The sequence below is a fragment of the Bartonella sp. B41 genome, assembly GCF_053795765.1.
The window spans coordinates 749,726-807,396 of record NZ_CP200037.1; the positions used below are offsets into that span (position 1 = coordinate 749,726).

The 57,671-nt window shown below is 37.3% G+C and carries 52 protein-coding genes, 4 tRNA genes and 1 other RNA gene (2 of these 57 running past the window's edge); 19 read left to right on the forward strand and 38 right to left on the reverse strand.

All coding sequences use genetic code 11. The annotated features are described in order from the left end of the window. The 16 genes from rplN to rpsL form a co-directional block, all read right to left on the reverse strand. Window positions 1-7 carry the 5' end (the start) of a 50S ribosomal protein L14 gene (gene rplN, locus V4P54_RS03225; RefSeq protein WP_455476628.1) on the reverse strand. 362 nt of this gene lie to the left of the window's left edge, so only the first 7 of its 369 coding nucleotides appear in the window; its start codon is at window positions 5-7; its stop codon lies off the left edge, out of view. A gap of 144 nt (window positions 8-151) precedes the next feature. After that, a complete protein-coding gene (gene rpsQ / locus V4P54_RS03230) occupies window positions 152-391 on the reverse strand; it encodes a 30S ribosomal protein S17 (protein ID WP_455476629.1) in 240 nt (79 codons plus the stop codon). Further along, window positions 384-602 (reverse strand): 50S ribosomal protein L29, encoded by a 219-nt coding sequence (rpmC, locus tag V4P54_RS03235; RefSeq protein ID WP_455476630.1) that lies wholly within the window; start codon window positions 600-602, stop codon window positions 384-386. The genes rpsQ and rpmC overlap by 8 nt, the downstream gene beginning before the upstream one ends. A gap of 12 nt (window positions 603-614) precedes the next feature. Further along, window positions 615-1,028 carry a 50S ribosomal protein L16 gene (rplP, locus tag V4P54_RS03240; RefSeq protein ID WP_455476631.1) on the reverse strand — a complete coding sequence of 138 codons (414 nt, stop codon included), beginning with the start codon at window positions 1,026-1,028 and terminating at the stop codon, window positions 615-617. A 36-nt stretch (window positions 1,029-1,064) separates the two neighbouring features. After that, window positions 1,065-1,775, reverse strand: coding sequence for a 30S ribosomal protein S3 (gene rpsC, locus V4P54_RS03245; RefSeq protein WP_455476632.1), 711 nt, complete (start codon window positions 1,773-1,775; stop codon window positions 1,065-1,067). Further along, the gene (gene rplV / locus V4P54_RS03250) at window positions 1,775-2,164 is read right to left on the reverse strand and encodes a 50S ribosomal protein L22 (RefSeq protein WP_455476633.1); all 390 of its coding nucleotides are present in this window, start codon (window positions 2,162-2,164) and stop codon (window positions 1,775-1,777) included. The genes rpsC and rplV overlap by 1 nt, the downstream gene beginning before the upstream one ends. Before the next feature lie 2 nt (window positions 2,165-2,166). Further along, the gene (gene rpsS / locus V4P54_RS03255; RefSeq protein ID WP_455476634.1) at window positions 2,167-2,445 is read right to left on the reverse strand and encodes a 30S ribosomal protein S19; all 279 of its coding nucleotides are present in this window, start codon (window positions 2,443-2,445) and stop codon (window positions 2,167-2,169) included. 15 nt (window positions 2,446-2,460) lie between these two features. After that, window positions 2,461-3,294, reverse strand: a complete 834-nt coding sequence (rplB, locus tag V4P54_RS03260) for a 50S ribosomal protein L2 (protein ID WP_455477675.1) — start codon at window positions 3,292-3,294, stop codon at window positions 2,461-2,463. A 20-nt stretch (window positions 3,295-3,314) separates the two neighbouring features. After that, a complete protein-coding gene (locus tag V4P54_RS03265; RefSeq protein WP_455476635.1) occupies window positions 3,315-3,608 on the reverse strand; it encodes a 50S ribosomal protein L23 in 294 nt (97 codons plus the stop codon). Then, on the reverse strand, window positions 3,605-4,225 hold the full coding sequence (gene rplD / locus V4P54_RS03270; protein ID WP_455477676.1) for a 50S ribosomal protein L4: 621 nt from the start codon (window positions 4,223-4,225) through the stop codon (window positions 3,605-3,607). Before rplD ends, V4P54_RS03265 begins: the two co-directional genes overlap by 4 nt. Further along, complete coding sequence (gene rplC / locus V4P54_RS03275) at window positions 4,225-4,965, reverse strand: 50S ribosomal protein L3 (protein ID WP_455476636.1); 741 nt, start codon at window positions 4,963-4,965, stop codon at window positions 4,225-4,227. Before rplC ends, rplD begins: the two co-directional genes overlap by 1 nt. Window positions 4,966-4,992: 27 nt before the next feature. Next, window positions 4,993-5,301 carry a 30S ribosomal protein S10 gene (gene rpsJ, locus V4P54_RS03280; protein WP_455476637.1) on the reverse strand — a complete coding sequence of 103 codons (309 nt, stop codon included), beginning with the start codon at window positions 5,299-5,301 and terminating at the stop codon, window positions 4,993-4,995. A gap of 45 nt (window positions 5,302-5,346) precedes the next feature. After that, on the reverse strand, window positions 5,347-6,522 hold the full coding sequence (gene tuf / locus V4P54_RS03285; protein WP_455476638.1) for an elongation factor Tu: 1,176 nt from the start codon (window positions 6,520-6,522) through the stop codon (window positions 5,347-5,349). 65 nt (window positions 6,523-6,587) lie between these two features. Then, the gene (fusA, locus tag V4P54_RS03290; RefSeq protein ID WP_455476639.1) at window positions 6,588-8,672 is read right to left on the reverse strand and encodes an elongation factor G; all 2,085 of its coding nucleotides are present in this window, start codon (window positions 8,670-8,672) and stop codon (window positions 6,588-6,590) included. 42 nt (window positions 8,673-8,714) lie between these two features. Then, window positions 8,715-9,185 (reverse strand): 30S ribosomal protein S7, encoded by a 471-nt coding sequence (rpsG, locus tag V4P54_RS03295; protein WP_455476640.1) that lies wholly within the window; start codon window positions 9,183-9,185, stop codon window positions 8,715-8,717. Between the two features lie 23 nt (window positions 9,186-9,208). Then, window positions 9,209-9,580 (reverse strand): 30S ribosomal protein S12, encoded by a 372-nt coding sequence (gene rpsL, locus V4P54_RS03300; RefSeq protein ID WP_455476641.1) that lies wholly within the window; start codon window positions 9,578-9,580, stop codon window positions 9,209-9,211. A gap of 503 nt (window positions 9,581-10,083) precedes the next feature. On the opposite strand from rpsL, the gene xth reads away from it, so the two are divergent. The 5 genes from xth (at window position 10,084) to V4P54_RS03325 (ending at window position 14,301) form a co-directional block, all read left to right on the forward strand. Next, window positions 10,084-10,896, forward strand: a complete 813-nt coding sequence (xth, locus tag V4P54_RS03305) for an exodeoxyribonuclease III (protein WP_455477677.1) — start codon at window positions 10,084-10,086, stop codon at window positions 10,894-10,896. Between the two features lie 117 nt (window positions 10,897-11,013). Continuing rightward, window positions 11,014-11,919 (forward strand): transporter substrate-binding domain-containing protein, encoded by a 906-nt coding sequence (locus V4P54_RS03310; RefSeq protein WP_455476642.1) that lies wholly within the window; start codon window positions 11,014-11,016, stop codon window positions 11,917-11,919. 151 nt (window positions 11,920-12,070) lie between these two features. Next, window positions 12,071-12,829, forward strand: coding sequence for an amino acid ABC transporter permease (locus V4P54_RS03315; RefSeq protein WP_455476643.1), 759 nt, complete (start codon window positions 12,071-12,073; stop codon window positions 12,827-12,829). Then, complete coding sequence (locus tag V4P54_RS03320; protein ID WP_455476644.1) at window positions 12,826-13,542, forward strand: amino acid ABC transporter permease; 717 nt, start codon at window positions 12,826-12,828, stop codon at window positions 13,540-13,542. The genes V4P54_RS03315 and V4P54_RS03320 overlap by 4 nt, the downstream gene beginning before the upstream one ends. 12 nt (window positions 13,543-13,554) lie before the next feature. Next, complete coding sequence (locus V4P54_RS03325; protein WP_455476645.1) at window positions 13,555-14,301, forward strand: amino acid ABC transporter ATP-binding protein; 747 nt, start codon at window positions 13,555-13,557, stop codon at window positions 14,299-14,301. Window positions 14,302-14,677: 376 nt separating this feature from the next. Here the strand turns inward: V4P54_RS03325 and V4P54_RS03330 are convergent, their stop codons facing one another. The 5 genes from V4P54_RS03330 to V4P54_RS03350 form a co-directional block, all read right to left on the reverse strand. After that, a complete protein-coding gene (locus V4P54_RS03330) occupies window positions 14,678-17,401 on the reverse strand; it encodes a valine--tRNA ligase (RefSeq protein ID WP_455476646.1) in 2,724 nt (907 codons plus the stop codon). A gap of 123 nt (window positions 17,402-17,524) precedes the next feature. After that, a complete protein-coding gene (locus V4P54_RS03335) occupies window positions 17,525-18,094 on the reverse strand; it encodes a DUF2497 domain-containing protein (protein ID WP_455476647.1) in 570 nt (189 codons plus the stop codon). Between the two features lie 198 nt (window positions 18,095-18,292). Then, the gene (locus tag V4P54_RS03340; protein ID WP_455476648.1) at window positions 18,293-19,585 is read right to left on the reverse strand and encodes a TolC family outer membrane protein; all 1,293 of its coding nucleotides are present in this window, start codon (window positions 19,583-19,585) and stop codon (window positions 18,293-18,295) included. Window positions 19,586-19,661: 76 nt separating this feature from the next. Further along, entirely contained in the window at window positions 19,662-20,336 is a 675-nt protein-coding gene (locus tag V4P54_RS03345) for a protein-L-isoaspartate O-methyltransferase family protein (protein WP_455476649.1), read from the reverse strand. 229 nt (window positions 20,337-20,565) lie between these two features. Beyond that, window positions 20,566-20,639: transfer RNA gene (locus V4P54_RS03350), tRNA-Cys, on the reverse strand. Window positions 20,640-20,825: 186 nt separating this feature from the next. Here V4P54_RS03350 and V4P54_RS03355 point away from each other — a divergent pair. Beyond that, window positions 20,826-20,900: transfer RNA gene (locus V4P54_RS03355), tRNA-Asn, on the forward strand. Between the two features lie 304 nt (window positions 20,901-21,204). Here the strand turns inward: V4P54_RS03355 and V4P54_RS03360 are convergent. Together V4P54_RS03360 and ilvA are read right to left on the reverse strand one after the other, a co-directional pair. Further along, a complete protein-coding gene (locus V4P54_RS03360) occupies window positions 21,205-22,584 on the reverse strand; it encodes a DEAD/DEAH box helicase (protein ID WP_455476650.1) in 1,380 nt (459 codons plus the stop codon). 311 nt (window positions 22,585-22,895) lie between these two features. Further along, entirely contained in the window at window positions 22,896-24,161 is a 1,266-nt protein-coding gene (gene ilvA / locus V4P54_RS03365; protein ID WP_455476651.1) for a threonine ammonia-lyase IlvA, read from the reverse strand. Between the two features lie 161 nt (window positions 24,162-24,322). Between ilvA and V4P54_RS03370 the strand changes: the two genes are divergently transcribed. Further along, window positions 24,323-24,408 (forward strand) — tRNA-Leu (locus V4P54_RS03370). Window positions 24,409-25,025: 617 nt separating this feature from the next. Here V4P54_RS03370 and V4P54_RS03375 read toward each other — a convergent pair. The 3 genes from V4P54_RS03375 to V4P54_RS03385 all read right to left on the reverse strand — a co-directional run bounded on the left by V4P54_RS03375 (window position 25,026) and on the right by V4P54_RS03385 (window position 28,969). After that, on the reverse strand, window positions 25,026-25,796 hold the full coding sequence (locus V4P54_RS03375; RefSeq protein ID WP_455476652.1) for an outer membrane protein: 771 nt from the start codon (window positions 25,794-25,796) through the stop codon (window positions 25,026-25,028). 525 nt (window positions 25,797-26,321) lie between these two features. Further along, window positions 26,322-26,594, reverse strand: a complete 273-nt coding sequence (locus V4P54_RS03380) for a hypothetical protein (RefSeq protein WP_455476653.1) — start codon at window positions 26,592-26,594, stop codon at window positions 26,322-26,324. Continuing rightward, window positions 26,591-28,969 carry a mechanosensitive ion channel family protein gene (locus V4P54_RS03385; protein ID WP_455476654.1) on the reverse strand — a complete coding sequence of 793 codons (2,379 nt, stop codon included), beginning with the start codon at window positions 28,967-28,969 and terminating at the stop codon, window positions 26,591-26,593. The genes V4P54_RS03380 and V4P54_RS03385 overlap by 4 nt, the downstream gene beginning before the upstream one ends. Window positions 28,970-29,607: 638 nt before the next feature. On the opposite strand from V4P54_RS03385, the gene secD reads away from it, so the two are divergent. The 3 genes from secD to V4P54_RS03400 all read left to right on the forward strand — a co-directional run bounded on the left by secD (window position 29,608) and on the right by V4P54_RS03400 (window position 34,935). After that, on the forward strand, window positions 29,608-32,115 hold the full coding sequence (gene secD, locus V4P54_RS03390) for a protein translocase subunit SecD (RefSeq protein WP_455476655.1): 2,508 nt from the start codon (window positions 29,608-29,610) through the stop codon (window positions 32,113-32,115). A 108-nt stretch (window positions 32,116-32,223) separates the two neighbouring features. Then, entirely contained in the window at window positions 32,224-33,927 is a 1,704-nt protein-coding gene (gene ybaL / locus V4P54_RS03395) for a YbaL family putative K(+) efflux transporter (protein ID WP_455476656.1), read from the forward strand. 63 nt (window positions 33,928-33,990) lie between these two features. Then, a complete protein-coding gene (locus tag V4P54_RS03400) occupies window positions 33,991-34,935 on the forward strand; it encodes a lysylphosphatidylglycerol synthase transmembrane domain-containing protein (protein WP_455476657.1) in 945 nt (314 codons plus the stop codon). A 138-nt stretch (window positions 34,936-35,073) separates the two neighbouring features. Here the strand turns inward: V4P54_RS03400 and V4P54_RS03405 are convergent, their stop codons facing one another. Then, window positions 35,074-36,642, reverse strand: a complete 1,569-nt coding sequence (locus tag V4P54_RS03405; protein ID WP_455476658.1) for a TerC family protein — start codon at window positions 36,640-36,642, stop codon at window positions 35,074-35,076. Window positions 36,643-37,116: 474 nt separating this feature from the next. Here V4P54_RS03405 and V4P54_RS03410 point away from each other — a divergent pair. Further along, window positions 37,117-37,192, forward strand: a tRNA-Lys gene (locus V4P54_RS03410). A 904-nt stretch (window positions 37,193-38,096) separates the two neighbouring features. Beyond that, entirely contained in the window at window positions 38,097-39,503 is a 1,407-nt protein-coding gene (locus V4P54_RS03415; RefSeq protein ID WP_455476659.1) for an amino acid permease, read from the forward strand. A 102-nt stretch (window positions 39,504-39,605) separates the two neighbouring features. Here the strand turns inward: V4P54_RS03415 and ilvC are convergent, their stop codons facing one another. The 10 genes from ilvC to V4P54_RS03465 all read right to left on the reverse strand — a co-directional run bounded on the left by ilvC (window position 39,606) and on the right by V4P54_RS03465 (window position 51,674). Continuing rightward, window positions 39,606-40,625 carry a ketol-acid reductoisomerase gene (ilvC, locus tag V4P54_RS03420; RefSeq protein ID WP_455476660.1) on the reverse strand — a complete coding sequence of 340 codons (1,020 nt, stop codon included), beginning with the start codon at window positions 40,623-40,625 and terminating at the stop codon, window positions 39,606-39,608. 353 nt (window positions 40,626-40,978) lie between these two features. Continuing rightward, window positions 40,979-41,713 (reverse strand): pyridoxine 5'-phosphate synthase, encoded by a 735-nt coding sequence (locus tag V4P54_RS03425; RefSeq protein WP_455476661.1) that lies wholly within the window; start codon window positions 41,711-41,713, stop codon window positions 40,979-40,981. Window positions 41,714-41,795: 82 nt separating this feature from the next. Further along, the gene (locus V4P54_RS03430) at window positions 41,796-42,917 is read right to left on the reverse strand and encodes an ATP-dependent DNA helicase (protein ID WP_455476662.1); all 1,122 of its coding nucleotides are present in this window, start codon (window positions 42,915-42,917) and stop codon (window positions 41,796-41,798) included. Window positions 42,918-43,107: 190 nt separating this feature from the next. Next, entirely contained in the window at window positions 43,108-44,907 is a 1,800-nt protein-coding gene (locus V4P54_RS03435; protein WP_455476663.1) for an acetolactate synthase 3 large subunit, read from the reverse strand. Between the two features lie 251 nt (window positions 44,908-45,158). Beyond that, window positions 45,159-46,046, reverse strand: coding sequence for a tRNA (adenosine(37)-N6)-dimethylallyltransferase MiaA (gene miaA, locus V4P54_RS03440; RefSeq protein ID WP_455476664.1), 888 nt, complete (start codon window positions 46,044-46,046; stop codon window positions 45,159-45,161). 456 nt (window positions 46,047-46,502) lie between these two features. Continuing rightward, window positions 46,503-48,032, reverse strand: coding sequence for a Do family serine endopeptidase (locus tag V4P54_RS03445; RefSeq protein WP_455476665.1), 1,530 nt, complete (start codon window positions 48,030-48,032; stop codon window positions 46,503-46,505). 172 nt (window positions 48,033-48,204) lie between these two features. Then, window positions 48,205-49,107, reverse strand: a complete 903-nt coding sequence (gene hflC / locus V4P54_RS03450; RefSeq protein ID WP_455476666.1) for a protease modulator HflC — start codon at window positions 49,105-49,107, stop codon at window positions 48,205-48,207. 2 nt (window positions 49,108-49,109) lie between these two features. Beyond that, on the reverse strand, window positions 49,110-50,255 hold the full coding sequence (hflK, locus tag V4P54_RS03455; protein WP_455476667.1) for an FtsH protease activity modulator HflK: 1,146 nt from the start codon (window positions 50,253-50,255) through the stop codon (window positions 49,110-49,112). 118 nt (window positions 50,256-50,373) lie between these two features. Next, on the reverse strand, window positions 50,374-50,883 hold the full coding sequence (locus V4P54_RS03460; RefSeq protein WP_455476668.1) for a dihydrofolate reductase: 510 nt from the start codon (window positions 50,881-50,883) through the stop codon (window positions 50,374-50,376). Further along, window positions 50,880-51,674: a thymidylate synthase gene (locus tag V4P54_RS03465; protein ID WP_455476669.1), complete on the reverse strand. Its 795-nt coding sequence runs from the start codon at window positions 51,672-51,674 to the stop codon at window positions 50,880-50,882. Before V4P54_RS03465 ends, V4P54_RS03460 begins: the two co-directional genes overlap by 4 nt. Window positions 51,675-51,893: 219 nt before the next feature. On the opposite strand from V4P54_RS03465, the gene V4P54_RS03470 reads away from it, so the two are divergent. Continuing rightward, window positions 51,894-53,198, forward strand: a complete 1,305-nt coding sequence (locus V4P54_RS03470) for an MFS family transporter (RefSeq protein WP_455476670.1) — start codon at window positions 51,894-51,896, stop codon at window positions 53,196-53,198. 708 nt (window positions 53,199-53,906) lie between these two features. Continuing rightward, on the forward strand, window positions 53,907-55,214 hold the full coding sequence (locus tag V4P54_RS03475; RefSeq protein ID WP_455476671.1) for an MFS family transporter: 1,308 nt from the start codon (window positions 53,907-53,909) through the stop codon (window positions 55,212-55,214). 75 nt (window positions 55,215-55,289) lie between these two features. Here the strand turns inward: V4P54_RS03475 and V4P54_RS03480 are convergent, their stop codons facing one another. After that, window positions 55,290-55,595 (reverse strand): DUF2853 family protein, encoded by a 306-nt coding sequence (locus V4P54_RS03480; protein ID WP_455476672.1) that lies wholly within the window; start codon window positions 55,593-55,595, stop codon window positions 55,290-55,292. A 90-nt stretch (window positions 55,596-55,685) separates the two neighbouring features. On the opposite strand from V4P54_RS03480, the gene ssrA reads away from it, so the two are divergent. From ssrA to V4P54_RS03505, 5 genes are all read left to right on the forward strand, one after another. Continuing rightward, window positions 55,686-56,041: a transfer-messenger RNA gene (gene ssrA, locus V4P54_RS03485) on the forward strand. A gap of 158 nt (window positions 56,042-56,199) precedes the next feature. Continuing rightward, entirely contained in the window at window positions 56,200-56,733 is a 534-nt protein-coding gene (locus V4P54_RS03490) for an SspB family protein (RefSeq protein ID WP_455476673.1), read from the forward strand. Window positions 56,734-56,741: 8 nt separating this feature from the next. After that, on the forward strand, window positions 56,742-56,930 hold the full coding sequence (locus V4P54_RS03495; protein ID WP_455476674.1) for a DUF4169 family protein: 189 nt from the start codon (window positions 56,742-56,744) through the stop codon (window positions 56,928-56,930). 11 nt (window positions 56,931-56,941) lie between these two features. Next, window positions 56,942-57,193: a ribbon-helix-helix domain-containing protein gene (locus tag V4P54_RS03500; RefSeq protein ID WP_455476675.1), complete on the forward strand. Its 252-nt coding sequence runs from the start codon at window positions 56,942-56,944 to the stop codon at window positions 57,191-57,193. A 117-nt stretch (window positions 57,194-57,310) separates the two neighbouring features. Further along, on the forward strand, window positions 57,311-57,671 hold the 5' end (the start) of the coding sequence (locus V4P54_RS03505; protein ID WP_455476676.1) for an ATP-dependent helicase. It continues 1,955 nt past the right edge of the window; the window shows 361 of its 2,316 coding nt (coding positions 1-361); it begins with the start codon at window positions 57,311-57,313; the stop codon falls past the right edge of the window.

Here is a 57,671-nt window from a genome sequence, read left to right on the forward strand (position 1 = left end):
GAATCATGACCGCTCACCTTCCCTAAACACACACGTCTCATCGTGCCTCAACACAAATCAGACCTATTTCAAAATAATGACAAAATTACTGCTTTCAAATCTATCAACAAAAATACAATTATTGCTAAATTTCAAAACAATAAATCCAACTTTATACTACACTGTCCTTAACAACAATCCAATGTTTATCTTTAGAAATCGGCCTAGATTCCTGAATAAAAACCTGATCCCCAAGCTTGAACTGATTACTCTCATCATGCGCCTTGTATTTTTTAGACTGCCTAACAGTCTTTTTAAGAAGCGGATGAGAATAACGACGCTCAACTTTAACAATTACAGTTTTATCACTTTTGTCGCTGACGACAATACCCTGCAAAACGCGTTTAGGCATCTTTCACTTCCTCAAACTTTTTCTCGTTTATCTTACGGCGAAGAAAAGTTTTAATACGCGCAATATCACGACGAACCCGCCGAATACGTGCAGTCTTTTCCAACTGACCCGTCGCCTTTTGAAAGCGCAAATTAAATTGCTCCTTCTTTAACTTAGCCAACTCATCTTTCATTTTGTCGAGCGTTTGCGCCCGTAACTCTATGGCTCCCATCGCTTAATCTCTTTACTCAGTAATCCGTTGAACAAAACGTGTTTTAATAGGTAACTTTGCAGCACCCAACCTTAATGCCTCACGCGCCACATCTTCAGGCACTCCATCAAGCTCAAACATGACACGCCCAGGAGCAACACGCGTTGCCCAATAATCGACACTCCCCTTACCTTTACCCATCCGAACCTCAGTTGGCTTAGAGGTAACTGGAAGATCTGGGAAAATACGAATCCAAACACGACCAGAACGCCTCATATAACGCGTAATTGCCCGACGCGCTGCCTCAATTTGACGAGCAGTAATACGATCCGGTTCAACAGCCTTCAGACCGTAAGCGCCGAAATTTAAATTCGTACCAGCCTTCGAAGCACCATGAATACGCCCCTTGAATTGTTTACGAAATTTTGTGCGCTTTGGCTGCAACATTACTCTCTACTCCCAGCTTTATCCCAACCACAAAAACTAAGCATTTTCGCGGCGACGATTTGATGAAGAACCAGAATGATCAACTTCTGTAGCACAGCGTTCTGAAGCCATCGGATCATGTTCAAAAATTTCCCCCTTAAAAACCCATACCTTAACGCCACAAACTCCATAAGCAGTCCTAGCCTCGGCAGTACCATAATCAACATCAGCACGCAAAGTATGAAGCGGAACACGACCTTCACGATACCATTCCATACGAGCAATTTCAGCACCCCCAAGACGACCTGAACAGTTAATACGAATACCTTCCGCCCCAAGACGCATAGCAGACTGAACAGCACGCTTCATTGCACGCCGAAACGCAACACGACGCTCTAACTGCTGAGCAACTGACTGTGCAATAATCGTAGCATCAATTTCAGGTTTACGAATTTCCACAATATTTAACGAAGTTTCAGCGTCAGTCATTTGCGAAATTTTACGACGAAGCTTTTCAATATCAGCACCCTTTTTACCAATAATTAAACCAGGACGTGCCGAATAAATCGTTACACGACATTTCTTATGAGGACGTTCAATAACAACCTTGGAGATAGCAGCCTGCTTCAATTCCTCAAGAACATACAAACGAATTCTCAAGTCCTCATGCAAGAGACGCCCATACTCACCATTATCGGCATACCAACGAGAATCCCAAGTCCTATTAACTCCAAGACGAAGTCCTATTGGATTAACCTTCTGCCCCATTATGCGGCCTCCACTTCTCTGGTAACTTCACGAACAATGATAGTAAGATGCGAAAATGGACGCTCAATCCGATTAGCACGACCACGACCACGCACATGGAAACGCTTCATAACCACAGACTTACCAACATACGCCTCTGCAACAATCAACGAATCAATATCAAGGTCATGATTATTCTCCGCATTTGCAATAGCCGACTCAAGAGTTTTTTTAACAGTTCCAGCAACACGTTTACGCGAAAATGTTAAATCAGCCAACGCGACATTAACTCTTTTACCACGAATCATGGCAGCAATCAAATTAAGCTTCTGCGGACTAACACGAATTGTCCGAGCAACAGCCTTAGCCTCATTTTCTCTAAGCTGGCGCGAAACTTTAGCCTTTCCCATCCCTACTTCCTCTTCGCCTTTTTATCTGCACCATGCCCATAATAAGTACGGGTAGGAGCAAATTCTCCAAATTTATGCCCGACCATCTCTTCAGAAACAAAAACAGGGATATGCTTATTGCCATTATAAACACCAAAAGTCAAACCAACAAACTGCGGTAAAATAGTAGAGCGACGACTCCATATTTTTATAACCTCATTACGCCCACTCTCACGTACCTTCTCTGCCTTCCCAAGAAGATAGCCGTCAACAAACGGACCTTTCCAAACCGAACGAACCACCTCAGACTACCTCTCTTATTTCTTACGTTGATGCCGCGTACGCATGATAAACTTATCGGTTGCTTTATTAGAGCGCGTACGCTTACCTTTTGTAGGCTTACCCCAAGGAGACACCGGATGACGACCTCCTGATGTACGACCTTCACCACCACCATGTGGATGATCTACTGGATTCATGGCAACACCACGAACATGAGGACGTTTGCCGCGCCAACGCGTACGACCTGCCTTACCATCATTAATATTCCCATGATCCGGATTTGAAACTGCACCAACAGTTGCAAAACAACCACCAAACACTAAACGCTGCTCACCAGAATTAAGACGAAGAATAGCCATACCTTGATCCCGCCCAACTAATTGCGCATAAGCTCCAGCTGAACGAGCAATCTGGCCACCTTTTCCCGGCTTCATCTCAACATTGTGAATAATCGTCCCCACAGGCATATTACAAAGCGGCATAGCATTACCAGGCTTAACATCGACATTTGAACCAGCAACAACAAAATCACCAACATCAAGACGTTGCGGCGCAAGAATATAACTTAACTGCCCATCTTCATAACGAATAAGCGCAATGAAAGAAGTACGATTTGGATCATACTCCAAGCGCTCTACCTTTGCGGGAATATCACGCTTAAGACGCTTAAAATCAACAAACCTATAACTACGCTTATGACCACCACCCTGAAAGCGAGCAGTGACCCGACCACGATTATTACGCCCACCCTTTGACGACAACCCCTCAGTCAACGCCTTCACGGATTTACCCTTATAAAGGCAAGAACGATCCACCATAACAAGCTGACGTTGCCCAGGTGTAGTCGGATTAAAATACTTAAGTGCCATCATTCCTATCTCCGATTCCTTTAAAGACCTGTCGAAACATCGATAGACTGACCATGAGCCAGCGTTACAATTGCTTTTTTAACATCATTCTGCCGACCAACAATACCCTTAAAACGCTTTATTTTACCCTTGCGAACTATAGTATTAACGGACTTAACCTTAACGCCGAAAAGCGCCTCAACAGCCTCTCTAATTTCAGTCTTTGTGGCCTTCAGTGCAACACTGAAAACAACCTGATTATACCCAGAAATCATCGTCGATTTTTCAGTAATAACCGGACTGACGATTGTATCATAATGGCGAAGATCTGTCATTTAAAACGTTCCTCTAGAGACTCAACAGCCGCTTTTGATAAAACAAGTTTACTACGACGCAAAATATCGTAAACGTTAATTCCCTGAATCGGCAAAACGTCAATATTAGGAATATTAGATGCTGCACGAAAAAAATTAATATCAACCTCTTTGCCCGCAATTAATAAAGCATTGTTAAATCCAATTTTAGAAAAATTAGAAACTAAAGTTTTCGTTTTAGCATCTTTCAAACTCATTTCATCGACCACAACCAAATCATTTGCACTAAATTTCGCTGATAAAGCAAGACGCAAACCAAGAGCACGAACTTTCTTAGGAAGATCATGCGTATGACTACGCACAACCGGGCCATGCGCTTTACCACCTCCCCGGAATTGTGGCGCACGAGCAGATGAATGACGAGCACGCCCAGTTCCCTTTTGCTTGAACATTTTCGCCCCAGTTCTAGAAACTTCAGACCGCCCCTGCGACTGATGCGTTCCCTGCTGACGACGCGAAAGTTGCCAACGAACAACACGCTGCAAAATATCCTCACGTGGAGTAAGACCAAAGATAGCCTCAGAAACCTTCAACTTACCAACTTCATTACCATCAAGGCTTTTTATTACCAAATCCATCATTCAATTTCCCTAGATTCAGCTTCTTTTGTTACCGGAGAAACAGTTTCTGACGATTCCTTCACAAGACGACGAACGCCAGCAGGCTTTGGAACATTGTCAGGAAGACGTTTTTTTACAGCATCCCGAACCAAAATCCAAGCTCCCTTAGAACCAACAACAGAACCACGAACCAAAATCAAACCACGCTCAACATCCGTAGAAACAACCTCAATATTCTGCGTTGTTACACGCACCTGCCCCATGTGGCCAGCCATCTTTTTTCCCTTAAAAACTTTACCAGGATCTTGACATTGCCCCGTTGAACCATGAGCACGATGTGTAATTGAATTACCATGTGAAGCACGATGACCACCAAAATTATGTCGCTTCATAACACCAGCAAAACCTTTACCGATACTTGTACCAGTTACGTCAACCCTTTGTCCAGGAACAAAATGTTCTACCGTAATTTCAGTACCAACATCAAGAAGATTATCAGGACTAACACGAAATTCTACCACTTTAGCTTTTGGCTCAACAGAAGATTTAGCAAAATGCCCACGAAGAGCTTTTGAAATATTTTTAATCTTAGCAAAACCCACCCCCAATTGAACAGCAGTATAACCATTCTTTTCCACTGTACGCTGAGAAATAACCTGACAACTCTCCAAACGAAGTACTGTCACTGGAACATGCTCTCCAGCATCGTTATAAATACGGGTCATACCCAATTTCTGTGCTATTACACCTGAACGCATCAGATTTATTCCTTCTGTCCTCAAACCTCAAAGCTTAATCTCAACATCTACACCAGCAGAAAGATCAAGTTTCATAAGCGCATCTACAGTTTGCGGTGTTGGATCAACAATATCAAGAAGACGCTTATGTGTACGCATCTCAAATTGCTCGCGACTTTTTTTATCGATATGAGGACCACGATTAACCGTAAACTTCTCAATCCGCGTTGGCAACGGAATAGGTCCACGAATATTTGCACCAGTACGCTTAGCAGTTGACACAATTTCACGTGTCGACGCATCAAGAATTCTATGATCAAAAGCCTTTAAGAGAATACGGATATTTTGACTGTTCATGCTATTCATTTTCCTATTACACAAAACGCCTTCACCAATGATTATTTACTCGATGATCTTAGAAACTATACCAGCACCCACTGTACGCCCACCTTCACGAATAGCAAAACGCAACTTCTCTTCCATTGCGATAGGCACAATCAAAGAAATGTCCATAGCAACATTATCACCAGGCATAACCATCTCTGTACCCTCAGGCAATGTAACAATTCCCGTCACATCTGTAGTACGAAAATAAAACTGTGGACGATAATTCGTAAAAAATGGAGTATGACGACCACCCTCATCCTTGGTCAAAATATAAGCTTCTGCCTTAAATTTAGTATGCGGTGTCACAGAACCAGGTTTTGCCAAAACTTGACCACGCTCAATTCCTTCACGATCAACACCTCGAAGCAACGCACCTATATTATCACCAGCCTGACCTTGATCTAAAAGCTTGCGAAACATCTCAACACCCGTAACTGTTGTCTTAGAAGTTGGGCGAATCCCGATAATCTCAATTTCTTCCCCAACTTTAATCACACCGCGCTCAACACGACCAGTAACAACAGTTCCACGACCAGAAATCGAAAAAACATCCTCAATTGGCATCAAAAACGGCAAATCAACAGGACGATCAGGCGTTGGAATATAATTATCAACCTCACTCATCAAAAGACGAACTGCATCCTCACCAATACTCTTATCTGTATCCTCAAGAGCAGCTAACGCAGAACCCTTGACTATTGGTATATCATCTCCTGGAAAATCATATTTTGACAAAAGTTCCCGAACTTCAAGTTCAACAAGCTCCAAAAGCTCCGCATCATCAACTTGATCAACTTTATTAAGAAAAACAACAATCGCCGGAACACCAACCTGACGAGCCAACAAAATATGCTCACGAGTCTGAGGCATAGGGCCATCAGCTGCAGAAACAACCAAAATGGCTCCATCCATCTGCGCTGCTCCGGTGATCATGTTCTTCACATAATCTGCGTGACCAGGACAATCAACATGCGCATAATGCCGCTTCTCTGTCTCATACTCAACATGAGCTGTAGAAATAGTAATCCCACGCGCACGCTCTTCAGGCGCCGCATCAATTTGGTCATACGCTTTAAATTCACCAAAATATTTCGTAATCGCTGCGGTTAGCGAGGTCTTTCCGTGATCAACATGACCAATCGTACCAATGTTAACATGTGGTTTCGTACGTTCAAATTTGCTCTTTGCCATTTGAGCTCTCCATTTTTTTGTCCAAAACAAAGGACCAAGTTAAAATTAATTACGTAGCCCAAAAACTACGCGTATTTCTTTTGGATCTCCAAAGCAACAGCCGAAGGAACAGGCTCATAATGATCAAACTGCATTGTATACTGAGCACGACCCTGACTCATTGAACGAAGAGTGTTTACATAACCAAACATATTAGCCAAAGGAACCATCGCATTCACAACCGTAGCAATACCACGCACCTCAGTTCCTGAGATCTGCCCCCTACGAGAGTTTAAATCACCAATAACGTCGCCAACATAGTCCTCAGGCGTAACAACCTCTACTTTCATGATAGGTTCCAAAAGCTGCGCACCAGCTTTTTTTGCACCATCACGAAAAGCTGCACGAGCGGCAATCTCAAATGCCAAAACTGAAGAATCCACATCGTGGTAACCACCATCAACCAAAGTAGCTTTCACCCCAAGCATAGGGAACCCAGCAAGAGGACCCGAACCCATAACACTTTCAATCCCTTTCTGAACACCAGGAATATACTCTTTAGGAACAGAACCACCAACAATCTTTGATTCAAATAGAAAATCATCACCTTCATGAGGCTCAAAAATAATCTTTACGCGCGCAAACTGTCCAGCACCACCAGACTGTTTTTTATGAGTATAATCAATCTCAGCAACCTTCGTGATTGACTCGCGATAAGCAACCTGAGGCTGACCCACATTAGCCTCAACTTTAAATTCTCGCCGCATACGATCAACAATAATGTCAAGATGAAGTTCACCCATCCCAGCAATAATCGTCTGCCCCGATTCCTCATCTGACTTAACTCGAAACGAAGGATCCTCCGCCGCTAAACGACTAAGCGCCAATCCCATTTTCTCTTGATCAGCTTTTGTTTTTGGCTCAATCGCAATTTCGATAACAGGCTCCGGGAATTCCATTCTTTCCAAAATAACAGGCTTCAAAGGATCACAAAGAGTATCACCTGTTGTCGTCTCCTTAAGCCCCGCAAGGGCAACAATATCACCAGCAAAAGCCTCTTCAATATCTTCACGAGAATTCGAATGCATCTGAAGCATACGCCCCAAACGCTCCTTTTTTCTCTTCACAGTATTTTCAAGAGAAATACCCTTTTGAGCTCGACCAGAATAAATACGACAAAATGTCAATGAACCAACAAAAGGATCATTCATTATCTTAAACGCAAGCATAGAAAGAGGAGCTTCATCAGAGGATTCGCGTGTTGTTTCAGCCTCAGTCTTCGCATCAACTCCACTAATCGCAGGAACATCAACTGGAGAAGGAAGATAAGAAACAACAGCATCCAAAAGAGGCTGAACCCCCTTATTCTTAAAAGCCGTCCCACAAAGAACCGGATGAAACTGAACCCCTATCGTTCCCTTACGAATAAGAGTAATAAGCTGCTCATTAGTTGGCATCACTCCCTCTAAATAAGCCTCTGTCGCAGATTCATCAACTTCAACCGCCATCTCAATTAGTTCTTCGCGATATTTTTCCGCCTTTTCCTTTAAGTCACCAGGAATCTCACTCACCACCGCTGAAGCACCAATAGATCCATCCCACCTTAAAGCCTTCATCTCAATAAGATCAACAACACCTTCAAAGTCATTCTCAGCACCAATCGGCAATTGCAAAACAAGCGCCTTAGCTCCCAATCGTGACCCAACCATCTCCACACTGCGGTAAAAATCAGCTCCTATCTTATCCATCTTATTAACAAAAACCATACGCGGCACATGATACTTTTCAGCCTGTCGCCAAACAGTCTCTGTTTGAGGCTCCACACCGGCATTAGCATCCAATAACGCTATCGCGCCATCAAGGACACGCAAAGAACGTTCAACCTCAATCGTAAAATCAACATGCCCCGGCGTATCGATAATATTGAAGCGTCTTTTCCGACCATCACGCCCCTCCCAAAAAGTAGTCGTCGCAGCAGAAGTAATCGTAATACCACGTTCCTGCTCTTGTTCCATCCAATCCATTGTAGAGGCACCATCATGAGTTTCACCGATTTTATGATTTTTACCAGTGTAAAACAAAATACGCTCAGTCATAGTCGTCTTACCAGCATCAATATGCGCCATGATGCCAAAATTACGATAATCCTCAATCTTATACTCTCGAGCCATCTTCTTACCTTAGCTTCTTAAACATACCCACCAGCAATACACCTACCAGCGATAATGAGAAAATGCACGATTAGCCTCAGCCATACGATGAACATCCTCACGCCTTTTTACCGCAGAACCACGATTATTGGCGGCATCCACCAATTCACCAGAAAGACGGTCAATCATTGTTGTTTCACTACGCCGCCGCGCCGCCGCAATCAACCAACGCACAGCAAGAGCTTGACGACGATCTGGACGAACATCAATCGGAACTTGATAAGTAGCACCACCAACACGACGTGAACGAACCTCTATATGAGGAGCAACATTTTCCAATGCTTGATGAAATAAAGCAACAGGATCTGACTTTACTTTTTTTTCCACTGCATCAAGCGCACAATAAACAATACGCTCAGCAACTGACTTTTTGCCATCAAACATAATGGCATTCATAAATTTTGTAATAACCAAATCACCAAATTTAGGATCTGGATTAATCTCACGTTTTTCTGCTCTATGACGACGGGACATTAACTTTGTCTCTCAATAAAAAATTACTTTGGACGCTTTGCGCCATACTTCGAACGACGCTGCTTACGATTCTTGACACCCTGCGTATCAAGCAAACCTCGAATAATGTGATAACGAACTCCTGGCAAATCTTTAACACGACCACCACGAATCATAACAACAGAGTGCTCTTGAAGATTATGCCCTTCCCCTGGAATGTATCCAATCACTTCAAACCCATTTGCTAAGCGAATCTTAGCAACTTTACGAAGGGCAGAATTCGGCTTCTTCGGCGTTGTTGTGTAAACACGAGTACAAACGCCACGCTTCTGCGGGTTTGCTTGAAGAGCGGGAACTTTATTGCGCTTAACCGGCGCAATCCTCGGTTTCCGAATCAACTGATTTACGGTAGGCATGTAACCTTCCTCTTTATTTGATCTACATTTGTTTACTCAAAATCTTGGCTTTTCCAGAGTTTACCATGATACAACTCAGAGCAGACACCAAGTCTATACACAAAATCGGGCTAGACTGCCAAAAACAGTTCACCCGAAAACAGGCAGAGAAGGCAAGAAGCCTTTTGCATTGATATTTACTTTCAATTATTCAAAACAACCCCTGCTTGACATGACTGCTGGGCAAGCCCAAAAAGTGCACTCTTACATCGGTTATGGTAGCTTCTAATAGCGAGAACATATACGTTCGTCAAGAACTAAACATCATAAAGTTTATAAAAATGAAAATAAACCAATATTGTAATACTTTAACTTAGCTTTTCCCCACGCACTTGATAAATTAAATCACCATAGTAATATTTCTTGCACAATGATTCAAAGGACTTTAACAACATTCTAAAAATTATTACGAAATAACTTAACCTATTGCATATTCAACATTCAATGATGATCAGATGAATACCATGAAAATAGCAACGTGGAATATTGCTGGAATAAAAGCACGACACGAAACATTGTGTAAGTGGTTACAGCAAAATCAACCAGATATAGCCTGTCTACAAGAAACTAAAAGTACTAACGAAAATTTTCCACGTAATGCAATTGAAGGTTTAGGCTATCATATAGAAACACATGGACAAAAAAGCTTTAATGGTGTCGCGATTCTCTCTAAAAAAACACCCGATGAAGTTATTCGTCAATTACCAGGGAATGAGGATGATAAACAAGCACGCTACATTGAAGCAGTGTACTCAACAAATAAGGGTATTATTCGTGTTGCTTCTCTCTATCTTCCAAACGGCAACCCCATTAACAGCGAAAAATACCTTTATAAAACAGAATGGATAGAAAGATTGTACGAGCATACAAAATTATTGCTTACGTACGAAGAACCTCTTGTTTTGGCGGGTGACTATAATGTTATTCCTGCTACATTAGATGCAAAAAAGCCACATGAATGGCGTAATGATGCCTTATTTCTTTCTCAAATAAGACAAGCATTTCAACGCATCGTCCATTTGGGTTTATACGATGCTATTCGTAATGTCACAGATACTCCCTCTTTCAGCTTTTGGGATTTTCAAGCTGGAGCATGGGAAAAAAATAACGGGATTCGTATTGATCATCTATTATTGTCACCAGAGACAATCGACCATCTTATTTGCGCTTATAGTCAAACGGAAGTAAGAGGATATCTAAAACCGTCGGATCATGTTCCCGTTTGGATTCACCTTAATTGTGGCTGGAAGAATACAACATACACCTTGTCTGGGTAAAAAAATATCCCACCCAGAATGATAAATATGTTACACAAAGCATAGTAGTGTGCTTCAAACAATATTATGCCACGGGCAGTACAAAGTACGAAAGTGTAAATATTCATGGAGGAAACAATGAAAAAATCGCTGCTAACGCTTGTGATAGCAACCTTTATTGGGCTACCAGGAAGTGCACAAGCTGGAGGGGATACACTTGAAAAAATTAAAAAAACAGGAGAAATTACCATAGGAGTTCGCGAATCGTCAGGCTTAGCTTATGCCCTTGGAAATGGAAAATATACCGGGTTTCACACAGAAATGGCGGAAAATATCATTAGTGATATTTCAAAAAAGATTGGTAAGCCAATTAAAATTAATTACCTTCCTATTACATCACAAAATAGAATTCCTCTTCTAAGAAATGGAACTTATGATTTTGAATGCGGATCAACAACAAATAACCTTTCCCGCAATAAGGAAGCAGCGTTTGCTTATACCACTTACGTTGAAGATGTGCGAATTGTCGTGAAAAAAAATTCCAATATCAAATCTCTTGAAGATTTAAAAGGAAAAACAATTGCAACTACTACCGGCACAACATCTGTACAACTTATTCGAAAAAATAAACGTGCAAAAAATATCAACTTCAACGTCATACAAGGGAAAGATCATGGAGATAGCTTTCTACTACTAGAGTCTGGTCGTGCAGATGCATTTATCATGGATACTTCAATTCTTGCTGGACATATCGCTAAATCAAAAAATCCATCTGATTATATTATTCTTGATACTGTTCTTTCAATTGAACCGATTGGCTGCATGCTCAGATTAAATGACAAGAATTTTGAACATGCAATCAATGATAGCATTGTCCGCCAAATTAAAGATAAATCACTCGAAAAACTTTATGATAAGTGGTTTATGAAACCAATCCCACCGGCAAATGTCGTCATCAGTCTCCCACTGTCTCAATCAACGAAATATGCTTGGGAACATCCAAACAACAAGCCTCAAGAAGATTACTCAGAAAATAATTTATGACGTTAAAATATAAAGATAACCACGCTATTTAATTCTTTAATAGATTAAATGTGGTTATATTTTGATTCATTTCTCAATAAATTCAGCCCAGGTAAACGTAGCTGATTTGTTGTTTTCTTTGCGGATGATTAAATTTAGGAAATATCAATTTATGGACTTTTCTTTCCTTTGCATAGATGATCTTAACCAAACACTGGTAAAAGGATGTTTTGGAACTCCCGGTGTGAGTCACACCTATTTGGATACACTACTCGACAGCTTAAAAAATACAGTGGTATTATCTATATCTTCACTGATCTTAGCCATATGTGTTGGTATTATTATTGGAACAATGAGGACCTTACCAAATACTTCCATTATCAATTTTTTGTTTCGTGCTATCAGTAGAATCTGGGTGGAAATTATGCGAAACATCCCCCTTCTCGTACAAGTATTTCTGTGGTACTTTGTTGTACCGAAGATTTATCCACCAGCAATGAATTTTTCACCCATATTGTTAGTAATATGTGCCTTGGGTTTTTTTACATCTGCACGTATTGCGGAACAAGTTCGTTCAGGTATTGAAGCTATTCCTTCTGGGCAACATCATGCAGCGATGGCACTTGGATTTACGACCTACCAAAGTTATCTCTACATAATATTGCCACGTGCCATACGCACAATTATGCCACCACTTACCTCAGAAGCAATGAGCATTGTAAAAAATTCGTCTATAGCATTTGCTGTCTCAGTAAACGAACTAATGCAATTTCAATACCAAACAATCGAAGAAATAAGTCACGTTTACGAAAATTACCTCCTTATAACGATTCTTTATATTCTCATAGCTCTATTTGTATTCATAGTTATGAGCATAATTGAGAAAATGCTTAAAATTCCTAATCTTCAAACAAAGGAACATCAAACATGATAGACTTCATAAAATCTCAGTTTGAATTTTATTCTCTTTTCAATTTTTCAGACTTTGATTTTTCATTTTTTACTTTTGACATATTCTGCTCTTACATTCTATCAGGGCTACTTTTTAGTATTTTCTTAACTCTCTTTGCAACAATATTCGGCTTTGTTTTTGGCACACTGTTAGCGATGATGCGACTTTCTTCTGCAAGAGTACTCTCTCTTTTTGCAATAAGTTATATAACGATCATGCGCTCAATACCTCTTGTTATGGTTATTTTATGGTTTTTTGTTCTCTTACCTTTTTTTACTGGTACATCAATAGGTGCAAATAAATCAGCATTGATTACATTTACAGCATTTGAAGCAGCTTATTTCGCAGAAATTATGCGTGCTGGTATAAATTCAATTTCGCAAGGACAAAAATATGCAGGGCAAGCTCTAGGAATGAACTATTGGCAAAATATGTTTATCGTAATTCTTCCCCAAGCTTTTAGAGACATGCTTCCAATTTTTTTAACACAAGTAATTATCCTCTTTCAGGACACAACCCTCGTTTACGCAATCAGTGGAAGTAGCCTCTTGAACGGTTTTGATATTGTTTCTAACAATTTTGGCACAAAACAAGAAGCTTATATCTTGGCAGCTACTTTCTATTTTGTTATTTGTTTTACACTGTCACAAATGGTTTTATTTTTACAAAAAAAAATATCTATTATTCGCTAATAAGGAAGAGAAATGTCTACTCGTATGATTGAAATAAAAAATGTTTCCAACTGGTATGGCGAAGTTAATGTTCTTAAAAATTGTACAACAAATATCAATAAAGGAGAAGTTGTTGTTGTTTGTGGGCCATCAGGTTCAGGTAAATCAACTTTTATTAAAACCATTAACGCTTTGATTCCTTTCCAAAAAGGTGAAATTTGGATTAATGGAATACCAGTTCATTCAAAACAAACCAATTTATCCAAATTACGTAGCCAAGTAGGAATGGTATTTCAACACTTTGAGCTTTTTCCACATTTGTCCGTAATAGAAAATTTAACAATTGCACAAATTAAAGTACTCAAACGCAACAAAAAAGAAGCACTTGAATGTGGTTTGCTATATCTAGAGCGAGTTGGACTCGTTGAGCATAAAAACAAATATCCTAGTGAACTTTCTGGAGGTCAACAGCAGCGCGTTGCTATTGCACGTGCCTTAACCATGAATCCACTTGTTATGCTTTTTGATGAACCAACATCTGCTCTAGATCCTGAAATGGTAGGTGAAGTACTCGATGTAATGATTGGATTAGCAGAAGAAGGCATGACAATGATTTGTGTAACTCATGAGATGGGATTTGCTCAAAAAGTATCAGATCGTGTTATTTTTATGGATCAGGGAAAAATTCTCGAAGATTGTGTATCTGAAGAATTCTTTTCTAACCCAAAAAACAGAACACCACGCGTACAAGAATTTTTATCTAAAATCCTCAGCCATTAATCGTTTCGCACACTGTCAATCAAAATATTTTTAATGAAAACTTCATACAATATATAAATTCACAAATTCTAATAAGCCACAGCTAGCATCCATGTAAAGAAAATTGTTTTTCCTTTTTGAAAAAAAATATTACAAAGTATAGCTTGAGTAGGAAAGTTTCATTTTTTTCAGTAAATACACATTTTAAAAATCAAATAAACGATCAGTAATTTTCTGAAATATATGCACATCTCTACACAATAAATTACAAATCCCGTGATAGAATAGTAAGAAAAATAAATTATAAACTCAATTGAAGAAAAAATCTAAAATTCCTAAATTTTAAACTAAAAGAGTCTTAACCTCTATAAAAGAAAAAGAATAAAAATAATCGCAACTAAGAAAGGCGCCCTAAAGCAACGGATACTTTCTCTTTCGCAGCATGCAATTCTAAAACCTTGTTGCGTTCTCCCTCAACAACTTCTGGTTTTGCATTTGCTACAAATTTTGGATTATTTAATTTAATCAATATCTTTTCAATATCTTGTTCAATTTTATTAGCATCTTTCATTAAACGAACACGTTCAGCTTCCAAATCAATCAGCTGTCCTAGTGGCAAGCAAAAAGTTGCCTTTCCAAAAATCATTTGCACGGATACATCCGGAACTTTATCAGAGAAGTGAATTGTTTCAACACGCGCTAACTTCTTAAGAACAGCATCATAACGCTGCACACGGTCTCGTGTTACGCCTTCTCCTTCTACAATAACAAGAGGTGCTAGCGTAGCTGCAGGAATATTCATTTCAAAACGCACAGAACGAATCTCTGTAATAACGTCAATAAGCCAATTGATATCAGAAGCAGATTCTTCATCTACAAATTCTACTTCCGGCCACGGCGTTAATGCTAACACATCTTCACGTTCCATACCAGGTGTCTCTGTAAGAAACCACAACTCCTCCGTTATATGAGGCATAAAAGGATGAAGAAGCTTATAAACTTTGTCAAAAACCCAAGCAGTACACGACTTAGATTCTTTTTTGATATCCTCACTTGAATCTTGAAACACAGGCTTGAGAAGCTCCAAATACCAATCACACAATACATTCCAAATGAAGCGGTAAAGTGCACTAGCAGATTCATTAAACCTGTAGTTTTCAATACCAGAAGTGACTGCAGCAACAGTTTTAGATAACTCAGTTAAAATCCAACGATTAAGTGGAAGTTTTACTTTTTCTGGCTTAAAAAACGGATCGTGTTTAGAACCATTCATCTTTGCAAATCTGGTAGCATTCCATAACTTAGTAGCAAAATTGCGATACCCTGCAATACGGGAAGGATCAAGTTTTACATCACGACCTTGTGCTGCCATAATAGCCAAAGTAAAACGTAATGAATCTGCGCTATATTGATCAATAAGATTCAATGGATCGATAATATTCCCCTTCGATTTTGACATCTTTGCACCCTTTTGATCTCGCACAAGAGCATGTACATAAACCGTTGGAAAAGGTACATCGCCCATAAAATGAAGACCCATCATCATCATACGAGCAACCCAGAAAAAAATAATATCAAATCCAGTAACTGATAGGGACGTTGGATAAAAAGTTTCTAATTCAGCAGTTTTATTTGGCCAACCTAACGTAGAAAAAGGCCAAAGAGCTGACGAAAACCAAGTATCCAGAACATCCTGATCACGAGTTAATTTAACAACTTTGCCATAATGAGACAAGGCAGAGGCATTAGCTGCATCTTCACTTTTTTCAACAAAAACTGTACCATCTGGAGCATACCAAGCTGGAATTTGATGCCCCCACCACAATTGCCGAGAGATACACCAAGGCTGAATATTTTCCATCCAATTAAAATAAGTTTTTTTCCAACTATCAGGAACAAATTTCATTTTTCCTTGGCGAACCGCCTCTATTGCTGGCTTAGCCAATTCCACAGCATTAACATACCACTGATCCGTCAAAAAGGGCTCTACAGGTACCCCACTTCTATCCCCATGAGGAACAGTATGTAGATGATCATCAACAGCCGCTAAATACCCCTTCTCCTCCATCAAAGAAACAATTCGATTGCGCGCTACAAAACGATCAGACTGGTCTAAATCTTTCACCAATATTTTTAATTCATCTGACAAAATCAAATCATCAAAAAATGCCTCATTTTCACGCAAAAAAATCTCTGCCTTTTGCGTAAAAATGTTAATTAAGCGTAAATTATTGCGCTGCCCTACCTCAAAATCATTAAAATCATGAGCCGGTGTAATTTTCACAGCCCCACTTCCTGCTTCTGGATCAGCATAAGTATCACCAACAATTAATAACTTGCGACCAACAAGAGGCAAAATAGCATTTTGACCTATGAGATTTTTATAGCGATCATCCTCAGGATTAACTGCAATTCCAGTATCCCCCAGCATTGTTTCTGGTCGTGTCGTTGCAACCACAATGAAAGTTGTGGCATCACTTGGATCAAAAATTCTACCTTCAAGAGGATACCTAAAATGCCACAAATGCCCCTTGACTTCTTTTTGCTCAACTTCAAGATCTGAAATAGCCGTCAACAACTTTGGATCCCAATTTACTAAACGCTTATCCTTGTATATCAACCCCTGCTTGTAAAGTGTGACAAAAACTTCACGCACAGCCTGAGATACCCCCTCATCCATTGTAAATCGTCCACGCGACCAATCACACGAAACACCCAAGCGACGCAATTGATTTGTAATAACGTCACCAGTCTCATGACGCCATTCCCAAATACGCTCAATAAATTTCTCCCTACCCATTTCCTGACGAGTTCGTTCTCGACGCTCCATAAGTTGGCGCTCAACAACCATTTGCGTCGCAATCCCCGCATGATCCATACCAGGCTGCCATAGCACATTTTTACCACGCATTCTCTGAAATCTAACTACGATATCTTGAATTGTTGTATTGAGTGCATGCCCCATGTGAAGAGAGCCCGTAACATTTGGAGGAGGAAGCATAACACAAAAAGACTCTGCGTCTATTTTTGATCCCATCCCCGCACCAAAAGCACCACGCTCCTCCCATCGTTTTGCAGCTTGTCGCTCTATAAAAGCAGCGTCATAGTTTTTTTCTAACATTCTTATTTACCTACTTACGACGCAATTGAAAAACAGCACATACGATCAAAACATGATCATACTATTCGATAACCTAATCTATTTACGATAATTTTATAAAAAACAAATCGTAATAACAAAAAATTAAGGAAATTTCTTAATTACCTTAACGATTTCTTCACGTAAAATATCTTCAAGCAAAAAAGGTAATTTTGACTGCAACCACTCTGCTATAGCAGGACGCAACACATCCTTCGCAATTTTCTCTACAGAAGAAAGACAATACGCAGATAATTCAACGCGGCTATCAGTTGCATCTCGCGACCGCGAAACGAATTCATCATCATTACATTCCTTAGCTTTCTGAGTAGAATATTTTTCTTCAGAAACAGACCCTTCCTTTAGCATATCTACACTAACCGCACTATTTTCTGTTTCCATTCTTTCCTTCTTTTGCATGAAAGAAAAATCTTTATCCTCAGAAGAAAGACCAATACGGCTGGCCAAAGCCTTCATTGCATCATCAACCGATAAAGCTGCATCATATGTACCATCTGATGAAGCTTCTGAACAATGATCCTCGGAAACATCTACTGAAACTTCTCCACCTAAAAGTTGATCAGACTGAGCCGCATTTTCTTCAATTATCTCACGAATGGATGTTAAAATTTCATCCATACTCGGCTCACGTAACACACTCGAACTCTGTACCATACCTTAAAACCTCTCAAAAACGTGACAAAACAGAATCACCATTTTAGTGTAAGAAAAAGAACTGCAAGATCAACACACCTCTTTGTCACGAAGATGATACTCACACAACTTTCTCCACTGTCAGCAAGCTAAACTATTAATCCTATATTTTTTAAAGATTAAAATTATTCAACACACCAAAAAGCAATTTCTATGTTCTTACTGTATATATTTAATAGGTCTTAAACCAAGATAATTTGCAGTTAACTTACCAATAGAAGATTGAACACTGTAACTAGCAACAATAGCATTACTTTCCGCCACCACCAACGCAATCTGAGCATTTATTAACTGAGATCGAGAATTTAAAACATCCAATGTGGTCGCTTGCCCCACAATATTTTCTTGCATACGACCTTTAAGAGCAATTTCAGCAGCACGAACACTCTCACGATAAGCAAAAACAGATGAACGTGCACCCTCTAATTGAAACCAAGCAGAAGTAAGAGCTTGTCTCACATTGCTATGAGCTAAATCAAGCTGAAGACGAGCCTGCTCAAGCTGTTCTTTTGATTGACGAACCTGCGCAGATGTACGCCCACCTTCAAAAATCGGAACATTAAGAGATAACCCAATTGATTTAGAAACCCCATCCCCTCCAGCACCGCTATAAATACGATTGTAGGATGTTGCTGCAGAAAAATCAATTTTAGGAAGAAATGCCCCTTCTTTTGCCCTTACATTATAAAAACCAGCATCAACCAAGTACTTCGCATAAAGAATTGCAGGGTGCATAATAACGCTAATTTTGAAAGCCTCATCAAGATCTACCGGCAAATCTGTTGCTACTGGTGGATGTTCTAGATTTTCAGGATCAGAACCAATTACTTGCCTATAAACTGCCTCTGCTGACTTTACATCAGCACGCGCAAGACTGAGCTCTGAAACAGCGACAGAACGCGCAGCTTGCGCTTGAGAGAGATCAACGAACCCTCCCTCTCCCACATCGAGCTTGGCTTTATTTGAACGAACCTGCTCCTCAAGAGCAGCTAAATTCTTTCTGCGAAGATCCGCGATACGACGCGCCTTATACACATTAGTATACGCTACGGCTGCATCCAAAAACATATTTTGCTCAGCATTACGAAAATATTCACGCTGTGCCTGCAACTTAACCTGAGTCGAAAAAAACATATTTTGCGTGCTTAACCCATCAAACAATCTCTGATGTAATTTTACACCTATGGTCCCAGAAGTATTATAAGACCCTACCATGGGTTTATCACGACCATAATTCCCAATTATTTCAACTTGTGGCAACAAACCAGAACGTGCAATAACAACGTCATCGCTAGAAATACGAACAGCAGCACGCTCACTATTTAACTTGGCATTGTACATATAAGCTTTAGAAAAAGCATCCATCAATGTTTCAGAACAAGCTAAATTTGGTACAAAAACACCTAATACCAATAACAAATATACGTGAAATTTCTTATTTATATCGAACACAATGTTAAACCATAATCAAAATTAAGCCACAAATGGATCATATGAAACTAACTTTTATTCATAAATAAAACAAGTATTAAAACACGAAATCAGGTGTTTTTAAAAAACTAGGAAGACATTTTACAGCAAGATTAAAGGCACGACGTACCGAAATTAGCCCGTCTTCTTTTATGTAAATTCGAGCAACACCGGCGTTGCCATGTCCTTCAACAACAACTAATCGGCCACTTTCTTTCATTTGGTCAAAAATTTTCTTAGGAATAAAATCAACAGAACCTTCAATAAAAATTACATCATAAGGCCCTTCAACGGCATATCCTCGCTCTAGTGTTTCATGTATAACCACAACATTATCGCATTGATTACGCTCTAAATTCTTTATTGCCCATTCCGAAAGATCCTTGTTGCTCTCCAAAGCAATCACAGATCCTGCAAGTTTTGAAAGCAATGCTGCGCAATAACCACTATTTGCACCAATATCCAAAACGATGTCTGATGATTTTATAGATGCAAGCTGAAGCAATTTTGCTAAAGATGCGGGAGCCATCAAATAGCACGCAGGAATACCATCATGGGCTGGAAATACAATAACATCAGTATCAAGATAACTTAAAGCTTTCATACTCTCTGGGACAAAGTCCTCACGAGGTATCATTAAAAATGCCTCAAGAATTGCTAAATCTGTCACATCAACTGGACGAATCTGATTGTCAACCATTTTGCGACGAAGCTCTGCAAAATTTGCAACCATGACTAACCTTTTCTCCCTCGCACAAAAACACCCCCTCAAATAGCAACTTTAAAACCTGATACCGCTTTTACCATCAGCATTGAAAAAACACACCATAATCAACTACCAAGGCCTAAATACATATTCTTAACTCTAAATATATTCTTCATGTATAAAAAATTTTTACTGAATATAAAAACAATTTACTTAAACGTATTAATCTATGAAAATCATTTTTACTAGCATAAGCTGGAGGCCTCGCCCGGAATCGAACCGGGATACAAGGATTTGCAGTCCTCTGCGTAACCATTCTGCCACGAGGCCTCATCAATAAACCTGATAGCGTCAATAAGGGAAGGCAACGCATCCGTCAAGATACAGAACTCTTCTCTGATCTTTTTTTCTCTTCTTATGCAATTTTTGACATTTTTTTGAAAAAAAGTAATTTTGCCCTTTGCAAATCAGTATTGCTTTGCTATAGCCCTTGTAGTTAGGTTATTAGCATTATATTCCCCGGTAGCTCAGTGGTAGAGCAACCGGCTGTTAACCGGTTGGTCGCTGGTTCGAATCCGGCCCGGGGAGCCATTTGATAAAATTCTCTTTTTAAAACGAATTATCTCAATTATTGTGACGCCTTTAAATAAGAAGGTGACTGTTTGGGTTGTTGATTCTTTTCAGAATATTGCGATTCTTCTGCGTAATTTTCTGTAAGCAAAAAGGAAATATTGTATATATTCTGCTTTTTGATATCAACAAACATAAATACTGAAAATCATCTCTAAGTTGAACTGTGATTAACAATATTATTTGTGATGAAAACGGTTTTTATCTTTTCAACTAAAATCAAAAAAATAAAAAATCCCACATAATTTTATCCGAAAACTTTTACTCAAGCTGCCCTTTTCACTGATTTGCGAAAACGAGAAGACTTCACACGTTTTGCCATTGCTTTCGCTTTTTTATGTCTTTCACTTGAAGATGAAGAATTTTTATTCTGTGACTGCACAATATCATTTTTATTATTTAAAAACCTCTTCTTATTCTTAACCTTCCTAACACGAATCTTCTCACTGTCTTCCATTTTTTCCATTTCCATCGTAAATGTCTGTTCTGGAAATGCTGCAAATTGTTCTGGAACGGGTTCACGCGTCACTTTCATACAAATCAAGCGTTCTATAGCACGCAAACGAGAAGATTCCAATCCAGCATCAAAAAGCGTGATAGCACTACCAACCGCACCATTACGCCCTGTACGACCAATACGGTGCACATAACTCTCAGCTTCATCTGGCAAATCATAGTTTATAACATGACTGATCCCAAGTATATCAATACCACGCGCCGCAATATCTGTTGCAACAAGAATCCGCACAGATTTTTCACGAAAAGCCCTTAATGCTCGCTGCCGAGCACTTTGTGATTTATTTCCGTGTATTGTTGCAACAGAATACCCTCTTCTTTCTAAACAATGAGCAACAGCATCAGCACCGTATTTTGTTCGAGTAAAAACAATTACTGAAACCAAGACTGGATTTGTCAAAAGTTTACATAAAACATTCTTTTTTTCGCTCGTAGAAACACAATATAATTTTTGAGTTATTTCTATGGCAGAAGTTCCTTGAGGCGAAATTTCTATTTTTACAGGATCATTGAGCAAACACTTTGAAAGCGTAATAACCTCTTTCGACATTGTTGCAGAAAAAAGTGCTGTCTGATGCTCCTTATGCAAAAGTTTTGAAATTTGTCGCACATCACCAATAAAACCCATATCCAACATACGATCTGCTTCATCCAAAACAAAAAAACAAGATTGAGAAAGATCAACACACTTCTCACGAACAAGATCAACTAAACGACCAGGTGTTGCTATTAAAACATCGACCCCCATTGCCATGCGCTTAATCTGTTTTAAACGTGATACGCCTCCTAAAATGAGACACGTAGAAAGATGTGTTCCCCTTGCAACAAAACGAATCGTTTCATCAATTTGAACAGCAAGTTCACGCGTAGGAACCAAAATCAAAGCTCGAGCAGTTCGAGGACAGCGCTTTTCCCCAAAAGTTAAAATCTGACTCAAAACAGGTAAGCTAAACGCTAAAGTTTTCCCAGATCCCGTCTGTGCAATACCCAAAATATCGCGCCCATTTAAAAACATTGGAATAGCTTGTTCCTGAATAGGTTTAGGCTTACTAATACCGGAAACAAGTAAATTTTTAGTCAAAAGAGCAGATAATCCCAACCCCGTAAAAATATTTTCTCTGTTTTTCAAAATAAAATCTTTCCTCGGCACAACAAGTGTTAATAAGTAACAGGCTGCACCAAACCACACAAGAATTCTCGCAAGTTAAGAATCTTGATCTCTAACATCTATGAAGTGAAACCCTTTAAAAGAGATTTGTACAAACCGCGACAACTCTTTTATAAAGAAAAGGCGCATTAAACTTCATTTTACAAAAAACTAAAGCACCCTTCTACATATTATCATTAAATTATAACAAAAAAGCAAGCACTTTGCAAAATATATCCATGTTATACAGAACAACATCAATTAAAATAAACTAAATACAAAAATACAGATTCTCATACAACAAAATCAAACAACGTTTGATCATCTGTAATATCACGATAACGCCAACCTAGCGCTTGAAACTTTTTTTCTAAGATACAAAAATTATCGTATTGTTTTGTTTCAATTGCAATTAACACAGAACCAAAACTTCTGGATGATTTTTTTAAATACTCAAAGCGCACAATATCGTCATCTGGAGATAATTGAGCAAGAAAACTACGCAGCGCACCAGGATGTTGGGGAAAACTAAAAATAAAATATTTCCTAAGTCCCTGAAAACGCAAAGACCGCTCTTTAATATCTGGTAAACGCTCAAAATCAAAATTCCCGCCTGAAATAACGAGAAGAATTTTTTTTCCTTTCAATTCCTGAGCAGGAATACTGTTAAGAGCATCAACCGATAGAGCACCAGCAGGCTCAAGAACTACACCCTCAACATTGAGCATTTCAACCATTGTAGAACATACACGATTTTCAGGAACCGTGATAACAGAATCTAACGAAAATTGCTTAAGGATAGTATAATTTAACACACCAATTTTAGCAACAGCAGCACCATCCACAAATGTATCAATATTTTCGAGTTCAATATGTTTTCCACTTTTCAAACAAGCAGACAAGCTTGCAGCTCCTTCTGGCTCAACAAAACGAAGTTTTGTTTTCCAACCATATTCATGTAAAAATTTACTGACACCACTGGCCAAACCACCTCCACCTACAGGCACAACAAGTAAATCTGGTTCATGCTCTCCCTTAAGCTTTTTCCATTGCAAAACAGCCTCACATAAAACCGTCGCCTGCCCAACGATAATACGAACGTCATCAAAAGGCGGTGCCATTATACCACCACCCTCAGAAACAAAAGATTGTGCAGCTGCATAACACTGATCAAATGTATTTCCAACTAACCGAATATCAATGAAATTTTGACCAAAAACACGCGTCTTATCAATTTTCTGTTGCGGAGTTGTCACAGGCATGAAAATTACACCTTTACGCCTAAAATAACGACAAACAAAGGAAACTCCTTGCGCATGATTACCCGCTGACGCACAAACAAATGCAGTATCTTGAGATATTTTGTTAAGCATTTCTGAAACAAAATTAAAAGCACCACGAATCTTGTATGATCGAACTGGTGTTAAATCTTCACGTTTTAAATAAATCTCTGCATCATATTTTTGACTCAAAAAATCATTTCTTTGGAGTGGTGTTTCAGCAAATACATTATGCAAAGCTGTCATAGCCTTTGTTACATCTTCAATAAATTTACTCATAACACAACTTATCTCATACTTTCTTTATTAACATTGTATAGGTTTCTTCTAACTATAAAGACAACCATTGTCAGTCAAAAATTTACAGAAGAATGAAAAGTTTTCTTCCATCATTAGACCTTGATTCAATAAAAGATATAGCTTATGAGAGAGCTTTCATTGCGGACGTGATGAAATCGGTAAACATAGCAGACTTAAAATCTGCCGGTCTAAGACCTTGCGGGTTCAAGTCCCGCCGTCCGCACCAAAAGATAAATTAAACAAACAATTAAATCCTGTTCATTTTTGAGAGACTCTGTTTTTAGTATTTAGCTCTGTGATAGCACTTTCTTGTCTCGGTTCAGACTTTTAAATACACAAAGAGACCTAATTATAACTAAAAAAATAGAATGGTTAATCTAAGGAAATGCAACTTGCTTTTTTGATTGTTTATGGAAATCAAGACTTACAACGTAATGCTATAACTTAGTATAAATTCACTTAACCACGAACATGAAATCTTCAAAAGTACAATTTTATTTTAGGTACCTGCTCACTATCTAGTGTTCAATTTTTTTGGATCTTACACAAGATACCTACATTGCCTACCATACAATTCGGAAATTTCATGAACAAACATAACTCAAATCACTGCACCACTAGCAATGATTCTGTAGTTTCTACTACAAATATTTGTGATAAATTTCCCAACCTGTAAATTTCAGATAATACCCAGTAAAAAGAAATAAATTTTCAAAATACAGCACCTAATACTCTACACAACAAGATAGCAAAAATAAAATTTTACTGTTCTAAAAACAACACTTGATGATAAAAATAAAGGCTCTATCCAAGATAGAGCCCTTTATAAATTTTTTATAAAGGCTAAAATTTATAAGCTATCCCAACACGGAAATCGTTCGTTTTGTAATTAAGCTCAACCTCATTATTAAATTTCTCCTTACCAAAATCGGAATACCGATATTCCGCACGTAAAATAACATTGTCCATCATAGCAAAATCAACACCACCACCGAGAGTATAACCAATCATCGTCTTTTTATCACACGCGAAAAGATTGGGGCCATCTTTTTTCTTTGCAAATGACACAGATAAAGCGTCCTCAAACTGTCCATAAGCGATACCACCAGAAATATAAGGCATGATACGATTAGAAGCAAAACCAGCACGCAACCGCGTAGAACCACTCCACTTTTGCTCAAAAGTATGATCAAAAGTTATATTATCTTCTCCTTCGTCACCAGGAATCAAAAGATTCTTTGTAGACTTTTGTTTGAACAGAAATAAATCTGTCTCAACTCCAAAGATCCAATCACTGTGAAGATCAATATTAGCACCTGCATAAAATCCACCTAAAAAACCAGAAAGCTTAGGTACTTGGTTTTTTCCAATCGGGATCCACTCCTCATTACCAGCGTGCGGACCTGGAGCAAGAGGAATATCAGTACTGCGAGCAGTACCAGAAAGCTTACCTGAAAATTCGCTAATTTGCCCCCCGAAATAAAAACCTTCCCAAGAAAAAGCAGGAGAAACAACATAAGATGTCGACTGCTGAGGAAACACCCCAGCTGTTGTATGCATCACGGAAGAGGAAAAAAAAGCAAAAACCGATGCTGTTATTAAACATTTTTTCATAAAATTATACCCCAATTATCGTTGTTAATAAACATTATAATAAAAACAATACAGTATAAAATATATGCTTCAATATTATACGCAACCACACCAAAATTTAAATATAATTACTTCAAAAATCAAATTTAGCAAACAACTCTTAAATCAATTTAAGGTTTTTTATTTAAACACCAACGACAAGAAATGACTTTAAAAGTTAAAATTTTATTTACAATACCACTCCATACTTCGAGAAAGATACTGCACACTTTTCACCCAAATCGCCACACAAAATCATAAAATCGAACTACCTAAATAAAAAACCATTGAAAACAAAGAAACTATTTCTAGTATACCCCAATTAAAATACTAAATGAATTCGTTCTAGAATATATTATAAATTAGTTAACATCAATACTTAATTTATTATCAATAAAATTTATCACAAAAATTATTTTAAATGACTAAAATATTGAAAATATCCTATCAATCTTTATGAAAATTTTCATATTTCTATAAAGATAAATAAAAAGATATTAAAGAATTTCACTTAAAAATCGCCCTACTTTCACTGATTTCTATATTATCATCTGCCATTACTACAAAGTGATCTTTATTGGGAAAAACGACAAAACAACCCTTCATACAAATTATAACTGTTTGACCATGATTCAACGAGATCATTGAAGACATACCACCTTCAGTTACAATGAGGGATTGTACTACCAAATCAGTATTTTTCACAGTTGCGGCATAAATATCTACGACCTCAATACCTAACAATATAACTAAAGTAAAAAAATAAACGTATGGTGTCATTCTAAGATTCCTTCTTCAGCAAACCGTTTATATAATTCAAAGCGAAGAGTATTAACTACCCTGGAAGTAGAGGTAATATTAGGAACATAAACAGACAAAACAAATGAGAGCTTCTTACTATTAAATTCAGTAAAAACTACTTGTGGAGCAGGATTTTTTAAAATCCCATCTGTCATAGAAGCAATCTCTAGTAAAATTTCAACAACGCTCTCTGGTGCAATATTGGGTGAAACAGTAATAGGAATATCAATCTGCCCCATTTTACTTCGTCGAGTCCAATTGCTAACATTATTATTTATAAGGCTCGAATTAGGAATAATAACAGTTTTACGCTGAAATGTTTCTAATTCGGTTGCACGTACCCGAATACGTTTGACAATACCAGATACAGATCCAGCTTCTACATAATCACCTAACTTGAATGGCCTTCCAATCAAAATGATAAGCCCAGACACAAAATTCTGAACAATATTCTGCAAACCAAAACCTATACCGAGAGAAAGTCCTCCAGCAATAAGAGCAAAATTTCTAAGATCCAACCCTGCGATTGACAATCCTACTAAAGTAGATACGACGACGCCACCATAATTTATCACTGTTTTTATAGAATTACGCACACCAGAATCAAATTCTTCACGTGTCAACACCATATCATCCAACCAGTCAATAAATCGATGAATGAGAAATAAACACACAAAAAAAACAACGATCCCAGCCACAATAGAAATTAAAGAAACAGACACATTTCCAATTTGGAAACCAGTAATCAATTGCCACAGCATAGTGCTCAATTCAGAAAATGAAAATCCAAATTGCATGACCATCGGAATAGCACAAAAAACAAAAACAACTAAATTGAGGAAAATACTCACAACAATCCCCAACCAATCCATTGTTCTCTCTTCTAAATGCAACCATTTCATTAAAAAATAACCAACCCTCATTCTTTTGAATTGACCTTTTAATCCAATGACTTGAGCACTTTGTATCCCTAAATACATTAAAACAAAAAATGCACTATCGATCACAATTTGCTGCATAAAAAAACACGCTAGACCGATATAACCAAAAAAATCGATTAAAATGAGCAATAATCCCGATAAAATGAGAGGAATACGGATATAAAGTGGCCAAAATAGTGATCTTTCTTCGCTACTTGAAAAGCGCCCATACCTGAATCTCAAGGGAACAAATGAGATCATAAACAACAACATTGCGACAAGAAGAACAGCAATAAAATTTTTAGCAATGGTTAAGGAAAGAGGTGCCAAAATCACTTCGTATACACTGTCAAGAATGGCATCAAATGCGAGAATTACACCTAAAAAAGTCAACAAAATTATCAATTGCTGAGCCACATACGGCGCAATATTGAAATTTAAAGGACGCATATGCAACGCATTTGATGATAAAAGAACAACTACTAAGCGATTTATCAAAAAAACCAGACTAATTTGATACCCAACCGTATGAAATACAGTTGTTAATTTTCCCATATCCAAACCAAAAATGTGGAACCAAAAGAATACGAGATAAATACAAAAAACAAATGCAAGAGAAGGAAGTAAAATGGAAATAAAAGCAACAAATAAACGCCGAAAATAAGATATCCCCTCATCGTACTTAACAACACCACGATGGGCATACACAAGAGCTCTACGAGAAAAATAAGAAAAGATAAAAAAAGCAAGAAGTGGGATAAAAAAGGAAAAAAACAGCTGGAAAGGCTTTAAATAAAAAACAAAATTCCACCAAGAATTGAACAATCCAATAAAATCAGATGAAGCCTCTTTAGTTTTCTCGGCAATATGTTTAGCTATTTGCACTGAAAAATCAAACCGATGCATAAGTTTACTTTTTAAAAGCTTGCGAGACTGAGAAACAACAAGCTCTTCTATTTTATTTGTGGCCAAAAAAACTTCTTCAAACTGACGAACCGTACTGTTAATCTTATCTTTTTTTTCTTTCAGCACTGAAAGACTATCATTCTGATTTTCGAAACTTTTTTGATTATTAGGAAGTGTTCTAAACTGATCGATAAGTAAATTGATATCGTTCATGGGAGCACGCAAAACAAATGCTGCCTCTAAAACACGTTTACTAATATCTTCCGCCCTTAACTTAAACTTTGCTAAGGCACGTTCATTTTCTGATTCCCTTTTAAAATCTTTTTTTAAATCTTCTGTCTCTCGTTGAAGAGCCTTAACAATTGATTGTTGCCGCCAAAGAATTTTATCGATTGAATGCGTATTTATTGATTGTCCAGTTATCACATCTTGCGATACAACGCGCCCCCATCCACAAAAACTAAATACGGTGATAATTCCTAAAAATAAAAGAAGGATATATGTATTTTTTTTTAAAGAATAATCCATATTTAGCCTTAAATGTAAATACGCCTCCCTCCGAAGCATATGTCATGAAAAAAATATTTTCAACTTTTATGAAATAATCTCATAAAAGCTTCCCCTAATCCCATAATGCTGATAAAAGAGTAAAAATATGAACTGAATAAACAAATAAAAACGAAGGAAACACTTTGAACATGTTTTTTTTGCACTTACACCGCAAAAAAGAAGATTTTTTTCTTTCTACGGCTAGATTTTTTTTATTTAGTTCTGACTTTCTTTTTGCAAGAACCTTGAAAAGGTGTGTTTGTTTAATAGTACAACAACATGCAAGTAAGATGACCAAATCTGATAAACATGATTCAAAAAACAGTCATAGTTGTAGCCAATCAAACAACACAACGAATACAAATAATAGGAAAATTATAATATTCCGTATGGGTAATATTTTTACTACTAGAGGTTTAACAAAACGTCTTTATATTGAATGCATTTTAATGGTTAATGGCTAAAAAAATGATTTTCACACAACTTTTAAATTTTAAAATACAATATTTCTCAAACGGACATGCTCCTCCAATTGCTTGAACTATGAAATTATCATCCTATCTTACCCCTGCATTTAACTATAGTAACCATTAAATTGCCTATTAGCGGAATATATCATGCGTACACCTAGCTGGTTAACTACCTTGTATTGTTTTATCCTTTTAAGCGGAATTTATGCAGCTTTGCCCAATTTATTTTCGCCCGAACAAGTTAAAAATTTAAAATTCCTGCCTAACACCCGTGTAACACTAGGTCTTGATCTTCAAGGAGGCTCTTCTCTATTGCTTGAGGTTGATGCAAAAAAACTAAAACGTGATCAACTACATATAATCTTAGGTAATGTACGCAATATATTGCGTGAAAAACAAATCCGTACATCGAGTGTCCGTATCATTGAAAACAATGTAGTTGCTGTTATTGCTGATCCAACACAAAATGAAAAAGCCGTCTCTGCTTTGCAAACTTTGATTACCCCCATACACAATAGTTTTGGCACTTCATCCAATGATATCGCTATCAATACTCACAATGGAACTATCCGTGTTGTATTAACTGAAGCTGGTGTCAAAGATCGTATCAACAATGCTATTGAACAGAGCTTAGAAATTATCCGTCGCCGTATAGATCAAATTGGCGTCGCTGAACCAGCCATTCAAAAAGTAGGAATTGATCGTATTATGGTTCAATTGCCTGGTTTACAAGATCCTAAACAACTGCGTGATCTTTTAGGAACTACCGCAAAAATGACCTTTCACCTTGTACCTCAAAATGTAGATACAAATAATTTACCTGTAGGAGTTTCAATCCTTCCAAGTTATACTGATGAAACACAACTTTACGCAATTTATGACCAAATTTCTTTAGATGGAAATGTTCTGAAAGATGCTCGTGCAGGTTTCGATCCACAAATGCCTGGACGTCCTATTATCACATTCACTATGAATGCCATCGGTGCAAAAATATTTGCAGATATCACACGACAAAATCTCAATCGTCCCTTTGCAATTGTCCTTGATAATAAAGTTCTAACAGCTCCTGTAATTAACGGAATTATCCCCAATGGACAAGGGCAAATTACAGGAAATTTTGATGCCAAAGAAGCGTCAACTCTAGCTGCTCTCCTCCGAGCTGGATCCTTACCTGCACCATTAACCGTCATTGAAGAAAGAACAGTGGGACCAAATCTTGGTGCTGATGCTATCCAAATGGGACTTTATACAGGCATTATAGGATTTTTTCTCGTTACAATTTTCATTTTTCTTTTGTACAGAATGTGGGGAATAATTACTAATATAGCATTAGCATTACACACGATTTTGACATTCGCAGCACTGAGTTTTCTCGGAGCTACACTCACATTACCGGGTATTGCCGGTATTATTCTGGGTATCGGAATTGCTGTTGATGCCAATATTCTTATTAATGAACGTATCCGTGAAGAAAGCCAAAAAGGTGTGAGTGCCTTTGCAGCTCTAGATCGTGGATTTAAACAAGCTTTTGCAACCATTGTAGATGCCAATATCACCGCAGTTATTGCAACTATTTTACTGTTCTGGTTCGGAACTGGACCAATTCGCGGTTTTGCAGTAACGATGTTGCTTGGTATTATCATCTCCATGTTTACCAATATCACAATTGTACGGATCATTATGATTTGGGTAGTGCGTAAATGGAAAATTAAGACTTTGAATTTTCATTCAATTTTCAATATTTTTCTACAAAACACAAATTTTCAATTTATGAAAGCCCGTTTTATCGGTATTGGTGTCTCAATTATTTTATCGCTTGCTTCAATTCTTTTGTTTTTCAAACCTGGCTTAAATTTTGGAATTGATTTCATTGGCGGTAGCCAAATGAATATTACCACACAAAAACCAGCAGACTTGGCAACTTTGCGTTCAAAATTATCAACTCTTAACGTTGGTGAAGTTACACTACAGAATATTGATAATGAAAACACCATTTTGATTCGTATTCAAAAGCAAACTGGAAGCGAAAAACAACAAACTATTGCCATTGATAAAGTTAAAGCAACTGTAAGGAATATCTATCCAGATGCCACATTTGATCAAATAGAAGTTGTTGGCCCTAAAATTTCAAATGAACTTGCTACTGCTGCTTTTACCGCCGTTATTCTAGCAGCAATTGCTATGTCTCTTTACATATGGTTGCGATTTGAATGGTTTTTTGCTGTTGGAGCTATCATTACACTTGTCCTAGACACAACAAAAATGGTTGGATTTTTTGCTTTATTTCGGTTTGATTTTAATTTAACAGCCATCGCCGCCCTTTTAACGATTGTTGGTTATTCCATAAATGATAAGGTCGTTGTTTATGATCGAATGCGAGAAAATATGCGTCTTTATAAAAAAATGCCACTTCGTGAACTTATTGATCTCTCAATTAATCAAGTTTTGGTACGCTGTTTCTTCACATCAGCAACCACAATTTTAGCTATGCTACCTATGGCGATATGGGGTGGAAGTGCAGTTCATAATTTCGCACTTCCCATGGTCTTTGGAATTGTTATTGCAACATCATCCTCTATCTTTATTGCAGCTCCTATTTTGCTATTATTAGGAAATTGGTGGCAAAAACGAAACACCCCTAAGGTACAAAACTAAAATGGAAATGCCATGCCTATTTAGATGGTATGTTGTTTTCTTCCTTTCATAGAAAAAATTATAATTGTTTCAACAAATTTATCTTTTTGAAAAGAGCTATAGATAATCATGCTTCATGATACACCACTTATCACAACTATTGTTGCGGGACTATGTTTAGCATTTCTCTTAGGAATGATTGCTAATCGCTTACGCATCTCACCACTAGTGGGATACTTGTTGGCCGGTGTTATTGTGGGCCCTAATACAGGTGGATTTAGAATAGATTCCCTTATCATCAACCAACTTGCCGAAATTGGCGTAATTTTATTGATGTTCGGTGTTGGATTACACTTTTCCTTAAAAGACCTTTTATCAGTTAAGGCTATTGCTATCCCTGCTGCTATTGCACAAATGGCATTTTCTACTTTTTTAGGTCTGTGCCTCGGATTAATCATGGGATGGGAATTTAGTGAAAGTTTAGTCTTTGGTCTAGCTTTATCAATTGCAAGTACTGTCATTATGCTGCGCTCTTTGCAAGAACGTCATCTAATTGAAACAGAAAAAGGACGTATTGCAATTGGTTGGTTGATTATCGAAGACTTGGCTATGATTTTTATACTTGTACTCATACCATCTTTAGCAAACACACTTGGTAATACAAAAAAAGAAGCTGTAGATCCGCTTATTCAATGGCTAAACTTAGATATTGGAGGAATTTTTGGGTTTACAATCTTAAAAGTTATAGTATTTATCGTTCTCATGCTTGTTATCGGACGGCGTGTTATTCCGTGGTTACTAAAAGTAAGTGCGCAATCAGGATCACGCGAATTGTTTCGTCTCAGTGTCTTTGCTATTGCACTAGGAGTTGCTTTTGGGGCAGCTCATTTATTTGGCGTTTCTCTTTCTCTTGGTGCTTTTTTTGCTGGTATGGTCATGAGCGAATCAGAATTAAGCCACCGTGCAGCAGAAGAATCCTTGCCACTGCGAGATGCCTTTTCTGTTCTCTTTTTCGTTTCTGTGGGAATGCTATTTAACCCAGAAAAAATATTGACAAGTTTTTTCCCTCTCTTAGCAACACTAATAATTATCATATTAGGAAAATCTGTTGTTACTTTTTTTATAATTAAATTTTTTCGCTATTCTAACAAAATAGCTTTAACTATTTCCGCGAGTCTAGCCCAAATCGGAGAATTTTCTTTTATATTTGCGAGCTTAAGCTTAAACCTTGGCCTTTTAAACAACGATGCCCACGACTTAATCATTGGTGGAGCAATTCTTTCCATTTTACTCAACCCACTTGTATTCATCGCCTGTGATAGAATTAAAAAATATCTAGAAAATTCCCCTATAAACTTACAAGATACGCAAAAAACAATTGACATTGATCCACAAGATTATGATCAGGATTTTTTTCCAATCACTACAAAAAGAAATCATATAGTTGTTGTTGGTTACGGGATGGTTGGAAAGTGTATTACATTATCTCTAATGAATAAAGGAAAATCCGTAATAGTAGTAGAAGAATCGAGACGTCTCGCTGATAAAGCAATTGCAGATGGATCTGAAGCAGTTTGCGGCAACATCATTAAACGAGAAATAATGAATGCAGTAAATGTTAGCAATGCCCGTAAAGTTGTTCTCACAATGCGAAGTACCATAGAAGTAGGACAATGTATAACAAGTATCCGAGATTTTAAAAAAGGTATTCCAATAATCGCTCATGCATTATCTGATACAGAAACAGTTTATCTTATTGATTTAGGAGCAGATATTGTAGTAACTGATGATAAAGAAGTCGCTAATGGTATTATTAAACACATAATTGAATAAAATTCTTAACTAAATATACATAATGATAAATTATGACACGTAGAAAAAAATGGATAGAAAAGCGTGAAAATAAAGAGATTTATATGGCCATTTATCGGAATTTCAGCAATGCTGATATCCGTCCGTATTCTTTATGTAAAGCTATCTGCTATTTCTTTTTGCGATGTAATGGAATGTTTAAGCAGCTTAGGTACATGTCAATGGACGTTGGCCTGTTTGTGCTCCTTTGTAGCTTATGCTGCTCTCGCTGGATATGACAGAATTGCCTTGCAACATCTTGGCCATAAAATTTCTTGGATTTTTATCGCGTTATGCTCATTTACAACCTACGCACTTTCGCACAATATCGGTGCTTCAGTTTTTTCTGGAGCCGTTGTACGTTACCGAGCCTATAAAATAAAAGGACTAAGTGGAACAGAAATTGCAATATTGGTTGGCTTTTGCTCTTTTACTTTTGTAATAGGAACAATCTTGCTTTCTGGAATTGTTCTGATTATCCAACCTGGAATTATTACTCTCATTCATGAAGATCTCCCTAAATGGCTTGGTACAGCGGTTGGCACAATCTTACTAAGCTGCGTAGCGCTTTATGTTTTCGGCAGTTTGCTTCAGCTAAAGCCTTTGCAGCTAGGAAAAAAAATAAAAATTTCTTATCCACGGCTGAAAATTGTCAGCCAACAACTCCTCATAAGCCCTTTAGAACTTTTAGGAGCTGCAGGAATTATATATGCTGTTCTCCCACACAATGTAGACGTTGATTTTGTTTCAGTACTTGGAGTTTTCCTTGCATCTTTCACTGTAGCTCTTCTCTCTAATGCGCCAGCAGGAGGAGTCGGTGTTCTTGAAGCCCTATTCATCACAGGCATGCCCAACGTAAACCCAACTAATGTGATTGCAGCACTAATTGTATTTAGGATGCTTTATTTGATCATACCGTTTATTATTTCTCTATTTATTGCATCAATTTTTGAAATTAGGCAATATTGGAAACGAGTACAGAAAACATAACTGAAATAAAAAAAGAAATTTGTACAACCCATTCGTGCGCATACGAGCAGTAACGATGCAACAGAAAGGAGCTTATATCCGTAAGCCCTATATCTCACAATGGCAATATTTTTTTCTATCCTTTAAACTTGAAAATAATTACCTTTTTTCTTGCGAAATAAGAGGAGAAATAAGAATTTTAGATATATTCCGATGATCTACTTCGATAACTTTAAAACACAAACCGTAAGCTTCAAAACTTTCCCCCTCGTTTGGTAAATGACCAAAACGCCAAAGCATAAACCCTGCCAACGTTGTATAACGATCTGCTTCATCAACAAGATTACACTCAAGATAACCACTTAAACGACGAACATCCGCATATCCTTCAACAAGGAAGCTTCCATCTTCGAGACGCTCCGCAACAACAGATTCTTCATCATCATCAGGAAAATCACCCGCTATAGCCTCAAGAATATCTGTTGGCGTTGCAATTCCTTCAAAAGATCCGTGCTCATCAACAATAATCGCAAGTTGAATTGAAGAATGCCGAAATTGCTCCATCAATCGCAAAACACTCGTATTTTCATGAACAACAAGTGGCTCACGCATAGCTTTTTTCCAATTGATCTTTTTTCCCTCAGCTAAATTCAGAAGAAGATCTTTTGTCAAAGCAACACCAACAAATTCATCTACTTTTCCACGTGCAAAAATCAATCGACTATGTTTAACCTGCTGTAATTCCTTACGCATTTCATTTTCATCACTATTTAAATCCAACCATTCAATTTCATTTCTAGGAGACATAATAGAGCGAACAGGACGATCAGCTAAATCAAGAACACCACGAATCATTTCTTTTTCCTCTGGCCGAAAAATCTCAGAAGCTGCAGCTTGTTCGGCAATAACATCTACAGTATCTCCAAGAGTACCATCCTTCTTCCCTCCTCCTAAAAGTCTCAAAACAGCATCAGCTGTTCGACCTCGTAGATCATTTGTTGTAATCATTTTTTCACGATTACGGCGTCCAATTTGATTAAAAGCCTCAATCAAAACAGAAAAACCAATAGCTGCATATAAATATCCTTTTGGAATATGAAAACCAAATCCTTCAACGATAAGAGAAAAACCTATCATCATCAAAAAACCAAGACAAAGAATAACAATGGTAGGATGACGATTAATAAAGCGCATAAGAGTACCAGACCCACACATCATCACACCCATAGCAACAATCACAGCTATGTACATAACAGTTGCCTGCTCTCTAGCAATCATACCTGTTGCAGTAATAATACTATCAAGAGAGAATACAGCATCAAGCACAACGATTTGAACGATCACCTGCCAAAAAACAGCATAAGTAACACCTGTTTCTCGTTCATGACTCGTACCTTCCAGCCTTTCATGTAACTCTAATGTTCCCTTTGCCAACAAAAAAGCCCCACCACCAATTAAGATAAAACCATGCCAACTGAACATGAAAGAGGCGAATGAAAGAGTCATCGTATTGAGATTCATTACCCATCCAATGACTGTCAAAAGAAAAAGTCGCATAATCAATGCTAAGGTCAAACCGATCAAACGTGCACGACTACGTAAATGAAGTGGCAATTTTTCCGCCAAAATAGCAATAAAGATAAGATTATCTATTCCCAAAACAATTTCGAGAAAAACCAAAGTAACCAAGCCAAACCACGCATGGGGATCAGCGATCCACTCCATCATAGTTCACCCTTTAAGAACATCTTTAAAAGCTTAAATGCGCGCAACTGAAAAAATAAACCCATAAGCCTTCATTCGCACAATTGACAAACAGCAATGAACGTAAACGGACTGAGTACAAAAGCAAAAAATTGCAAAAAATCGCTTAGACGCATATGATTAATGATGAAATCCATGAAGTAAAACAATGCACCACACTTCTTACAACAACAAGGCTCCCCTAAATCCTGCTTAGGCATTACGCCACAAATCCTCTAACCATAGTTCTACATAACAGTAAAAACATCTATTTACGAGACTCATATAATGGTTCTATTTTGGAATAATATCAAGGGGTAATACCACATTTTAACCAGACATCCAAGTTTAGTTACAAGCTTTACTTTGCATTTTCATATAAAAACCAATAAAATCATCTAGACATCTTTCTTTAGGAGCGTTATAGGATTTTCTGCTCCCATCTCTTGATGGGCTCTGGGGTGATTAGCTCAGTTGGTAGAGCAGCTGACTCTTAATCAGCGGGTCGTGGGTTCGATCCCCTCATCACCCACCAATAGCATCAATAAAGTGGCAGCATTTTTCTAAATCATAGAGAAGTTCTTTTGGCCGCATAAGCGTTTTATAAGACGCTCTTAGTAAGGATGTTGGTAAATTTATAAAGATAATCATATCTGAATATTTGATGCACTAAAGCACTGGTTCGAGGTTCAGGTTTAAACCTCAGTATAAGGATAGGTTATTAATAATTAATGACACGGATTTACAGTGATTTGTAAACATCTTAAATTAAGATTCCTCTCTTTCTACTTTCTGAACAAAACAATTTCTATGCAAAGAGTTTTTATAACTACGATGAAGTTGCCTATTTTGATTTCTCTGAATTTTATGTTTTAAACTGCATATCACACAACAAAAGGTACTCATACTCATGAGGACCCTCCTCCTCTCAATCATCATACTCCTCATGCACCAAACTGTCAGTGTAGCACGTTTTTCCTCTACAAGAGGATATCCTTACTTTATATTGTAAATATAGTATCAAATTAAAGCTTCTTCACACTAAAACAACCTTACCACAATCAAAAAGAAATAAATATACTTTCGGCATTTCGATAACTTTTCTCGCACATGCTCAAAAATTTTAAAATAGCATTAACAACCACTAAAATCTTCTAATTACGTTATATTACCTTATGTAATATTAACTCCCCCATATGCCTGTTTCCCCTATCTCAACTATCACTCTACACTCAAATCTCAGATTCATACCAAATTAACATATGAAAATTAATACCTAAAAATTTATCAATTGCTCTCTCTACGGTAAATTTAAAACCATAAAAGCAATCAAAAGTTTTTTCTCCTTTACGACTCACTTATATCATGCTTCCATGTGTAAAATCTCCTTTTTCAAGGTAAATTTAATCTCAAAAATAATAAAAAGGGAACTTCAAGAAATGGATACGGATTATAAAAAAAATCTCGATGACAATCATCCACAAAAATTGCACCGTGGATTAGATGCACGCCATGTACAACTTCTTGCTATCAGTGGTGCTATCGGATCAGGATTATTTATGGGATCAGGCAAAACAATCAGTGTTGCTGGACCATCGATTATATTGGTATACGCCATTATTGGTTGTTTTCTCTATTTTGTAATGCGCGCTATGGGAGAACTCCTGCTTTCTAATCTAGAATATCGATCCTTTATCGACTTTTCAACCGATCTTCTAGGACCAGGAGTCAGTTTTTTTGTTGGTTGGAGTTATTGGCTGTCTTGGACTGTAACCGGAACCGCAGATATTATTGCCATTATAAGCTACACGCAATTTTGGTGGCCTAACTTTAATCCATGGGCCATTATCTTCATCTGCATCGCTTTCTTTTTAACATTTAATCTTCTAGCTGTAAAACTGTTTGGTGAACTTGAATTTTGGTTTGGTCTTATAAAAATCGTAGCAATTTTATTATTAATTGTTGTAGGCTTTTTTATGATTTTCACTGGATTTACTTCTCCAAATGGCACTGTTGCCTCCCTCAGTAATGCATGGAATGGTGGAAATATCTTCCCCAGAGGAATTACAGGATTTTTTGCTGGATTTCAAATTGCTATTTTTGCTTTTGTTGGTATTGAAATTGCTGGAACAACAGCAGCTGAAGTAAAAGAACCTGAAAAAGTTTTACCAAAAGCAATTAACTCAATACCTGTTCGTATTGTACTATTCTATCTATTTTCTCTCTTGATAATAATGTCAATTATACCTTGGGATCAGATTGTCCCAGATAAAAGTCCTTTTGTTGAAATGTTTTGGCTTGCTGGTATTCCGATAGCGGCTGGTCTAGTAAACTTTGTTGTCTTAACCTCAGCAGCATCTTCTGCAAACAGTGGTATTTTTGCTACAAGCCGCATGATATACGGGCTTGCTGCAAAACAACCAGCACTTAGGGTTTTCGGAAAACTCTCTAAAAGACATGTTCCATCAAAAGCACTATACTTTTCTTGCATGTGCATTCTGCTAGGATGTATAATTACATCAGTATCCGAAAGTGCCATAAGAGCTTTTACGATTATGACCACAATTTCAGCACTTGCATTCATATACATATGGTCCGTTATTTTGATTAGCTACATTGTGTATCGTCGTAAACGTCCTATGCAACACGCTATATCCCGCTACAAAATGCCTGGAGGCTCTGCAATGTGTTATATTGTTTTAGTCTTTTTCGCATTCATTATCTATTTGCTAACGTTAGAATCTGATACTCTAATAGCTTTAAAATATACTATATTATGGTTTATTTTCTTAGGAATGATTTATTTTTTATACATAAGAAGGGTTCATTTCAAAGATAAAGAATGAGAGATAAAAAATTGGAATTGTATACAAGAAGGACAACAAATGTTGTCCTTCTTGTATCTATGAATTATGAATGATGTTTTCCTAACACATTTCTACAAATTTTTAGTTACGCTTTTTATCAACTAAGGCATTAGACTGAATCCAAGGCATCATCGCACGAAGTTTTTTTCCAACTTCTTCAATAGGATGACTATCGCTTAAACACCTCATTCTTTTAAAGTGAGCAGCCCCAGCTTTATATTCCTGAATCCAATTAGACGCAAACTTACCTGTCTGAATATCTTTTAGAATATTCTTCATCTCTTCTTTCGTTTTATCTGTTATTACACGTGGACCGGATATATATTGACCCCATTCAGCAGTGTTAGAAATTGAATAATTCATGTTGGCAATACCACCTTCATAAATGAGATCAACAATCAATTTAACTTCATGCAGGCACTCAAAATAAGCCATTTCTGGCGCATAACCTGCTTCCGTTAATGTCTCAAACCCTGCACGAATGAGCTCAACAAGACCACCGCAAAGAACAGCTTGCTCACCAAAAAGATCGGTTTCACATTCTTCTCTAAAAGTTGTTTCAATGACACCAGCGCGTCCACCGCCAAGACCACAAGCATAAGACAACGCGATATCATGAGCACATCCAGAAGCATCCTGTGCAATCGCAATTAGACAAGGGACACCACCACCACATTGATACTCATGACGTACTGTATGCCCAGGCCCCTTGGGAGCAATCATTACAACATCAACTGTCCTTTTTACTTCAATTAACCCAAAATGAATATTTAAACCATGAGCAAAAGAAATAACTGCCCCGTCACGCAAATTATCATGGATATGCTCTTTATAAATGTCGGCTTGCAATTCATCAGGTGTTGCCATCATAATAAGGTCTGCCCATCCTGCTGCTTCAGCAACACTAACAACTTCAAAACCATCTGCAATAACTTTTTTAGCCGTTTCTGACCCTAAACGTAAGGCAATCCGCATGTTATGTACGCCAGAATCTTTTAAATTTAAAGCATGAGCACGTCCCTGCGAACCATAACCAACAATGGCTACTTTTTTTTCTTTAATCAAATTAATGTTTGCATCACAATCATAATAAACACGCATAAAAATACTTCCTTATATTTACATTTAAAACAACTAAATAATATTTATACAATACATTGCATATGGAAAATATAATTGTAAAATTTCCATGATATATACAAATCTAAAAAGAATTTTTACCAATGAAATAAAGTTACATACTATACTGTAACAATACTTATTGTGAGTTATATATACTCTTAAGAATTATTATTATTTTGTATATTAAACCATATATCCTAAAAAAATAAGCTAAACTGCGTAATAGCTGAGCATGAACCAAATTAAAATGGATAGCAAGAAAAATGTAAAGTAAGTGCAACCATTTTTACTCTCTAGCAGACCCCAAAACGCAATAAAATAAAAAAGGAAAATTACGACAATAATCGAATGAAACGCTGAACAGTTCCATGCATTCCATATTCCAATGCATCAGAAATAAGACCATGTCCGATAGAAACTTCATCAAGCCAAGGAATACAACCAATAAGGTCAGGAAGATTAATAACCGTCAAATCATGACCTGCATTAACACCTAGTTTCAATTCTCTTGCTTTTTTTGCGGCTAAAATAAGTTTATCTAATTCCTGATCCCGTTTCGTTTTATCGTTAAACGCAGCACCATAAAGTCCAGTATAAAACTCTACACGATCAGCACCAATTGCTTTAGCAACATCAAGCCCCTCTACAATAGGATCAGCGAATAATGATACACGAATTTTTTTTTCTTTCAATCGCCAAACTATAGGAGCCAAAAATTCAGCATAATGAAAAAAATTCCAACCATGATCAGAAGTTTCTTGAGATGGATCATCAGGAACAAGAGTAATTTGATCAGCATATTTTTCTGCTAAATTTAAAAATGTATCACTTGGATAACCTTCAATATTAAACTCTGCATCGGGAAAAAACCTGCTAATTAAATAGTGTATATCTGGCAAGTCAGAAAATCGAATATGTCTTTCGTCTGGCCGTGGATGAACCGTCAAACCTGTTGCACCAGCAGCAAGGGCTATACGTCCCATATCTTTAACATTTGGCCACGGAAGATTACGCCGATTACGCAAAACAGCAACAGCGTTAAGGTTAACAGAAAGCCTTACTGTCATGCAAGATTCCACTTCCACATATAATCACTAAAATAAAAGAGACACATTCCTTGATATAATCCAAACAATAGAGATATTTTTCCTATCGAATAATAGTTAAACGTTCCGCAGCACGCGTAATTCCTGTATAAAGCCAGCGCGCATACATGTCACGAAACGCAAAGCTTTCATCAAATAAAACAACATTATCCCACTGGGATCCTTGCGCTTTATGAACTGTTAATGCATAACCGTAATCAAAGTCATCGTATCTTTTTTTTAATTGCCACGAAACTTCGTGATCAGGATTCTCAAACAATGCTTTTAAAAGCCTAATCTTTGTCATCCCACGCTCACCATCTTCCGACTTAACAAGAAGATTAATCCCTGGCTTAACTGTCACTTTTTGTGAAGTCATAACTTTCCATAAAGATCCATTTAATAAATTTTTTGCAGGATCATTACGTAAACACACAAGCTTGTCTCCTGCCTGCGGATAATCGGCTGTAAAACGCTTCAATTCACGCAAACGTCTATTGTAAAGATGACGCGTTCTATTAGTTCCAACCAAAATCTGATCAGAATCCAAAACTAATTGTTGCCCCACCTCTTTACGTGTGATAACGTGAACTGTACCATAATCACCATAGGAAATATCACGTCCCTCACGTACGTCCATGGCCAAACGAATAATCGGATTATCGCGCGCTTGTCGATGGATTTCTGAAAGCAGAAAATCTGGAACTGCATTAGAAAAAAAACCACCTCCAGATAGAGGAGGAAGCTGACCCGGATCACCAAGAGCGAGAATTGGTGTTTGAAAGCTCATCAAATCACGTGCCAATTGTTCATCCACCATCGAACACTCATCAACAATAATCAGCTTAGCCTGTGCAGCGGAGCTTTTCCTATTCAATACGAATGTTGGTGCAATAGATTTTTTTCCTGTTAGCTCATCAGAGATTTCTGCCTCTCCACGTGGAGAATAAATCAGAGAATGAATAGTACAAGCGTTGCTTGCACCTTTAGAACGTAAAACCTGAGCTGCCTTACCAGTAAATGCAGAAAACTGAACAGATCCATCAATTGTTTCAGCAAAATATTTGGCAAGAGTTGTCTTCCCTGTTCCCGCATAGCCAAAAAGACGAAAAACAGGAGAACTCCTATTCTTTAACCAAGCAGAAACAGCCTTCAATGCGTTATCCTGCTCCAATGAAAACTGCATGACCGATCAAAATAAGATTCGCATAAAAAGAGCAAGCTTTTTTGAACTAAACACTAGTTAAAATTTTTTTCTTGAAAATTTTTAATATTTGAACACCCAACAACCTTCATAGTATAATAACTAACTTCCAGTATCAACTGCCAACTTAGTAATCTTCATAATCTAAAAATATTATGCAACCTAATATTTACTACACAAAAGAATGCCCTTCAACAGGAACAGCATTAGCAACTACCTCATCATTAACCTCATCAGACAACAACATATCATTGTGTGCACATCCAGAAGGAATCATTGGAAAACAATTTTCTAAATTATCAACACAACAATCAAAAATAACCGGCTTATCACAACCAATCATTTGCTGAATTTTATCATCAAGTTCATCTTGTTTCGAACAATGGATACCTATCACTCCATAAGCCTCTGCTAATTTCATAAAATCAGGCATCGATTCCGTATAAGAATGAGAAAGACGATTGCCATGCAACAATTGCTGCCATTGGCGAACCATTCCCATATACCTATTATTTAAAATAAAAATTTTCACAGGTGTATTGTGTTGAACTGCCGTCGCAAGCTCCTGAATATTCATCTGAATTGAAGCATCACCAGAAATACATAAAACAAGTGCACTAGGATGTGCCATTTGAACACCAATAGCAGCAGGTAAACCATACCCCATAGTACCAAGACCACCAGACGTCATCCAATGTTTTGGTTCATCAAAGCGATAATATTGAGCCGCCCACATCTGATGCTGCCCAACGTCAGTTGTAACATAAGCCCCCACATCTTTAGTAAGAGCATAGAGCCGTTCAAGAGCATATTGGGGCATAATAACATCTCTTTTTTGAGAATATGCCAACGAATTACGAGCTCTCCAACAATTAATTTTCGTCCACCATGCCTCACGACTTTCTCCTTCAAACATTGTTTGATACATATGCAAACATCGTATCATATCCTCCAAAATACAAGAAACATCACCAATGAGCGGAATATCAACTTTTACGATCTTATTTATGGAAGAAGGATCGATATCAATGTGAATAATACGTGCATCAGGAGCAAAAGCATCAAGTCGCCCAGTAACACGATCATCAAAACGTGCGCCAACAGCCAACATAACATCACAATCATGCATAGCCATATTTGCTTCATAAGTTCCATGCATTCCAAGCATTCCAAGCCAATTTTTGCTAGAAGCTGGATAGGCACCAAGACCCATTAATGTTGAAGTAATCGGAAAATTTCCCAATTGAACCAAATCACGCAACAGCTGTACAGCTTTAGAACCAGATGTAATGACACCACCACCAGAATAAATAACAGGCCGTTTTGCTTGAACTAAGTAAGAAACAGCACACTCAATAGCCTCAGTATCCTTTTTTTCCTGTAGAGAAGAATGTACAAATCCAGACACTTTAGGCGCTCTATAAACACCTGAAGCGAATTGAATATCTTTAGGAATATCAACTAAAACAGGCCCTGGTCTTCCTGACTTAGCGACATAGAAGGCTTCATGAATGGTTGCAGCAAGATCATTCACATCTTTAACTAAATAATTTTGTTTAGTGCAAGGCTTTGTAATACCAACCGTATCGGCTTCTTGAAAACCATTTGTTCCAATTACAGCCGTCGGTACCTGACCAGAAAAACAAACGATAGGAACAGAATCCATTAACGCATCTTGTAGAGGTGTTACAACATTTGTTACACCTGGTCCAGAAGTTACAAGTATAACCCCTACCTTTCCTGTGCTCCGTGCATAACCTTCCGCAGCATGACCAGCTGCTTGTTCATGACGCACCAAAATGTGTTGAATGAAATCTTGTTGATAAATAACATCAAAAATAGGAAGAACAGCTCCACCAGGATAACCAAAGACATGCTGAATTCCTTGATCAATAAGAGCTTGAAACACCATTTCAGCTCCCGACATTATTTCTCCGTCCATACTCTCTTTCATTTCTGGATAATTTGTCATTTTTCCCACTCGCTCATTTCATAGCACAATAAAAAAAAGCCCCAAAAGGAGCCACAACACACGAAGAACATATACTGTATCCCCCTACCCATGCCCCGTAAAACACCACATAACCAACATTTTTATGATCAGGATAAAATACGAGCAGAGAGGGATTCTAGTTGCACAAATACAATTCGTCAATAAAAAATTACTTCTCTAAAAACCCTCTATCTTAAACGTCAAACAACTTAAAACTATTTTTAAGTTCTTCATAAATTTTCAGACGAAGGGATGAGAGTCCATCCTTCATCAAACTTGTTACGAAACCAAGTCATCTGCCTTTTTGCATATCTCCTTGTTTGAGTTTTTGCTGTTTCCAGAGCATCTTCAAAACTTTTATATCCATCCAAATAGGCTATAAACTCACGCACACCAATAGCTTTCATCGCAGGTAATATCGGAGAAAGCATAAGCTTTTTAATAGCCATTACCTCCTCTAAAGCTCCTTTCTCAACCATATCATTAAACCGCTCATTAATGCGCTCATAAAGTAATTGACGAGATGGAATAAGCAGAATCTTTTCTAAATGATTTTGCATAATTAAAGGTGTTGTTTTTTTCTTTTGCCACCAACTTAGTCTTTTACCAGTCGCCTCATAGACTTCCAAAGCACGTATAATCCTCTGACCATCTCGTGGAGAAATCTTCTTGGAAAGGACAGGATCAACCTGCAACAACTGACAATAAAGATTCTCAGATCCTTTTTCATTCAGTTGAAGCCGCCACTTCTGCCGCACAACATCCGGAACATGAGGAATTTTTGAAATTCCCTCTAAAAGGGCATAAAAATAAAGACACGTTCCTCCAACAAAAATGAGGGATTTTGATACAAACATGCTTAAAAGCTTATCTACATCACATAACCATTGTCCTACTGAATAATGAAGAGTGGGATTCACATAACCATAGAGATAATGTGGAACTATTGACGTATCATTTTTTGTTGGTCGTGCAGTTAAAATGCTTAAAATGTCATAAATTTGCATAGAATCAGCATTAATAATAACAGCACCTTTCTCTTGAGCTATTTTCAATGCAAGAGCTGACTTACCACTCGCGGTAGGCCCTGCTATCAACGTAATCGTCCTTTGCGTCACAGATAAAAACCTCTCATACTCATAAAGAAACGATTCATTACAACACCCATAACTTATTCCAAATCTTCTCTCCCATTTATAGCATTGTAAGTATAGATTTTTTTAAGTAAGAGAAAAAAATATATTCATTTTTTTAGAAAAGGAACAAGCACAGAACAGCCATTATATATTTTACGAAAAACATTATCGACAACCAATATATTACAGAAAATATTACCTGTGGTTCTACATAAACCGACACTGACCAATATGCCCATCAAGAAATTGTCCGTTTAACGGTTAACTGTGAAAAAGAACTTTTAATTTTGATAAAAAATCACATAAACCATTTCAATAATGAAGAAAGATATCCTAAAAATTATTGTAGATTCTATGTTAGAAAAACTGGAATTCTCCTAAATCCCAACTGTCCCAAAATTCTTTCGTACAACAAACAATTTCTAAAATCATGCAAAATTAATCCATTTGAATCGTTACAAACCGCAACTCTCCATCAGGCTGTGCAACAATAAACAAGGCATTTTTACGCCCAGCTTCACGCAATTTATGCACACGTCTTTTAGCTTCATCAACTGTCGTAACTGCACTCTGATTGATATCAACAATGATTTCACCAACGCGAATACGTTTTTTGTCAGCAGCGCTATTGTTCACAATAGAGATCACAACTAACCCATTAATTTTATCAGCAATCGCATAACGCTTGCGTAAATCTTCTGTAAGCTCAGATAATGTCATACCCATAAATTGTATTGTCGCGCTTCTTGATCCAACATCACTCTTTTTATCCTCAGATTCTTCTGCTACATTTTCGCTTGCATCTATCTCAACTAAACGACCAAGCTTAACTTTTACCGTTTTTTCTTTTCCATTACGTAAAACCGTAACATCCACAACCTTTCCTGCAGGACTTTCTGCAACCAAACGAGGCAAATCACGTGCATTCTTGATCTTAAATTTTCCAAAACAAAGGATAACATCACCAACATATAACTGGCTATTATCCACTTCCTCATGTTTTATTTTACCCGCAACCAATGCTCCTACAGCGTTGGGTAATTTTAAACTTTTTGCAATCTCTTCTGTTACAGGTTGAATACGAATAGCCAACCACCCACGTCTTATTTCTCCAAAATCACGTAACTGATTGATAATAGAAAGAGCCATATCAGATGGTATCGCAAAACCAATACCTATCGATCCCCCAGAAGGAGAAATAATAGCTGTATTAATCCCAATTACCTTACCATTTCTGTCAAACAACGGTCCTCCGGAATTACCACGATTAATTGCTGCATCTGTCTGAATGAAATTGTCATAGGGACCTGCATTAAGATCACGATTGCGAGCAGAAATAATACCAACCGTAACGCTTCCACCAAAACCATAAGGATTACCAATAGCCATAACCCAATCACCAATGCGTGCTTTTTCTGAATCACCAAAACGTACAGCTGTTAATTTTTTCCCCTCTGCATTCACTTGAAGCAACGCCAAATCCGTCTTACTATCTTTTCCAAGCAGTTTGGCCTTTAATTTTGTACCATCGGTGAAATTAACTTCAATGTCATCAGCATCAACAATAACATGATAGTTAGTAACAATAAGCCCTTCTTGCGCGTCAATGACAAAACCAGATCCTAAAGAACGCACCTTCTGAAATTGACTGCTTTTCTGTCCATCCTTAGGCGTAAAAAAATCACTAAAATATTCTTGTAACAATGAATCTTTTGGAATAACAGGTGCGGAAGTATGCTCATCTTGCTCAGTACCATCAACCGTCTGTGCAGTTGAAATATTTACAACCGTTTTCAAAAGTTCAGCAGCCAAATCAGGAACAGAAAGTGGCGCCGTATCTTCTGGGAGTCCTCCCTCAGACAAACTTCCTAATCCTAACCAAAAAAAAACGACAAAAACAGCAACTTTCATGACACAATATTTCAAAATTGTACTTTTATCATTTCTATTTTCAAGATTTTTATCCATAAAATGCCTTCAACTGAATGCTACAAAAAGCATTGCAAAATCAACATTCCCCCCTTCAATAACTTTACAAAACCTTTATCAACAACAAGACAAAAACGGAGAATGTACATCACCACCTATTTTTACATGTCATTCCCTCTACAAATTTTTAATCAATACCGTCCCCCAAAAATCATTCTTTCTTTACTGTCGATGACGATGCCCCATTTCCCCATGATTTATGGTGTAAATAAAAGAAAAAATCCTCATTTGGGGAAATCATCATAGGAGTTTGCTCTAATTTTTTATACTGCTCCATAGCCAACCAAAAATCGTAAAAAGATGGATTAGTTTTCCTTGCGTTCAATAAAAGACGAATACTTTCAGCCTGACCTTCACCACGAGTGATTTCCGCATCACGCTTCGCAGCAGCAACAATTTCCTCGTATTCACGATTAGCTTCCGCTATAATACGATCTCTCTCCTGCTGCCCACGAGCGCGAATATTCTCTGCAACCGCCTCGCGCTCAGCTGCCATTTGCCTATATACATCCTCTGAAACAGCATCCGTTAAATCAGTTTTGCGAATACGCACATCAACAATGGTAATGCCCAACGACCCCGCATCCACGGAAAACTGCTTCTGCACTTCAGCCATCATCGCTCCACGTTCATCTGATAAAGCTGCTTTAAACTCTCGCTTACCATAAACAGCACGCAAAGAATCAATAAAACGTGGTGAAAGATTTTCACGTGCAGCAACCTGTGGACGCCCTGACGCAATACGCTGCAGAAACAGTTTTGGATCTGTAATACGATAAATAAAAAACGCATCCACTTCATAATAAGCGCCACCACGAACCTGTACAGATTGCGTTGGTACATCATAACGTAACAATCGATTATCAATAATAACCATCTTATCTAAAAAAGGAATTTTAAAGTAAATACCAGGATTAGACTCAACCTTAACAATTTGCCCAAAACGCTTAACAGCTATTTGTTGGCGAGGATAAACAACAAAAAAAGACATCCATAAAGCCATAAAAAAAAGAACTGTGATGCCAACAATAAACAAAAAACGAGATTGCTGCATAATCAGCGTCCTCCAGAAATACTAAAATTCATTGGTGATGAAGAAAGCGATGGTGTTACTTTTACTTTTTCTGATGAACCATTCTTTAACAACTCATTCAGGGGTAAATAAGGTATAACTGGAGAATTTACTTGATCAAAAACAAATTTACCTTGTGAAGCAAGAATACGCCCCATTGTCTCCATATACAAACGATAACGAACGGCCTCTGGTAAAATTGCGGCTTCACGAGCTATAGCTTGAAAACGTTCAGCACGTCCTACTGCCTCTTCAACCATTTGCACCTTTTCACCCTTAGCAACTTCCCGTGTACGTGAAGCCTCACCATTAGCTAAACCAATCTTATTGAAACGCACACGATTCCCCTCTTCAATCATTCGCCCACGCTCTTGCTCTGCCTGCTGAACAGAATTAAAAGCAGCAGCAACCTTAGTAGGAGGAGCAGCTTCACTTATCGACACACGACCTATTTCAACACCAAGTTGATACTTATCAACAGTTAACTGGATAATTTTTCTAACGTCAGCAGCAACTTCTTCCTTTTTGTCACGTAAAACATCATCAACTGGACGAGACCCAATTACTTCCCGCATAGCACTCTCAGCAACTTGACGAACCGTCCCTTCTTGATCATTAACATTAAACAAAAACTGACTAGGATCCGAAATCCGATAATAAACAGAAAAATTAACATTAACAATGTTTTGATCACTCGAAAGCATCAAACCCTCGCTCTGTTGTGTTTGACCAGATTGACCACCAATTGTGATTGCTTTTTCTGTTAAAGGCGCCTTCATATAGGTTTCAATAGGCCAAAAATGGAAATGCAAACCATCACCTATAATACCTGATTTAGGGACACCAAAACGTAACTCTACTGCCTGTTCATTTTGTTGAACAACATAAATAGACTGATATAGCCAAAAAAATATCGCAAACAAAAACAACAAAACAAAAAGACCATTTCCACCAAACTGCTTAAGATGGTCCTGCCCTTTACGTAAAATATCGTCAAAGTTTTGATTATTATCGCCACCGTTATTATTACCAGAACCCAAAAGATTCTTGGCGGATGCTTTTCTATCGCCACCAAGTTTATTTTTATCTCCACTCCAAGGGCCACCACCGTTTTGATTCGTCCAGGGCATTATTACCTCTTCAATTCAGAACTATTCATAAATACCAACTATCTACCTAACTTTATAAGGTGCCCTTTATTTAATTACAATGCAACTAGTAGGCTCTTTCCACTTAAAATATAAATAGCTATTTTCTCTCATATACGACAAAACGTGTCGGATAATTATCTTTATCCCCCCTTGGAATATGTTGTGTTTGCACGACAGTCCACTTTTCTTTATCAAAAACAGGAAAAAAACTATCACCTTCAATACAATCTAAAATCTCTGTAAGAAATATTTTATCAGCAATACTCAATCCTTGTTGAAAAATTTCACTTCCACCAATTATAAACACTGAATCTGCACCATTTTGAATAGCCACTTTTTCTGCAATAGAACAAGCCTGTGACAAAGAATAAGAAATGATCGCACCTTTTGCTGTAAATGCATGATTACGAGTAATTACGATATTTGTGCGACCTGTTAAAGGGTGACCAAGAGAATCCCAAGTCTTTCTCCCCATAATAACGGGCTTACCAAAAGTTAAAGATTTAAAGCGTTGTAAATCCGTTGATAATCGCCAAGGCATCATACCTTTACGACCTATAACACCATTTTTCGTAACAGCAGCAATTAAATAAACCGGAAGTGTCATACTGCTACAACCGCTTTAATATGTGGATGTGCTTCGTAATTCAGCAATTCAAAATCTTCAAACTTAAAAGAAAAAAGATCTGTTACCGCAGAATTTATTATTATCGACGGTAAAGCATTTGGCACACGAGACAATTGGCATTTAGCCTGTTCAAAATGATTAGAATAAAGGTGAGCATCACCAAGAGTATGAATAAAATCTCCCACCTTAAGTCCACTTACTTGTGCGATCATCATTGTTAACAATGCATAAGAGGCAATATTAAATGGAATACCTAAAAAAACATCTGCTGAACGCTGGTAAAGATGGCAAGACAATTTATCCTCAGAAACATAAAATTGAAAAAGACAATGACAAGGAGGTAAAGCCATTTCATCTATCAAAGCAGGGTTCCACGCCGATACAATTAAACGACGAGAATCAGGCGTGTTCCTAATCATGGACAAAAGATTACTGATCTGATCAACATGACGCCCATCCGGAGTTGGCCAAGAACGCCACTGATAACCATAAATAGGGCCTAGATCACCATTTTTATCAGCCCACTCATCCCAAATTGATACGCCATTTTTCTTTAACCAAGCAACATTTGTATCGCCTTTAATAAACCATAAAAGCTCATAAATTACTGATCGTAAATGCAATTTCTTCGTTGTCAGTAACGGAAACCCCGCCTGTAAATCAAATCGCATTTGATATCCAAAAACTGATCGTGTCCCAATACCAGTTCGATCTGTGCGATTAGTACCATTATTTAAAACATGAGATAAAAGATCGAGGTAAATTTTCATGATAGGTATTATACCCGATTCTACTGATCACCAAAAATAAGAAGATAAAAATATACAGAATGCAGTGCACATTTTCTCTTTTACCTAAACATCTTATACAAAAAATTGTGATGATACGATTAAATTTTGATGACGCAAAAGATAAAATACTGTACACAGCCTCAATGGGGATGAATACAAAGCAATCAATACATATAATACATTTAAAGGGATAACCTTATGGAGAATGAAGCAACTTTAGCACAGCATGATACAAGAAAACGCATTCTATCTATCGTATCCAGCGCATCAGGTAATCTTGTAGAGTGGTATGACTTTTACGTCTATTCCTTTACATCAATTTATTTCGCATCGCAGTTTTTTCCGTCAGATGGTGATGTTGTTGCACAGCTCTTAAAGGCTGCAGGAGTTTTTGCCATTGGTTTTTTAATGCGTCCAATCGGGGGATGGCTCTTTGGCCTAATTGCTGATCGTTATGGTCGTAAACGCTCACTTCTCATTTCTGTTTTCATGATGTGTGGTGGTTCATTTTTAATTGCCGTACTCCCTACTTACGAAACTATTGGAGTAATGGCTGCTGTTCTTTTGCTTTTACTTCGAATGCTGCAGGGACTTTCAGTCGGTGGTGAATACGGTACAACAGCAACCTATATGAGCGAAATTGCACTAAAAAATCGCCGTGGATTCTTTAGCTCCTTTCAATATACAACACTAATTGGTGGACAGCTTCTTGCTAGTCTGGTCATATCCATTTTAGCATTTTATCTCACGGAAGACCAATTGAAATCGTGGGGTTGGCGTATTCCTTTTGCCATTGGTGGATTAGGAGGAGCTGTTGCAATTTTTTTACGTAGCTCTCTCCACGAAACAACAACTAAAGAAAGTCGTTCAAATACACAAGCCGGTAGTATTAGAGAGCTTTTACGTAATCACAGAAAAGCTTTTTTTCTGGTTATTGGTTTCACAGCTGGAGGATCTCTTACATTTTATACCTATACGACTTATATGCAAAAATATCTAATCACAACTACTGGCTTTGATAAGCCAACAGCTACAACTGTTATGACAGCAGCACTCTTTATTTTTATGTTGCTACAGCCTGCATTTGGTGCTTTAGCCGATAAAATTGGAACAAAAGTTGCACTTCTCATTTGGAGTGTTCTATCCATTATTTTTACAATTCCTGGGCTTATAGTAATTGGAAATACTGACAGTACATGGGTTGCTTTTGCTGTTATTACTGGGATGCTATGCATTATGAGTTTTTATACATCAGTCTCTGGTATTGTAAAAGCAGACATGTTCCCCTCTTCTGTACGAGCAATGGGAGTTGGATTTTCTTATGCTATTGCCAATGCAATATTTGGTGGATCTGCCGAAGCTGTAGCGCTTGGACTAAAAGATCTTGGATACGGATCAACTTTCTATTTCTACATAACTGGAATGATGGTCATTGCATTTGTTTCAGCTTGCTTAATGCCAGATCCCAAAAAAACAGGTTATCTTCAAAAAGAAGATATTTAATAAGATTTTCTAAGTAGAAAAGCCTAAATTATTAGGCTTTTCTATTACGTTTATTTATAAATTAATCATCACAATTTTCATACTTAAATTCTTGGCTCTATTTTAAATATCAATACTTTTGGTGATAAATTGAAATATAAGAAGTGAGTGATATTTCACCATATTTAGCGTATTTAAAAAAAACTATATAAAGTATCTTTAATTCAAATTTTTCTAACCTTCTAAATGTTGCACAACTACAGTTTATTAAATTACGTCAAGAATGACTCCCAAAATCCTGTTTTTAATAGCTATTATTTCCAAACAATAAAATGTTTGCTTTATTTTTTTAAATAAAAAATCTTATAAGTGCTCAAAGAAAAATGAAATTCAGTATAAATAAATTTTACCTCATTTCCAAAACAAATTATATTATTCATAGTAATCTTCTATAAGCGGTCAGTGTTTTGATTTTTAATATAGGATAAATTATCAAAATTGATAAAGTTCATACACAAAATAGAAATTACAAAATTTATAAAATACCGTATCAGTCTCTTTTCTTAAACACCTTACCTAAACTTCAGTCATCTGATTAAGTTTTTGACGTAAAAGATAAAACGCTGTAAACAATCAATTAGATAACGTATGTGTGAAAAATATTGGCACAAAAGATGCTATAACCTCAAAAAAGAAAACACACATCAATTACAATGGGGGAACACGTTTATGACAAATCAAACAACTGTAGAATCGTACGACACAAAAAAGCGCATTTTATCTATCATATCCAGTGCATCAGGAAATCTTGTGGAATGGTATGATTTTTATATATATTCTTTTGCATCTATCTATTTCGCGTCACAATTCTTTCCTTCTGACGGAGACCCTGTTACCCAACTTATAAAATCTTCTGCTGTTTTTTTTATAGGTTTCCTAATGCGCCCAATCGGTGGTTGGCTTCTCGGATTTATTGCGGATCGTTACGGACGTAAACGCTCAATGCTTATATCTATTTTGATGATGTGTGGTGGATCGTTTTTAATTTCTATCCTTCCAACTTATGAAGTCTTAGGAAGAACTGCAGCAGTTCTTCTGCTTATACTTAGAATGATTCAAGGACTTTCAGCAGGTGGCGAATATGGCATAGCTGCAACCTACATAAGCGAAATATCTCTTAAAAATCACCGAGGTTTCTTTGCTTCTTTCCAATCTGCTACACTTATCGCCGGTCAGCTCCTTGCCACTCTCATTCTGTTTATTTTAGCCTCCTATCTCACAGAAAATCAATTAAGAGAATGGGGCTGGCGTATCCCTTTCGCAATCGGCGGAATTGCAGCAATCGTTGTGATTTATTTACGCAATTCGCTTCACGAAACAACTACTGAAGAAAGCCGCACTAAACAACAATCAGGAAGTCTTAAGGAACTTTTTAAAAATCATCGAAAATCTTTCTTTCTGATTGTTGTTTTTTCAGCTGGAGGATCACTCGCATTTTACACATACACTACTTATATGCAAAAATATTTGATCACAACTGCTGGATTCGATAAACATACCGCCACGACTATAATGACTGCTGCACTCTTTATCTTCATGCTATTGCAACCTGTATGTGGCATCTTGGCTGATAAAATTGGAATAAAAACTGTAATTATCATTTGGAGTATATTAGCTGCTATTTTTACATTACCCGGAATGATGTTGATTGGAAGTACCAATAACGCATGGATTTCCTTATCAGCAATTGTCGGACTGCTTTTTATTATGAGTTTTTATACATCCATCTCTGGTGTCGTAAAATCCGCGATGTTTCCTTCTTCAGTACGCGCATTAGGAGTTGGAATTTCACATGCCATTGGCAATGCACTACTTGGTGGCTCTGCTGAATACATAGCACTTGAATTAAAAGGTATCGGCCATGAATCTATTTTTTATTTTTATATAACCGGTATGATGATCATTGCATTCACTGCACTTCTTTTTGTGCCAAATATTCAAAAAAGAGGATATCTTCAAGGAGATAGTCTTCGCTAAATTTTCTATGTTAAGTGAAAAGCCCAAAATATTGGGCTTTTTATAGTCATAACATAAAATACAATTTATATTGTTTTATAATTTATCTAGTGCATTCAACTGCTTAGCTAGTAAATAATAAAAAGTCATACGGCTTTTCTTCCTATTTTCAGACATCATATCAGAAACTTTTGAAATAGCTCTTTTAATATTTTGGTCATCAGAACCTAATACATCTTGAGCCCATTTTTCAACACGCTCCAACTCTTGTGGATCTGATGTAGCAACTAACGAAGCATCCTGCTTCCTCATCACCAAAGCTAAACGATGACTAAGCCGTTCTATCGCAGCTTCATCAGGATTTGGATCATATAATTTAATATCTTCCAGCTCATTTATCATTCAACAATGTCTCCCTCTCCCAAAATTAACATCTATATTTTACAATCACATTATATTTGGTAACTAGAGGATTTAAAAAATTAACAACCCCCCCTTTTCCAAAGACTATTCTTAATCTATATTTAGGGAGTTGGCTTGCCAACTATGGTAATAAATGGACAATGAAATAAACTCATTGGACTCGGGGGCAGTACCCGGCGCCTCCACCAAAATGTAATAAACAAAGTTACATTTTGGTGGGGGCGAAATAGGATCGACAAGGGTGTAAAGATTGCTCTTTTACTCGGTATGGTACCACCGTTATCGGACTAAATTAGTAGTTGCAAATGACAACTATGCGGAAGCACGTCTCGCTGCTTAATGTGGTGCGAATGTTTCAAATTAAGTCTTAAATCGTCGCAGGTTTAAGCGGGGTTTGGAGGCACCTGGCAACAGAAGCCTTCACTTTTATAGATTGATCTTTCATAGATTATTTGTCATAAAATTTCATATTTTTCTTAGTGAATTAGATCTGACATAAAAATAACATCACTAGCTTCAAAAAGTACTTAATGCCACGATATGACTCATGTTCAATTGCTGTATAAAAAAGGAATAAACTTTGATGGTTCAAGATCAAATCCGTTACGATATTCTCGTTCAGGATGCGCTCCGTGGAGTTATCCGTAAAGTTTTACTGGAAGTTGCCAAGGCAGGACTTCCAGGTAATCATCATTTTTTTATTACTTTTTCAACAAATGCTCCTGGAATAAAAATTTCCCCACGACTTAAAAGCCGCTATCCAGAACAAATGACAATCGTATTACAACACCAGTTTAGAGACTTAAGCGTATCAGAAACTGCTTTCAAAGTAACACTCTCTTTTAAAGAAATTACAGAAAAACTGGTTATTCCTTTCACATCTATACAAGTATTTTATGACCCTGTAGCAGCATTTGAAGCAGCATTTGATCTACCTTCAAATACTCTCTCTGAAGAAAGTGAGAATTTAAAAAATACCTCTACGCCTGTTATTTTATCAGATAAAGAAAATATGTTTACAAGAGAACAAGATTCCGAAACAAATAAAGAACCTTTAAAAAATAACGTTAAGCAAGGTGCCGACGTTGTCTCCTTAGATTCATTTAGAAAAAAATAAAAAATCCCATGACAAAACCAATTAATCTTCGCCTATTTCGAAAACAAAAAAAGCGCATAGAAAATGCCATAAATGCAGAAGAGAATCGTTATCGTTTTGGACAAACAAAAACAGAGAAGCTTTTTGTTCAAAAAAAATCTCTACAAACCAGAAAATTTCTTGATCAAAATCGCTTATCTAACAGTGAAGAGGAATAAAATCAAGGAAAATGCAAACTAATGATTCTATCGATTGGTCAAAGGTAGCTTTGAAAAAAATATCCGTAAAAATCAATGGGCATTCAACGAGCATATCTTTAGAGCAGCCATTTTTAGATATTCTTAAAACCATAGCACACAAAAAAGGGCGATCTTTAACCTCCATTGTTACTGACATTGATAAAAAAAGAACCCAGCAAATAAGCCTTTCCGCCGCATTACGTGTTTATGCACTTCAAAGCATTCTTACCGAAAATCCTTGACACCACATTTTTCTTTTCTTTTTTGTAACCTTTTTCTTCTCATTTATAGTATCTTTCCTGAGAAAAATCCTTCAAATTTAATGCTAAAATAAAAAAACACTGTATATGAAGATTTAAATGAGCAATTTTTTCAACCACATGCCGCTTTTTAAAGATGAAGGTAATTTCCAGTTGCCAAATCACACTATAAAAACGAAAGAAGAAGCACAATATAATACCTGTTATTTAGAAAAACTTAATCTAGAACAACGACAAGCCGTTATGAATACAGAAGGATCTCTTCTAGTCCTTGCAGGCGCTGGTACCGGAAAAACCCGTGTTCTAACTACCCGCATTTCTCACATTTTATACTCTGGATTTGCCACACCCAAACAGATATTAGCCGTAACTTTCACAAATAAAGCAGCACATGAAATGAAAACGCGTATTGGTCAACTTATTGGAAAAACGGTTGAAGGCATGCCTTGGCTTGGAACTT

Excerpts from the sequence above, each read along its gene's own strand:
- rpsQ (WP_455476629.1), bottom strand. The coding sequence starts at position 391 with ATGCCTAAACGCGTTTTGCAGGGTATTGTCGTCAGCGACAAAAGTGAT.
- rpmC (WP_455476630.1), bottom strand. The coding sequence starts at position 602 with ATGGGAGCCATAGAGTTACGGGCGCAAACGCTCGACAAAATGAAAGAT.
- rplP (WP_455476631.1), bottom strand. The coding sequence starts at position 1,028 with ATGTTGCAGCCAAAGCGCACAAAATTTCGTAAACAATTCAAGGGGCGT.
- rpsC (WP_455476632.1), bottom strand. The coding sequence starts at position 1,775 with ATGGGGCAGAAGGTTAATCCAATAGGACTTCGTCTTGGAGTTAATAGG.
- rplV (WP_455476633.1), bottom strand. The coding sequence starts at position 2,164 with ATGGGAAAGGCTAAAGTTTCGCGCCAGCTTAGAGAAAATGAGGCTAAG.
- rplB (WP_455477675.1), bottom strand. The coding sequence starts at position 3,294 with ATGGCACTTAAGTATTTTAATCCGACTACACCTGGGCAACGTCAGCTT.
- V4P54_RS03265 (WP_455476635.1), bottom strand. The coding sequence starts at position 3,608 with ATGACAGATCTTCGCCATTATGATACAATCGTCAGTCCGGTTATTACT.
- rplD (WP_455477676.1), bottom strand. The coding sequence starts at position 4,225 with ATGGATTTGGTAATAAAAAGCCTTGATGGTAATGAAGTTGGTAAGTTG.
- rplC (WP_455476636.1), bottom strand. The coding sequence starts at position 4,965 with ATGCGTTCAGGTGTAATAGCACAGAAATTGGGTATGACCCGTATTTAT.
- rpsJ (WP_455476637.1), bottom strand. The coding sequence starts at position 5,301 with ATGAACAGTCAAAATATCCGTATTCTCTTAAAGGCTTTTGATCATAGA.
- tuf (WP_455476638.1), bottom strand. The coding sequence starts at position 6,522 with ATGGCAAAGAGCAAATTTGAACGTACGAAACCACATGTTAACATTGGT.
- fusA (WP_455476639.1), bottom strand. The coding sequence starts at position 8,672 with ATGGCTCGAGAGTATAAGATTGAGGATTATCGTAATTTTGGCATCATG.
- rpsG (WP_455476640.1), bottom strand. The coding sequence starts at position 9,185 with ATGTCCCGTCGTCATAGAGCAGAAAAACGTGAGATTAATCCAGATCCT.
- rpsL (WP_455476641.1), bottom strand. The coding sequence starts at position 9,580 with ATGCCTACCGTAAATCAGTTGATTCGGAAACCGAGGATTGCGCCGGTT.
- xth (WP_455477677.1), top strand. The coding sequence starts at position 10,084 with ATGAAAATAGCAACGTGGAATATTGCTGGAATAAAAGCACGACACGAA.
- V4P54_RS03310 (WP_455476642.1), top strand. The coding sequence starts at position 11,014 with ATGAAAAAATCGCTGCTAACGCTTGTGATAGCAACCTTTATTGGGCTA.
- V4P54_RS03315 (WP_455476643.1), top strand. The coding sequence starts at position 12,071 with ATGGACTTTTCTTTCCTTTGCATAGATGATCTTAACCAAACACTGGTA.
- V4P54_RS03320 (WP_455476644.1), top strand. The coding sequence starts at position 12,826 with ATGATAGACTTCATAAAATCTCAGTTTGAATTTTATTCTCTTTTCAAT.
- V4P54_RS03325 (WP_455476645.1), top strand. The coding sequence starts at position 13,555 with ATGTCTACTCGTATGATTGAAATAAAAAATGTTTCCAACTGGTATGGC.
- V4P54_RS03330 (WP_455476646.1), bottom strand. The coding sequence starts at position 17,401 with ATGTTAGAAAAAAACTATGACGCTGCTTTTATAGAGCGACAAGCTGCA.
- V4P54_RS03335 (WP_455476647.1), bottom strand. The coding sequence starts at position 18,094 with ATGGTACAGAGTTCGAGTGTGTTACGTGAGCCGAGTATGGATGAAATT.
- V4P54_RS03345 (WP_455476649.1), bottom strand. The coding sequence starts at position 20,336 with ATGGTTGCAAATTTTGCAGAGCTTCGTCGCAAAATGGTTGACAATCAG.
- ilvA (WP_455476651.1), bottom strand. The coding sequence starts at position 24,161 with ATGAGTAAATTTATTGAAGATGTAACAAAGGCTATGACAGCTTTGCAT.
- V4P54_RS03375 (WP_455476652.1), bottom strand. The coding sequence starts at position 25,796 with ATGAAAAAATGTTTAATAACAGCATCGGTTTTTGCTTTTTTTTCCTCT.
- V4P54_RS03380 (WP_455476653.1), bottom strand. The coding sequence starts at position 26,594 with ATGACACCATACGTTTATTTTTTTACTTTAGTTATATTGTTAGGTATT.
- V4P54_RS03385 (WP_455476654.1), bottom strand. The coding sequence starts at position 28,969 with ATGGATTATTCTTTAAAAAAAAATACATATATCCTTCTTTTATTTTTA.
- secD (WP_455476655.1), top strand. The coding sequence starts at position 29,608 with ATGCGTACACCTAGCTGGTTAACTACCTTGTATTGTTTTATCCTTTTA.
- ybaL (WP_455476656.1), top strand. The coding sequence starts at position 32,224 with ATGCTTCATGATACACCACTTATCACAACTATTGTTGCGGGACTATGT.
- V4P54_RS03405 (WP_455476658.1), bottom strand. The coding sequence starts at position 36,642 with ATGATGGAGTGGATCGCTGATCCCCATGCGTGGTTTGGCTTGGTTACT.
- V4P54_RS03415 (WP_455476659.1), top strand. The coding sequence starts at position 38,097 with ATGGATACGGATTATAAAAAAAATCTCGATGACAATCATCCACAAAAA.
- ilvC (WP_455476660.1), bottom strand. The coding sequence starts at position 40,625 with ATGCGTGTTTATTATGATTGTGATGCAAACATTAATTTGATTAAAGAA.
- V4P54_RS03425 (WP_455476661.1), bottom strand. The coding sequence starts at position 41,713 with ATGACAGTAAGGCTTTCTGTTAACCTTAACGCTGTTGCTGTTTTGCGT.
- V4P54_RS03430 (WP_455476662.1), bottom strand. The coding sequence starts at position 42,917 with ATGCAGTTTTCATTGGAGCAGGATAACGCATTGAAGGCTGTTTCTGCT.
- V4P54_RS03435 (WP_455476663.1), bottom strand. The coding sequence starts at position 44,907 with ATGACAAATTATCCAGAAATGAAAGAGAGTATGGACGGAGAAATAATG.
- V4P54_RS03445 (WP_455476665.1), bottom strand. The coding sequence starts at position 48,032 with ATGGATAAAAATCTTGAAAATAGAAATGATAAAAGTACAATTTTGAAA.
- hflC (WP_455476666.1), bottom strand. The coding sequence starts at position 49,107 with ATGCAGCAATCTCGTTTTTTGTTTATTGTTGGCATCACAGTTCTTTTT.
- hflK (WP_455476667.1), bottom strand. The coding sequence starts at position 50,255 with ATGCCCTGGACGAATCAAAACGGTGGTGGCCCTTGGAGTGGAGATAAA.
- V4P54_RS03460 (WP_455476668.1), bottom strand. The coding sequence starts at position 50,883 with ATGACACTTCCGGTTTATTTAATTGCTGCTGTTACGAAAAATGGTGTT.
- V4P54_RS03465 (WP_455476669.1), bottom strand. The coding sequence starts at position 51,674 with ATGAAAATTTACCTCGATCTTTTATCTCATGTTTTAAATAATGGTACT.
- V4P54_RS03470 (WP_455476670.1), top strand. The coding sequence starts at position 51,894 with ATGGAGAATGAAGCAACTTTAGCACAGCATGATACAAGAAAACGCATT.
- V4P54_RS03475 (WP_455476671.1), top strand. The coding sequence starts at position 53,907 with ATGACAAATCAAACAACTGTAGAATCGTACGACACAAAAAAGCGCATT.
- V4P54_RS03480 (WP_455476672.1), bottom strand. The coding sequence starts at position 55,595 with ATGATAAATGAGCTGGAAGATATTAAATTATATGATCCAAATCCTGAT.
- V4P54_RS03490 (WP_455476673.1), top strand. The coding sequence starts at position 56,200 with ATGGTTCAAGATCAAATCCGTTACGATATTCTCGTTCAGGATGCGCTC.
- V4P54_RS03495 (WP_455476674.1), top strand. The coding sequence starts at position 56,742 with ATGACAAAACCAATTAATCTTCGCCTATTTCGAAAACAAAAAAAGCGC.
- V4P54_RS03500 (WP_455476675.1), top strand. The coding sequence starts at position 56,942 with ATGCAAACTAATGATTCTATCGATTGGTCAAAGGTAGCTTTGAAAAAA.